Origin of the sequence: Salegentibacter chungangensis (assembly GCF_042678405.1) — a bacterium.
GTDB lineage: Bacteria > Bacteroidota > Bacteroidia > Flavobacteriales > Flavobacteriaceae > Salegentibacter_A > Salegentibacter_A chungangensis.
Genome location: NZ_JBHTLI010000001.1, coordinates 2,127,920 through 2,185,590, shown reverse-complemented (window position 1 = coordinate 2,185,590; position 57,671 = coordinate 2,127,920). Strand labels below are relative to the sequence as shown.

The 57,671-nt window shown below is 41.3% G+C and carries 54 protein-coding genes (2 of these 54 running past the window's edge); 24 read left to right on the top strand and 30 right to left on the bottom strand.

Translation table 11 applies throughout. The features are described 5' to 3' along the window. On the bottom strand, positions 1-444 hold the 5' portion of the coding sequence (locus ACFQ3Q_RS09965; protein WP_380745303.1) for a hypothetical protein. The gene continues 207 nt to the left of window position 1, outside the view; 444 of the gene's 651 nt are visible here — the first part of the coding sequence; it begins with the start codon at positions 442-444; its stop codon lies beyond the left edge, outside the window. A gap of 121 nt (positions 445-565) precedes the next feature. On the opposite strand from ACFQ3Q_RS09965, the gene ACFQ3Q_RS09960 reads away from it, so the two are divergent. Next, positions 566-2,002 (top strand): ATP-dependent DNA helicase, encoded by a 1,437-nt coding sequence (locus ACFQ3Q_RS09960; protein WP_380745301.1) that lies wholly within the window; start codon positions 566-568, stop codon positions 2,000-2,002. Between the two features lie 75 nt (positions 2,003-2,077). Continuing rightward, entirely contained in the window at positions 2,078-2,794 is a 717-nt protein-coding gene (kdsB, locus tag ACFQ3Q_RS09955; RefSeq protein WP_380745615.1) for a 3-deoxy-manno-octulosonate cytidylyltransferase, read from the top strand. Here the strand turns inward: kdsB and ACFQ3Q_RS09950 are convergent. The 3 genes from ACFQ3Q_RS09950 to ACFQ3Q_RS09940 are packed head-to-tail and all read right to left on the bottom strand — an operon-like array spanning position 2,791 to position 5,317. Further along, a complete protein-coding gene (locus tag ACFQ3Q_RS09950; protein WP_380745299.1) occupies positions 2,791-4,098 on the bottom strand; it encodes a cryptochrome/photolyase family protein in 1,308 nt (435 codons plus the stop codon). The two genes, kdsB and ACFQ3Q_RS09950, sit on opposite strands and share 4 nt — an antisense overlap. After that, entirely contained in the window at positions 4,098-4,796 is a 699-nt protein-coding gene (locus tag ACFQ3Q_RS09945) for an SDR family NAD(P)-dependent oxidoreductase (protein WP_380745297.1), read from the bottom strand. The genes ACFQ3Q_RS09950 and ACFQ3Q_RS09945 overlap by 1 nt, the downstream gene beginning before the upstream one ends. Before the next feature lie 17 nt (positions 4,797-4,813). Continuing rightward, positions 4,814-5,317 carry an SRPBCC family protein gene (locus tag ACFQ3Q_RS09940; protein ID WP_380745613.1) on the bottom strand — a complete coding sequence of 168 codons (504 nt, stop codon included), beginning with the start codon at positions 5,315-5,317 and terminating at the stop codon, positions 4,814-4,816. 156 nt (positions 5,318-5,473) lie between these two features. On the opposite strand from ACFQ3Q_RS09940, the gene ACFQ3Q_RS09935 reads away from it, so the two are divergent. Continuing rightward, a complete protein-coding gene (locus ACFQ3Q_RS09935; RefSeq protein ID WP_380745295.1) occupies positions 5,474-6,319 on the top strand; it encodes a DUF2911 domain-containing protein in 846 nt (281 codons plus the stop codon). A 58-nt stretch (positions 6,320-6,377) separates the two neighbouring features. Here the strand turns inward: ACFQ3Q_RS09935 and ACFQ3Q_RS09930 are convergent, their stop codons facing one another. From ACFQ3Q_RS09930 to ACFQ3Q_RS09885, 10 genes are all read right to left on the bottom strand, one after another. Next, entirely contained in the window at positions 6,378-7,352 is a 975-nt protein-coding gene (locus tag ACFQ3Q_RS09930) for a Gfo/Idh/MocA family protein (protein ID WP_380745293.1), read from the bottom strand. Next, complete coding sequence (locus tag ACFQ3Q_RS09925) at positions 7,349-9,052, bottom strand: sodium:solute symporter (RefSeq protein ID WP_380745292.1); 1,704 nt, start codon at positions 9,050-9,052, stop codon at positions 7,349-7,351. The genes ACFQ3Q_RS09930 and ACFQ3Q_RS09925 overlap by 4 nt, the downstream gene beginning before the upstream one ends. Before the next feature lie 111 nt (positions 9,053-9,163). After that, positions 9,164-11,653, bottom strand: coding sequence for a PIG-L family deacetylase (locus ACFQ3Q_RS09920; RefSeq protein WP_380745290.1), 2,490 nt, complete (start codon positions 11,651-11,653; stop codon positions 9,164-9,166). A gap of 71 nt (positions 11,654-11,724) precedes the next feature. Then, positions 11,725-12,264, bottom strand: a complete 540-nt coding sequence (locus ACFQ3Q_RS09915; protein ID WP_380745289.1) for a mechanosensitive ion channel domain-containing protein — start codon at positions 12,262-12,264, stop codon at positions 11,725-11,727. Beyond that, entirely contained in the window at positions 12,264-13,154 is an 891-nt protein-coding gene (locus tag ACFQ3Q_RS09910) for a septum formation inhibitor Maf (RefSeq protein ID WP_380745287.1), read from the bottom strand. The genes ACFQ3Q_RS09915 and ACFQ3Q_RS09910 overlap by 1 nt, the downstream gene beginning before the upstream one ends. A gap of 30 nt (positions 13,155-13,184) precedes the next feature. Then, positions 13,185-13,775: a Maf-like protein gene (locus ACFQ3Q_RS09905; protein WP_380745285.1), complete on the bottom strand. Its 591-nt coding sequence runs from the start codon at positions 13,773-13,775 to the stop codon at positions 13,185-13,187. Between the two features lie 4 nt (positions 13,776-13,779). Further along, positions 13,780-14,691 (bottom strand): geranylgeranylglycerol-phosphate geranylgeranyltransferase, encoded by a 912-nt coding sequence (locus ACFQ3Q_RS09900; protein ID WP_380745283.1) that lies wholly within the window; start codon positions 14,689-14,691, stop codon positions 13,780-13,782. A gap of 9 nt (positions 14,692-14,700) precedes the next feature. After that, positions 14,701-15,027, bottom strand: coding sequence for a DMT family transporter (locus ACFQ3Q_RS09895; protein WP_380745281.1), 327 nt, complete (start codon positions 15,025-15,027; stop codon positions 14,701-14,703). A 4-nt stretch (positions 15,028-15,031) separates the two neighbouring features. Beyond that, a complete protein-coding gene (locus ACFQ3Q_RS09890) occupies positions 15,032-15,541 on the bottom strand; it encodes a KdsC family phosphatase (protein ID WP_380745279.1) in 510 nt (169 codons plus the stop codon). Next, positions 15,525-16,286: a Rossmann-like and DUF2520 domain-containing protein gene (locus tag ACFQ3Q_RS09885; protein WP_380745277.1), complete on the bottom strand. Its 762-nt coding sequence runs from the start codon at positions 16,284-16,286 to the stop codon at positions 15,525-15,527. Before ACFQ3Q_RS09885 ends, ACFQ3Q_RS09890 begins: the two co-directional genes overlap by 17 nt. A gap of 128 nt (positions 16,287-16,414) precedes the next feature. Here ACFQ3Q_RS09885 and ccsA point away from each other — a divergent pair, with 128 nt between their 5' ends. Beyond that, on the top strand, positions 16,415-19,588 hold the full coding sequence (ccsA, locus tag ACFQ3Q_RS09880) for a cytochrome c biogenesis protein CcsA (protein WP_380745275.1): 3,174 nt from the start codon (positions 16,415-16,417) through the stop codon (positions 19,586-19,588). A gap of 73 nt (positions 19,589-19,661) precedes the next feature. Here the strand turns inward: ccsA and fumC are convergent, their stop codons facing one another. Beyond that, entirely contained in the window at positions 19,662-21,059 is a 1,398-nt protein-coding gene (gene fumC, locus ACFQ3Q_RS09875; protein ID WP_380745273.1) for a class II fumarate hydratase, read from the bottom strand. Between the two features lie 204 nt (positions 21,060-21,263). Between fumC and ACFQ3Q_RS09870 the strand changes: the two genes are divergently transcribed. Beyond that, the gene (locus ACFQ3Q_RS09870) at positions 21,264-21,440 is read left to right on the top strand and encodes a hypothetical protein (protein WP_380745272.1); all 177 of its coding nucleotides are present in this window, start codon (positions 21,264-21,266) and stop codon (positions 21,438-21,440) included. A 54-nt stretch (positions 21,441-21,494) separates the two neighbouring features. On the opposite strand, the gene ACFQ3Q_RS09865 is transcribed toward ACFQ3Q_RS09870, so the two are convergent. The 4 genes from ACFQ3Q_RS09865 to prfB form a co-directional block, all read right to left on the bottom strand. Further along, positions 21,495-23,996 carry a TonB-dependent receptor domain-containing protein gene (locus tag ACFQ3Q_RS09865; protein ID WP_380745270.1) on the bottom strand — a complete coding sequence of 834 codons (2,502 nt, stop codon included), beginning with the start codon at positions 23,994-23,996 and terminating at the stop codon, positions 21,495-21,497. A gap of 118 nt (positions 23,997-24,114) precedes the next feature. Next, positions 24,115-24,483 carry a hypothetical protein gene (locus ACFQ3Q_RS09860; RefSeq protein WP_380745268.1) on the bottom strand — a complete coding sequence of 123 codons (369 nt, stop codon included), beginning with the start codon at positions 24,481-24,483 and terminating at the stop codon, positions 24,115-24,117. A 23-nt stretch (positions 24,484-24,506) separates the two neighbouring features. Further along, positions 24,507-24,848: an arsenate reductase (glutaredoxin) gene (gene arsC, locus ACFQ3Q_RS09855; protein ID WP_380745267.1), complete on the bottom strand. Its 342-nt coding sequence runs from the start codon at positions 24,846-24,848 to the stop codon at positions 24,507-24,509. 70 nt (positions 24,849-24,918) lie between these two features. After that, a protein-coding gene (gene prfB, locus ACFQ3Q_RS09850) for a peptide chain release factor 2 (protein WP_380745265.1) occupies positions 24,919-26,017 on the bottom strand; the annotation gives its coding sequence in 2 pieces (ribosomal slippage) (positions 24,919-25,953 and positions 25,955-26,017; 1,098 coding nt in all). A 188-nt stretch (positions 26,018-26,205) separates the two neighbouring features. Between prfB and ACFQ3Q_RS09845 the strand changes: the two genes are divergently transcribed. Beyond that, the gene (locus tag ACFQ3Q_RS09845; RefSeq protein WP_380745264.1) at positions 26,206-27,234 is read left to right on the top strand and encodes a threonine aldolase family protein; all 1,029 of its coding nucleotides are present in this window, start codon (positions 26,206-26,208) and stop codon (positions 27,232-27,234) included. A gap of 71 nt (positions 27,235-27,305) precedes the next feature. Here ACFQ3Q_RS09845 and ACFQ3Q_RS09840 read toward each other — a convergent pair whose 3' ends face one another. Next, positions 27,306-27,629, bottom strand: coding sequence for a YbaB/EbfC family nucleoid-associated protein (locus ACFQ3Q_RS09840; protein ID WP_380745262.1), 324 nt, complete (start codon positions 27,627-27,629; stop codon positions 27,306-27,308). Positions 27,630-27,690: 61 nt separating this feature from the next. On the opposite strand from ACFQ3Q_RS09840, the gene ACFQ3Q_RS09835 reads away from it, so the two are divergent. The 3 genes from ACFQ3Q_RS09835 (at position 27,691) to ACFQ3Q_RS09825 (ending at position 32,371) form a co-directional block, all read left to right on the top strand. After that, the gene (locus tag ACFQ3Q_RS09835) at positions 27,691-29,820 is read left to right on the top strand and encodes a S9 family peptidase (protein ID WP_380745260.1); all 2,130 of its coding nucleotides are present in this window, start codon (positions 27,691-27,693) and stop codon (positions 29,818-29,820) included. A gap of 97 nt (positions 29,821-29,917) precedes the next feature. Next, positions 29,918-30,958 (top strand): PLP-dependent cysteine synthase family protein, encoded by a 1,041-nt coding sequence (locus tag ACFQ3Q_RS09830; protein ID WP_380745258.1) that lies wholly within the window; start codon positions 29,918-29,920, stop codon positions 30,956-30,958. Between the two features lie 147 nt (positions 30,959-31,105). Next, positions 31,106-32,371, top strand: coding sequence for an aminotransferase class I/II-fold pyridoxal phosphate-dependent enzyme (locus ACFQ3Q_RS09825; protein ID WP_380745257.1), 1,266 nt, complete (start codon positions 31,106-31,108; stop codon positions 32,369-32,371). Positions 32,372-32,427: 56 nt separating this feature from the next. On the opposite strand, the gene ACFQ3Q_RS09820 is transcribed toward ACFQ3Q_RS09825, so the two are convergent. Continuing rightward, complete coding sequence (locus tag ACFQ3Q_RS09820; RefSeq protein WP_380745255.1) at positions 32,428-33,381, bottom strand: transporter; 954 nt, start codon at positions 33,379-33,381, stop codon at positions 32,428-32,430. 106 nt (positions 33,382-33,487) lie between these two features. Between ACFQ3Q_RS09820 and ACFQ3Q_RS09815 the strand changes: the two genes are divergently transcribed. Genes ACFQ3Q_RS09815 through ACFQ3Q_RS09800 form a run of 4 tightly spaced genes read left to right on the top strand, consistent with a single transcriptional unit; the run spans position 33,488 to position 38,973 of the window. Continuing rightward, positions 33,488-33,766 carry a DUF4834 family protein gene (locus ACFQ3Q_RS09815; RefSeq protein ID WP_380745253.1) on the top strand — a complete coding sequence of 93 codons (279 nt, stop codon included), beginning with the start codon at positions 33,488-33,490 and terminating at the stop codon, positions 33,764-33,766. Between the two features lie 26 nt (positions 33,767-33,792). Further along, positions 33,793-36,204 (top strand): YfhO family protein, encoded by a 2,412-nt coding sequence (locus ACFQ3Q_RS09810; protein ID WP_380745252.1) that lies wholly within the window; start codon positions 33,793-33,795, stop codon positions 36,202-36,204. Positions 36,205-36,231: 27 nt separating this feature from the next. Then, positions 36,232-37,518 carry a glycosyltransferase family 4 protein gene (locus ACFQ3Q_RS09805; RefSeq protein WP_380745250.1) on the top strand — a complete coding sequence of 429 codons (1,287 nt, stop codon included), beginning with the start codon at positions 36,232-36,234 and terminating at the stop codon, positions 37,516-37,518. 3 nt (positions 37,519-37,521) lie between these two features. Then, positions 37,522-38,973, top strand: coding sequence for a lipopolysaccharide biosynthesis protein (locus ACFQ3Q_RS09800; RefSeq protein WP_380745248.1), 1,452 nt, complete (start codon positions 37,522-37,524; stop codon positions 38,971-38,973). Positions 38,974-39,068: 95 nt separating this feature from the next. On the opposite strand, the gene ACFQ3Q_RS09795 is transcribed toward ACFQ3Q_RS09800, so the two are convergent. Next, the gene (locus tag ACFQ3Q_RS09795) at positions 39,069-40,301 is read right to left on the bottom strand and encodes a hypothetical protein (protein ID WP_380745246.1); all 1,233 of its coding nucleotides are present in this window, start codon (positions 40,299-40,301) and stop codon (positions 39,069-39,071) included. Between the two features lie 146 nt (positions 40,302-40,447). After that, a complete protein-coding gene (gene uvrA / locus ACFQ3Q_RS09790; protein WP_380745611.1) occupies positions 40,448-43,237 on the bottom strand; it encodes an excinuclease ABC subunit UvrA in 2,790 nt (929 codons plus the stop codon). A 237-nt stretch (positions 43,238-43,474) separates the two neighbouring features. Between uvrA and ACFQ3Q_RS09785 the strand changes: the two genes are divergently transcribed. Then, positions 43,475-44,062 carry an RNA polymerase sigma factor gene (locus tag ACFQ3Q_RS09785; protein ID WP_380745245.1) on the top strand — a complete coding sequence of 196 codons (588 nt, stop codon included), beginning with the start codon at positions 43,475-43,477 and terminating at the stop codon, positions 44,060-44,062. A gap of 258 nt (positions 44,063-44,320) precedes the next feature. On the opposite strand, the gene ACFQ3Q_RS09780 is transcribed toward ACFQ3Q_RS09785, so the two are convergent. Continuing rightward, entirely contained in the window at positions 44,321-44,977 is a 657-nt protein-coding gene (locus tag ACFQ3Q_RS09780; RefSeq protein WP_380745243.1) for an endonuclease III domain-containing protein, read from the bottom strand. 31 nt (positions 44,978-45,008) lie between these two features. Between ACFQ3Q_RS09780 and bcp the strand changes: the two genes are divergently transcribed. Further along, entirely contained in the window at positions 45,009-45,458 is a 450-nt protein-coding gene (bcp, locus tag ACFQ3Q_RS09775; RefSeq protein WP_380745241.1) for a thioredoxin-dependent thiol peroxidase, read from the top strand. Between the two features lie 77 nt (positions 45,459-45,535). On the opposite strand, the gene ACFQ3Q_RS09770 is transcribed toward bcp, so the two are convergent. From ACFQ3Q_RS09770 to porX, 6 genes are all read right to left on the bottom strand, one after another. Then, on the bottom strand, positions 45,536-45,910 hold the full coding sequence (locus tag ACFQ3Q_RS09770) for a hypothetical protein (protein WP_380745239.1): 375 nt from the start codon (positions 45,908-45,910) through the stop codon (positions 45,536-45,538). A 5-nt stretch (positions 45,911-45,915) separates the two neighbouring features. Next, a complete protein-coding gene (locus tag ACFQ3Q_RS09765) occupies positions 45,916-47,115 on the bottom strand; it encodes an alanine dehydrogenase (protein ID WP_380745238.1) in 1,200 nt (399 codons plus the stop codon). Positions 47,116-47,175: 60 nt separating this feature from the next. Then, entirely contained in the window at positions 47,176-47,745 is a 570-nt protein-coding gene (locus tag ACFQ3Q_RS09760; RefSeq protein ID WP_380745236.1) for a hypothetical protein, read from the bottom strand. Then, the gene (locus ACFQ3Q_RS09755) at positions 47,708-47,854 is read right to left on the bottom strand and encodes a hypothetical protein (RefSeq protein WP_380745234.1); all 147 of its coding nucleotides are present in this window, start codon (positions 47,852-47,854) and stop codon (positions 47,708-47,710) included. Before ACFQ3Q_RS09755 ends, ACFQ3Q_RS09760 begins: the two co-directional genes overlap by 38 nt. A gap of 280 nt (positions 47,855-48,134) precedes the next feature. Then, positions 48,135-48,539 (bottom strand): tRNA (adenosine(37)-N6)-threonylcarbamoyltransferase complex ATPase subunit type 1 TsaE, encoded by a 405-nt coding sequence (gene tsaE, locus ACFQ3Q_RS09750; RefSeq protein ID WP_380745232.1) that lies wholly within the window; start codon positions 48,537-48,539, stop codon positions 48,135-48,137. A gap of 139 nt (positions 48,540-48,678) precedes the next feature. Continuing rightward, on the bottom strand, positions 48,679-50,229 hold the full coding sequence (gene porX, locus ACFQ3Q_RS09745) for a T9SS response regulator signal transducer PorX (protein WP_380745230.1): 1,551 nt from the start codon (positions 50,227-50,229) through the stop codon (positions 48,679-48,681). A gap of 39 nt (positions 50,230-50,268) precedes the next feature. Here porX and ACFQ3Q_RS09740 point away from each other — a divergent pair, with 39 nt between their 5' ends. From ACFQ3Q_RS09740 to ACFQ3Q_RS09700, 9 genes are all read left to right on the top strand, one after another. Beyond that, a complete protein-coding gene (locus ACFQ3Q_RS09740; protein ID WP_380745228.1) occupies positions 50,269-51,498 on the top strand; it encodes an HD domain-containing protein in 1,230 nt (409 codons plus the stop codon). Between the two features lie 24 nt (positions 51,499-51,522). Continuing rightward, positions 51,523-52,551 (top strand): UDP-3-O-(3-hydroxymyristoyl)glucosamine N-acyltransferase, encoded by a 1,029-nt coding sequence (lpxD, locus tag ACFQ3Q_RS09735; protein ID WP_380745226.1) that lies wholly within the window; start codon positions 51,523-51,525, stop codon positions 52,549-52,551. Beyond that, on the top strand, positions 52,544-53,944 hold the full coding sequence (locus ACFQ3Q_RS09730) for a bifunctional UDP-3-O-[3-hydroxymyristoyl] N-acetylglucosamine deacetylase/3-hydroxyacyl-ACP dehydratase (RefSeq protein ID WP_380745225.1): 1,401 nt from the start codon (positions 52,544-52,546) through the stop codon (positions 53,942-53,944). Before lpxD ends, ACFQ3Q_RS09730 begins: the two co-directional genes overlap by 8 nt. Before the next feature lie 5 nt (positions 53,945-53,949). After that, positions 53,950-54,735 (top strand): acyl-ACP--UDP-N-acetylglucosamine O-acyltransferase, encoded by a 786-nt coding sequence (gene lpxA, locus ACFQ3Q_RS09725; RefSeq protein ID WP_380745224.1) that lies wholly within the window; start codon positions 53,950-53,952, stop codon positions 54,733-54,735. Between the two features lie 11 nt (positions 54,736-54,746). Next, the gene (gene efp, locus ACFQ3Q_RS09720; protein ID WP_380745222.1) at positions 54,747-55,313 is read left to right on the top strand and encodes an elongation factor P; all 567 of its coding nucleotides are present in this window, start codon (positions 54,747-54,749) and stop codon (positions 55,311-55,313) included. 66 nt (positions 55,314-55,379) lie between these two features. Next, positions 55,380-56,309, top strand: coding sequence for a UDP-3-O-(3-hydroxymyristoyl)glucosamine N-acyltransferase (locus ACFQ3Q_RS09715; RefSeq protein WP_380745220.1), 930 nt, complete (start codon positions 55,380-55,382; stop codon positions 56,307-56,309). Positions 56,310-56,314: 5 nt separating this feature from the next. Beyond that, complete coding sequence (locus ACFQ3Q_RS09710) at positions 56,315-56,683, top strand: nuclear transport factor 2 family protein (RefSeq protein ID WP_380745219.1); 369 nt, start codon at positions 56,315-56,317, stop codon at positions 56,681-56,683. Positions 56,684-56,819: 136 nt separating this feature from the next. Beyond that, positions 56,820-57,188, top strand: coding sequence for a BlaI/MecI/CopY family transcriptional regulator (locus ACFQ3Q_RS09705; RefSeq protein ID WP_380745218.1), 369 nt, complete (start codon positions 56,820-56,822; stop codon positions 57,186-57,188). Beyond that, positions 57,188-57,671, top strand: the start of a protein-coding gene (locus tag ACFQ3Q_RS09700; protein ID WP_380745216.1) for a M56 family metallopeptidase. Its footprint extends 1,052 nt past the window's final position; only the first 484 of its 1,536 coding nucleotides appear in the window; it begins with the start codon at positions 57,188-57,190; its stop codon lies beyond the right edge, outside the window. The genes ACFQ3Q_RS09705 and ACFQ3Q_RS09700 overlap by 1 nt, the downstream gene beginning before the upstream one ends.

Here is a 57,671-nt window from a genome sequence, read left to right as displayed (position 1 = left end):
TCCGGCTTTAAGTTCAAATTTGGCATCCACTCCTTCAACAGGTACGTTCATCATAGTTGTGTAACGCTCGCGGTTTCCTTGAAATAAAGAGTCTTTTACAGGTACAAATCCTAAAGTGTCAATTACAACGCTTTCTACGTATCTGTCAACTCCATAGTTCTTACGATATTCTTCGTCAAGGAAGGTAGTGTCACGACGCTGAGTAATAGCAAATTCAGCGGTATCGATAAAAGCAACAAGACTGTCCCAGTTATCCTGAAATTTTCCGATCACCTCTTTATGGGCAAGCTCTGCCTGACGGATGTCTTTAAGGTTTTCAATTACTTTAGCGTAACGTTTCTCTTTAACTTTGTTAAATTGGATTGGCTGGTATACGGCATCAAAAGTAAGGTATGCCAGAAAAATAATTACCACCCAAAGAAGTAACTGAATTGCAAGTCTCATGCTTTCTTAATTTTATTTTAAAATTTACTAGTGTTCCACGACAAATCTACAATTTTTTTTTATTCGTAAAAGTTTCTTCCCTAAAAATCCCTTCTTATCTTTGATAATTGATGACAATGCTATGGAAAAACTGAATGTCTCTGCATTCTACAAGTTACTTTTAAAGGATCTCGGGTTTCCCGCTAAAGCCAAACAGGATATAGCCTTACAGCAACTTTCAAAGTTTGCGGTAGAAGGAAATAAGGATTCACTTTATGTTTTAAAAGGCTTTGCCGGTACAGGGAAAACCACCATTATTAGTTCGTTTGTTAAAAATCTCTGGAAAATAAAGAAATCGGGTATTTTAATGGCCCCTACCGGTAGAGCGGCCAAGGTGATTTCTAACTATTCGAAACAGGAGGCTTTTACCATCCATAAGAAGATATATTTCCCTAAAAAATCGGGGGGCTCCGGGGTGAAATTCGTTTTACAACCCAATAAACATAAGAACAGCATTTTTATAGTGGATGAGGCTTCAATGATCTCAGACGCCAGTACAGATACAAAGCTTTTTGAGAATGGCTCTTTGCTGGACGATCTTATCCAGTATGTCTATTCGGGGCACAACTGCCAGCTGATCCTGATAGGTGATACTGCCCAGCTTCCGCCGGTGAAGATGGATATGAGCCCGGCCCTGGAAGAGCAGAAGCTTGAGTTTGCCTATAATAAGGAGGTATCACACATTCAGCTGGATGAAGTTGTAAGACAGAGCGAGGAAAGTGATATTTTACTGAATGCGACGCGTATCAGGGAATGTCTGCAGGATGAGTTTTACGAAAGTTTTCAGTTTGAACTTACACCAAAAGCCGATGTGGTAAGGCTTACCGATGGCTATGATATAATGGAAGCCATCCAGGATTCCTATGAAAACCTCGGGAATGAAGACACCAGTATCATTGTTCGTTCCAATAAAAGAGCAAACCTGTACAACCAACAGATCAGGCAGCGTATTCTTTTCCAGGAAGAGGAAATTTCTGCCGGAGATTACCTGATGGTGGTTAAGAACAATTATTTCTGGATCAAGCCAAGTTCTGAAGCCGGATTTATTGCTAATGGGGATATTATAAAAGTACTGGAGATCTTTGCAATAAAAGAACTCTACGGTTTCCGCTTCGCCGAAGTGCAGGTGCAAATGGTAGATTACCCCAGGATGCGTCCCTTTGAAACTGTAGTAATGCTTGATACACTTACTTCAAATACGCCATCCCTTTCATATGAGGAATCCAATAACCTTTACCAGGAGGTGATGAAAGACTATGCCGAGGAAACTTCAAAATATAAGAAGTTTATGAAGGTGAAGAATAATAAATACTTTAACGCCCTTCAGATCAAGTTTTCCTATGCTATGACCTGTCATAAATCCCAGGGTGGCCAATGGCATACCATATTTATAGAACAGCCTTACCTGCCTGAAGGGGTGGGGAAGGAGTATCTTAGATGGCTGTATACTGCTGTGACCCGTGCAACCGATAAATTATACCTGATCGGGTTTAAGGATGATTTTTTCCTTCAGGAATAAAGCCGATCTATTTTGGCTAAATTTGTGCAACCAAAACATTATATTTTGAATACGACTCCTTTAAAAATTATTGCGATGATCCCGGCCAGGTATGAAGCCAGCAGGTTTCCGGGGAAATTACTGAAAGACCTCGAAGGGAAAACAGTAATAAGAAGGACCTATGAAGCCGCTAAAAACACCGGGCTCTTTCAGCAGGTCTATGTGGTTACCGACAGTGATAAGATCTTCGAGGAGGTCACCGGCTTTGGCGGGAAGGCCATTAAAAGCAAGGAAGAGCACGAATGCGGGAGTGACAGGATTGCCGAGGCTGTGCAGGATATGGATGTGGATATAGTGGTGAACGTTCAGGGGGATGAACCTTTTATCGATAAGGCCAGCCTTGAAAAATTGCTGGATGTATTCCAGCAGGATGATGCTGCGGCCATAGACCTTGCTTCCCTGAAATGTGCATTGACTGAAAGCGATGAGATCACCAATCCTAATAATGTGAAGGTGATCACCAATAAGAATGATTTCGCGCTTTATTTTTCAAGATTTCCTATTCCGTACCCAAGAAACACCGAAGCTCATATTACGTATTACAAGCATATAGGAATTTATGCCTTCCGGAAACAGGCTCTTATTGATTTTTATAACCTGCCTATGTTGCCATTGGAAGAGACCGAAAAGATAGAATGTATCAGGTACCTTGAATATGGTAAGAACATCAAAATGGTTGAAACTTCTATGCAAACCATAGGAATAGATACCCCTGAAGATCTTGAAAAAGCGAAAAAGCTGCTTAGGTCCTAATTACTGACCGCGGCCTTATAAGTTTCCAGGGCCCGTTCCCTTGCTTCCTTATGATTTACCATCTTATCGGGATAGTCTTCAGTGCCGAATTCTTTTACCCACTCTTTGATATACTTATGGTCCTTGTCAAATTTTTCGATCTGTGTGGTAGGATTAAAGATCCTGAAATAGGGCGCAGCGTCAACGCCGCTCCCCGCTACCCATTGCCAGTTTCCAACATTCGAGGCCATTTCATAATCCAGTAATTTTTCGGCGAAATAAGCTTCTCCCCAGCGCCAGTCGATCAATAAGTGCTTGCAGAGAAAACTACCCACCAGCATTCTTACGCGGTTGTGCATATAGCCAGTTTGGTTAAGCTGTCTCATTCCTGCGTCTACTAAGGGATAACCGGTTTTACCTGCTTTCCATTTTTCAAACTCTTCCTTATTATTCCTCCAGCCGATGTTGTCATATTTCTTTTTAAAAGACTCGGTCACTGTTTTGGGATAATGGTAAAGTACTTGCATAAAGAACTCTCTCCAGATAAGTTCTTCCAGGAAGGTTTTGTTTTGTTCCGCGTTTGCTTTTTTTACCATTTTTCGAACGCTTACCGTGCCGAACCTTAAATGAGGCCCCAATCTCGAGGTACCGTCCTTTTCCGGAATATTGCGGGTATTCTCGTAATTGCTGATGAGACCTGGAGTCACATCATAATCGGGAACCTTGATCTCTGAAGTTCTAAAACCTATATCCGAAAGGCTTAAATTAGGGAGCCGTTTGTTTTTTATGAGATTATCCAGGTATTGACTGGTGTAATGGATCTTTAAATCCGTATTTCTGAACTTTTCTTTCCAGGATTTCATATAGGGCGTGTATACCACATACGGGCCACCATCATTCTTGGTGATCTCATCTTTTTCGAAGATCACCTGGTCTTTAAAGCTTTTAAATTCAATATTTTCGTGAGAGAGCAGTTTTTTGATAGCGCTATCTCGTTCCCGGGCATAAGGCTCATAATCGTGATTGGTAAATACTTTGGAAACAGTAAACTCTTTAAGGACCTGTTTAAAAACCGAACCTGGCCTCCCGTGGTAGATTGCAAGAGAGCTTTTGTATTTCTCTTGCAGTTCTTTTCTCATTTCCTGGAGTTTTTCAAAGATGAAACTTACGCGGGCATCATCCTCCGACAGACTATCAAGGATCTCGGTATCAAAAATGAAAATTGGAAGGACCGGAAGCTCACCCTTCAAGGCCTCCAGGAAGCCTACATTATCATCGAGCCTTAAGTCTCTTCGGAACCAGAATATATTTACTTCCTGTGGCATTAAGATAAGTTAAGGGTTGAAAGTCCGCCATCTACGCCAAATACCTGGCCGGTGATCCAGCTGCTGTCTTCACTTAGCAGAAAGACAGCCGCCCTGGCTATATCCCTGGCTTCTCCGACTCTTTTTAGCGGATGACGCTCATTCATTTTTTCCTTTTTAGAATCATTGGACAGCAGTTTTTCAGCAAGCGGTGTATCGGTTAGGGAAGGGGCAATAACGTTCACTCTGAAACTCGGGGCATATTCTGCTGCAAGCGATTTGGCAAATCCCTCTATGGCTCCTTTTGCTGCTGCAATGCTGGTATGATATGGCATACCCACCTTAACTGCTACAGTACTGAAAAATAACAGACTTGGTTTTTCGGCATTCTTAAGTTTAGGCAATAATGCCTGTACCACTTTTACAAGACTTAAGAAATTGAGGTTCATTTCTTCCTCGAAATCTTTCGGTTTTAGCATCTTAAAAGGCTTAAGATTGATGCTTCCGGGGCAATAGACCAATCCGTGTATGGATTCCGGAAGGTCTAGCGCAGCAGCATCATCTTTAGTGACATCAAATTCAAGATGTGTGATGCCATCCTTTTCAAGGTCTCCTGAATTTCGGGAAGCTATAATTACATTGTGATTTTCATTAAGCTCACCGGCAATTTCACGACCTATTCCTGTTGAGCCTCCAATAAGTACAATATTCTTTTTCATTGTTTTATTTTATTGATTCAGGACGCTTTTGTGAGTTTTATATCTTTTTCCTGTTTTTCTTCAAACTCGCCAAAAAGCTCTTTCAGTTTTTCTTTTCTGTAACTAAAAATCTCCTTCAGTTTTGGAGCGACCAGAAAGGGGTGAGCTAATCTTCCTAATATCCCGAATGGTAATTTATAATCTACGATATCTTCCATTTCTATACCGCCTTCAATCTCCTTAATAAAATGCTTGTGATGCCAGAGAGTATAAGGCCCAAATCGCTGTTCATCCACAAAATACTCCGGTTCCCGTACGTGGGTGATCTCGGTGACCCATTTGGTTTTGATCCCGGCAATTGGGGTTACCACATATTGTATGATCTGTCCGGGATACATTGTTTCAGCGTTATTTGAAATAATATCAAATCCCATATAGTCTGGGGTAATGGTTTTCAGGTTCTCGGGACTGGATAAAAAATTCCAGGCCTCTTCAACACTAATGGGAAGTTTTTGACGGGTATGCAGGGTGTAGATCTTCATATCTATGCTTTTGGTAAAATTAATCATCCGAATGTTTAAAATAAAATATAATAAGTTAAACAAAATGTAAATTGTATTTTCCTGAAGACAAACTAAATTAAAACAAGCTTATAGTTCTTAATTCTTATATTTGGTTAACACTAAAACCAAAATATTATGAAGAAATTTTTATTAGGCCTTTGCTTTGTTGTTGCCGGATTTACCGTAAATGCACAGGTTCAGGCTCCACAGCCAAGTCCTTATGCGAAAGTTGAACAAAAGGTTGGACTAACCGATGTAAGCCTTGAATATTCCCGACCCGGGATGAAGGACAGGCAGATCTTTGGAGGTCTTGTTCCGTACAATGAAATGTGGCGGACAGGAGCTAATGCCAATACAAAGATCAGTTTTTCAGATGATGTGATAATCAACGGAGAGACCTTATCCAAAGGTACTTATGCATTATTTACCATTCCGAAGAAGGACAGCTGGGATGTGATTTTCTATAAGGATTCAAACAATTGGGGCACCCCTCAGGAGTGGGAGGAATCTAAAGTTGCCTTAAAAACACAGGCTGAAGTTACCGAACTGCCCTGGGAGATGGAAACCTTCACCATTATGATAGATGACCTTACCAACAATTCAGCTGCACTTAATTTTCTTTGGGAAAAGACAATGGCCAGCCTGACATTCGAGGTGCCTACCGATGCCAAAACAATGGCCAGTATAGAGAAGGTGATGAACGGTCCTACCGCGGGAGACTATTTTGCCTCTGCTGTTTACTTTCACGATACCGAAAAGGACCTTGAGCAGGCTTATGAGTGGATTAAAAAGGCAGTGGATATGGCAGATCCCAATGCCTACTGGATGCTGCGCAGAAAATCGCTTATAGAGGCCGAGCTCGGAAAAAAAGAAGAGGCTATTAAGACAGCAAAGAAATCGCTTGCAGCGGCCGAGAAAGCCGGGGACAAGACTTATGTGAAGATGAATAAAGAATCGCTTGAAGAGTGGGGAGCTGAATAAGCTTAACTTAACTCATAAAAAAAGGCCTTCAACAATATGGAAGGCCTTTTTTATTTTACTAATAATCAAGGTCTATCTTATTCCTTATCATATCTAAATGCCGGATCAGGCTCAGGCTTTTTTCAAAGGTCATTTCCGTGCTTTCCTTTCTGCCTTCCCTGAGCATTCTTTCTACGTGTTCTGCTTCAAAATTGTAACCGTTTCCAGAGGTTTCAAACTCCTTTATTTCTTCTCCTTCTGCTGTGGAAATAGTTACTGAAGTTGGTTCGTGAAACCTGGAATTAAGGGTTATCGTGGCTTTTTCTAATACTATTTTGGCCGCAGTATCGGTTTTCTTTACAATACTGCTTTGGAGTTTTGCTTCTGTTCCTCCCGGATATTCAAAGATGATATCACAGTGTTGATCTATCCCGGTCTTTGAGAATTCCGCTTTCGCCTGAAATTTTTCGGGCTCTCCAAGCAGGCTCAGAGCCATAAATACCGGATAGATCCCGATATCCAGAAGGCTTCCGCCTCCAAGAGCTTTATTATAAAGCCTTTTGTTGTAGTCTACGGGCGCTTCAAACCCGAAATTGGCTTTCAGGTTCCTGATTTTTCCATACTTTCCTGACTCTATTACTTGTTTCACAAATTTGAAATGAGGAAGAAATTGTGTCCACATAGCTTCCATCAGGAATAAATCTTTGTTTTTTGCCATAGTGATCATTTCTTCAACCTGGGAAGTATTAAGGGCAAAAGGTTTTTCGCATAACACGGCTTTGTCATGTTTCAGGCTAAGTAAACTGTGCTCCAGATGAAATACGTGGGGCGTGGCTATATAGATCACATCAATATTTTCATCTTTCAGCATTTCCTCATAGCTTCCGTAAGGTCTTGCTTCAGGGAATTCCCTTGCAAATTCTTTTGCTTTTGAAATTGACCGGCTGGCAACGGCATATAATTCGGAACCATCTATGTGCTCAAGGCCACGGGCAAACTTTCCGGCTATCTTACCAAGCCCCAGGATTCCCCATTTTATTTTTTCATTCTTCATACTTCAGCGGCATTTTGATCGGTTTTAATGAATCTTTCTAGCAATAGAGCGATACTTATCACCAAAGCACAACCAATTAGGTTTAGCCATAAATAAGGTACTCCGTCCAGCATCCAGATTCCAATGATAATCACCTGGGTGATTATGGCTGCTATGAACACGGCGTTGCTTTTTACATATTTTATAAAAAAGGCGAGCAGGAATACCCCCAGTACATTACCATAAAATATGGAACCTATAATATTTACCAGTTGAATAAGGTTGTCAAAAAGGTCTGCAACACTGGCGAACCCAATGGCAATTAGACCCCAGAGAAGGGTAAACCACTTTGAAGCTTTAAGGAAGTGCTCATCGCTCTTTTCGGTTTTTAGGTTTCTCTTATAAATATCTATCGCGGTTGTGGAGGCCAGTGCGTTAAGTTCGGAGGCGGTTGAAGACATCGCGGCAGAAAGGATCACCGCCAGTAAAAGTCCTATAAGCCCGCGTGGCAGGTTATTCAGGATGAAGTGGATAAATACATAATCCTTGTCATTGCTTTCGGCTTCCTCATCGGCAGCTTCAATGAAAATCCTTGCCTTGTCCCGGGTTGAGAGTTCGGCCTGGTTTACCATATTTAGCTTTTCTTCGAACTCCTGTCTTTGGTATGAAGATACATTTTCCCCCAATTCCGCATAATTGAGAGTAAGTTCCTGTTTTCGCTCCTGAAGCTTTTCGTGCTCCAGCATCAGGTCCTGATATTGTTCAGAATAATCTGAGTTCAGCACCGTTTCTGTAGCTGCAGGATTAAAGTTAAGCGGGGCGGAGTTAAATTGATAGAAGACGAATACCATCACTCCAACCAACAGGATAAAGAACTGTAACGGCACTTTGAGTAAACCATTGAAGATCATCCCTAATTGACTTTCCCGCACAGATTTCCCGGTTAAATAGCGTTGCACCTGGCTTTGATCTGTTCCGAAGTAGGAGAGTGCAAGGAAAGATCCCCCTATCAATCCGCTCCATACCGTATATCGGTTTTCGAGATCTATGGAAAAATCCAGAACGTCCATTTTACCGCTGGAGCCTGCAATCTCCAGGGCCTTGGTAAAGTTGATGTTTTCAGGAAGAAAGCTTAGAATAATAAAAAAAGTTGCGATCATCCCGGTAAGGATCACCGCCATTTGTTGTTTATGGGTAACGCTTACGGCTCTGGTTCCTCCTGAAACCGTATAGATTATAACGAGTACTCCAATAAGCACCGTGAGCCCCGTTAGATTCCAGCCTAAAACGGCAGAAAGGATTATGGCGGGAGCAAAGATGGTAAGGCCGGCTGCAAGTCCTCTTTGTATTAGGAACAGCAGTGCAGTTAGAACGCGTGTCTTTCTGTCGAATCTTGACTCCAGGTATTCATAGGCAGTATAGACCTTAAGCCGGTGATAAATAGGAATAAAGACCATGCAAATGATCACCATTGCAATGGGGAGACCAAAGTAGAACTGTACAAAGCCCATTCCGTCATGAAATGCCTGTCCCGGGGTGGAAAGAAAGGTGATCGCACTGGCCTGAGTGGCCATTACTGATAAACCAATAGTCCACCAATGAGAATTATTTCCACCTTTTATATACTCTTGTACGTTCTTGCTGCCTCTGGATCTGTATACCCCGTAAAGTACAATAAAGCCAATGGTTCCAATAAGTACCAACCAATCTATTAACTGCATATCAGGCGAAAATTGTCATTACAAAATAAAACAAAACTATATACAGTGCATTGGCTATAAGTACCAGGCTGTAACTCTTTTTCCAGATATATTTTTCCGGTTTTTCTTCCATTATTTTCCTATTGAGATCATATTAGCAAATAAGCGGTAGGCTCCCGGAACTCCCGCCGGAAATTCCCTGAAGAAGCTAAGCCCTGTATAAATGTAATAACCCTTTCCGTATTTGGCTACAAGCAGACTTCCCTGTTTAGGGCTTTCACCCTGATCGTGCATAGACAGAATGGGGGTGAATTCTTCGCTCCACTCATCGGGAAAGTAAAGACCGCGCTCCTGGACCCATCCATCAAAATCCTTTTTTGTGATCTTATTTGGGTAATTTAGAAGGGGATGTTGCGGAGCAAGAAACGTCACTTCCGCATTTTCTTCGGTTACCCTGTCCCTGGAAAGCTTAAGTTCAAAAGGGGAGAGCCTATCTGTAACCAGGCCCCGGCTGGTGTTATACTGTGTGATGAGCGTACCTCCATTTTCTACATAGCTGAACAATTCTGACTGTTTGAACTTTAACTCTTCAACTGTGTTATAGGCCCTGATCCCTATTACTACTGCATCGAATTTTGAAAGGATCTCGGCAGTGATATCCTGAGGGCTTAATTTTGTGACATTATATCCTATTTGTTCCAGGCTTTCAGGAACTATATCGCCGGCACCTTCTATATAACCTATTTGTTCTCCGTGCTTCTCTATATCGAGCTTAGCCATTTTCAGGCCGGAAGGCATTACCAGGGTTTGAGTTGGGAAGTGGGGGTATTCTATTCTTACCAGCTTATCTGAATAGGATTTCTCTCCTATCATTACTTCCGGTTTTAAGGTAACCTCGCTTTGCCTAGAAGGAGGAGTGATGAGAAACTGAAGGCTGGCCGCACCTCCTTTTTTTGGAATATTAAACTTTGTACTTAGAGGCTCAATTTTCCAGTTTCCTTCAGCTTTTAGAGAGAGCGTCCCTTCAATGCTGTCTTTAGCAGAAATCACCTTAACCGAAACTGTTTTAGGATCTTCATTGTCAAAGATCAGCATGTCTTCAGTGAACTCAACTGAGACGGCCGGTACGATCTCGAAAGGCTGATAGGTTTCCCCTTTTACCGGGTCGGTATATTTATGAACTATGCGTTTTTCGAAAGGGATCTCCGTTTCGTTTATTTTCAGCCTGAAAGTGGCTCTTGTATATTCCGGGGTTTCTGCCTGGCTAATAAGGCTATTATCTTCTACCTGATACATTCCAATACTATGCTCTTTCTTGAGCCAGTAAGGGGAGGTGAATAAACTGTTTTTCGGAATTTTAAGTGTAATTGCATTAGCCCAGCCAATATTGTTTTTCAGGCTAACATTTGGTTCTATATGAGAATCGTTAGGACTAAGCTGAATCTCCAGTAAGCGGATATCGGCATCACTACGGTTAATGGCTTCCAGTTGTACCGGAATAAGTGCTCCCGGAGTGGCATAGCTTGTTTCGGCTACTGCTTCAAGATAAAGGCCTGCACAAGCCTGGATTATAGACTTTATTTCTTTGGTTTTGATGGATCTCCAGTGGTCATTGTCAAGATCCTTGATTAGCTGATAGGCTACTGTTAATTTCGGAATACTTGCCTGCGGATCGGTAAAGTCGAAGTCCTTTTCAACCTCCGCAAGGATCTTTCCAATTTTTTCACCTCCTTTTACGCGGCTCCAGCTGGTATCTATACCCGCGAATATACCTTCATCAGTTTGCGGCATATTTCCATTAATAAGCTCCAGGTATTCCATCTGGCTTCCCCGGCTGCCGCTGCTGCCAAAACCTTGCGATCTGTGCTGGCTTCGGCTTATCGAGGCGATCTCCGGATTTGATAGTCCTTTAAGCGGAAAATACACCCCGGTATCGAATTCCATAAAATTAGACTTGTCGGCCTGGTCGAATGCTTCCTGCCCTCCATAGAACCAGGGAGAGGTGTTGAAAAACAGTCTTTCCGGTTGCCAGGTTTGCGTGGTGGTGAGCTGCTCCTTAAAGGCGTTCTTATTGCCTGCCAGGTCAAATGCCTCAACGCTAAGTATTGCCGAAGAGGTGTGATGGCCGTGAGTTGTTCCGGGGGTTCGGTGATCAAAACGGTTAATAATAACATCGGGTCTGAACTTCCTGATGACCCGCACCACATCACTTAACACTTTATCTTTGTTCCAGATCCTGAGGGTTTCTGAAGGGGTTTTAGAATAGCCAAAATCATTGGCTCTGGTAAAGAATTGTTCTCCGCCATCTATCTTTCTTGCCGCCAGTAACTCCTGGGTTCTTATAATCCCAAGTTGTTCCCGTATTTCAGGACCTATTAAATTTTGTCCTCCATCACCACGGGTGATCGAGAGATAGCCTGTTCTGGCATTGACCTCATTAGAGAAATAGGAGATGAGCCTTGTGTTCTCATCATCGGGATGAGCAGCGATATAAAGCACAGTTCCCAGGAAATTCAATTTTTTAATCTTCTGGTATATATCAGAAGAGCTTAATTTTTCCGGAGCCTGGGCGTTCAGACTTATAGAGAATAGTAAAGCAAGAAAAAATGAAAGCTTACGCATTAGGCGGTTTTTAAAAGGAATAGAACCAAATATAAAAATTTAACCGCTTTTGCGTCTCTTTTCTTCGGCTTTTATAAAGAGTCTTTGCCTTCATCGGCATAGACGTCCTTTTCTATAAGAGAGACTGCTTTTTGAAGAACAAGGTTGTTTGGGTATGTGATCAGTTCTCCATCTATGGTTCTTAAGTGTAAGTGAAAAGCCTTGATATCCTCTATAATTGCTTCAATAGGACTTTCTTTGTCGTGGATCTTTATCTTATCCCCAATTTTATATGGAAAGGAAAAGAAAAGAATTATTCCTGATGTAATATTGCTTAGTATAGACCAGATTGCGAACAGGGCAACTCCCAGCACCGCGAATACCGAAGAAAAGACCAGGGAGAGCTCAGTAAGGCCTACGCCCCAGGCAAGGGATAACAGGAAAACTGCAATTAAAACAATAAGGATATTGATGTATTTGAACATTAGCCTGGTCCTGGTAATGTTGATCTCACTGCGTTTTCCCACCCTGTGAGCCGTTTTTCTCAGGAGGAATTGCATTATGAATAAAAAAACGATGGTAGCTACCGTGTAGCCAAGTTCTGTGCGGTAAGTAGATAGCAATTCGTACATTAGTCTAAGCCTAGTTTTTTACGCAAATATATGTCTTTATTCCTGTTCTTTTTCCAGTATGCAGTCTTTAAAGATTTCATTTTTTCTGTCCGCGTGGTGATTGTTTCGGTATTATCCCCAAACCCGCTTTTTACTGTTTCTTCCCATTTCTCTATGGTATAAGGGAAGTCTTTGCTGAAATATACTTTCAGTTTTCTGTCCAAATCGGGATAGTTTATAGTGTATATTCTTAGGGAATCTTTGGTGTCCAGATTTAAATTAACGCGATAGGGCTTAAGCGGTTTATGCTGAAGTCTTAAATACTCAAAAGATGGGATCATTTCTGTTTCCCCCTGCGGAAGGCTGGAAGGGTCTATCCTGATAATATTCCAGATCTCGTTCTCCAGGTTGGTTTGCGGGGCCGTAAAATTTTTATCGGCTTCTCCCTCAAAATAGGAATGGCTTATAATCTCAAATTGTTCCCTGTTATTAAGCTGCATATAGACCTGCCCACACCATTCCTGCACTGAAGCAGAAACTTTTAACGCGTGCCTGTTGTTATGAACGGGGTAAAAGCTGCTCTCCATAATGCTGTAAGGATAAATCCCCGTGATGAATTTCTTAGTGGAGTTGAGTTTTAATACAGGGATGTTTTTCTCATCCTGATGGTTTGCTTTTACCTGTATGCGGGGAAGAAAGTCTTCTGTCACATAAACCAGTACCGCCGTGCCTTCTCTTACTTCTCCATATCTGGCCTGTTCCAGTTTATAGCTGGTGATTTCGGCTTTTCCCGAAAACCAGTATTTCTTAAATTCTTCCGATAACTCCTTCTTTTCTCTTTTAGGTTCAGCATAATCCTTACACGCCGTAAAAGCTAAAGCAACCAGAATGTATATAACTGACCGGAGCATTTTTTGTTGTTTTGAATAAAAATACAAAAATTAAAATCGACCAATTTCCAGGAGGCAGTCATAAACCAAATGTGTAGGGAGTCCCACAACGTTAAAATAGCTCCCCTCAATATGTGTGATCCCAATAAGGCCTATCCATTCCTGGATGGCATATCCGCCTGCCTTATCTGAAGTTTTGTAGTGCTTGATGTAATATTCTATCTCCTCTTTAGTGAGATCCTTAAAAGTGACATTGGTCCTGCAATTTACCGTTATCTGTTTTTTGGGAGTTGTAAAACAAACCGAGGTGATTACCTGATGGGTTTTGCCGGAGAGGGAGGAGATCATTTCGAAGGCCTCATTATCGCTTGCCGGTTTCCCCATAGCATTTCCCTCATTACAGACAATGGTGTCACTGGTGATCAGGATCTGATTCTCTGCAAGCTCTCCCTGGAAGGCTTCTGCTTTAAGCTCAGCAAGAAAATCGGTTATGGCCTCATCCTTCAGGTAATGGGGGTACTCTTCTTTTACCGGGCGCACATCTACCCTGAAGGGTATTTCGAGTTCTTCAAAGAAATTCTGTCTTCTTGGTGAGCCTGAAGCAAGGATGATCTCTTTGTCTTTTAGAAAGTCTTTCAGCATAATTTTAAATTATATATTGATGTAATCCGATCGAGATTAAGCCAAAAAATAGCACAAGTTTAAGAACAATGCTCAATCTGGTGAATTCTTTTTTCCTGCTGGCCGTGGGAATGTAGGCCAGAAAATAGAAAAGTGGTCCCAGGATGAGAATGAGTGTATATAACACCGCAGCAATATTTTCAAACAGGTAACTATATACATAATATATGATTATTCCTGCAGTAAATAAGCCTAGTCCAAAGATCACCTTATTTGTTCGCTGCACTCCATATACGATGGGGAGGGTTGTAATTCCGGCATTGTAATCCCCGTTAATATCTTCCTGGTCCTTTACCATCTCCCTTAAAAGGTTTAGAAGAAAAGCGAATAGGGTATAGTCCAGTAAGATGGAGAAGATAAGGGATTGATTTTGCTTATTAAATTCATTTGTGGCTGGGAACAGGTCTATAAGCCCCGGCAGGAGAACAACTCCTGCAACCAGGATGCTTATCAGGATATTTCCGGCGAGGATTACCTGTTGCAAATAGGAAGCATAGAGGTAGAGCAGGGCAGAGGAAAATACGAATATTGCCGTAAATCCCGGTTTATCAACCAGGTTGGCGAGGTAGAACCCTATGCCTACACCAATAATGCTTAATAGGAAAAAAAAGCGGGTGGCGGTCTTTTCAGAGATCTTTTTTCCAACGATCATTTTTTCAGGCTTATTAATCTTGTCGGAAGCCACATCATAGATGTCATTAATGATATATCCTGAAGCGGCCAGACAGATATTAGCGAAGATCATCAAGGAATAACCAAAATCGCTGAGCACGGTATCCGCATCCATCAGGTTAAACAGACTATACTTTATGAGCAATTGGGTAAGGGCAATAAAGATGAGGTTCTTGTACCTGATGAGTTTTAGGAATGAATACATTACGGAAAATTAGTTAGTGACAAATTTTAATCCCACCAGAGAAATGATAAGAGTACTCAGAAAAAAGATGCGCCAGAAGTGTACAGGTTCTTTGAAGACCAGGATTCCCAGAATTACCGTGCCCACGGCACCAATACCTGTCCATACCGCATAGGCTGTTCCAATAGGCAGGCTTTGGCTTGCTTTGTAAAGTAAGATCATACTAAGGCATAAAGAAAGGATGAAACCGGCAAACCAAAATGCTGCAGTATTTCCGGCACTTACTTTTACCTTACCAAGACAAAAGGCGAACCCCACTTCAAACAAGCCTGCTATAACCAGTAAAAGCCAGTTCATCCGATTATTTTTCTATCCATTTTCCCTGTACCTTCAACACCTGTTCTATAACATCGCGAACGCAGCCTTTTCCACCTTTTCTGTGAGAAACATATTTTGAAAGCTCTTTGATCTCAGGGGCCGCATCTTGTGGGCAACAGGGCAATCCCACAAGCTTCATAGGGTGGTAATCCGGGATGTCGTCTCCCATATACAGCACTTCATCTGGCTTAATAGAGTAAATATCGAAGAATTCATCCATCTGTTCCACTTTGTCGTGAACACCAAGGTAGATATCGGTAATGCCCAGGCCACGCAGGCGCTTTCTTACCCCTTCATTTTTTCCGCCGGAAATGATGCAAACGGTATAACCTGCCTCTACGGCAGCTTTCATAGCGTACCCGTCTTTCATATTCATAGTCCTTAATAATTCTCCGTGGGTGCTAACCTGAATGGTACCATCGGTTAGAACGCCGTCTACGTCAAAAACAAAGGTGTTAATCTGGTTAAGGTATTCTTTATAACTTTTTTCCATAGGTTTTTTGAATGGATGAGGTTAGGGTTTTATATATTTTTTGCTGGTCTTCATTCAGAAGATCAAGGTGTGTTTGTATTGTATGCTGGTCGTTGCGGATTGCCGGTCCTGTTTGGGCTTCTTTAGGTGATAAGCTTTCTATTTTTGAAGCGGTCTCCCGGATAAGGGGTTTCAGAATATCAAACTCAATTCCGTTCTCTTCACAAATTTCGGAGGAAAGTTCGTAAAGATGATTGGTGAAGTTATTGGCAAAAACAGCAGCCACGTGCATTCGCCTGCGGCTCTCTGAATCTATTTCGTAAATATTGTCTGAAATATTAACAGCAAGCTTTCTCACCCTACCCAAAACTTTAGGGGAGCTGGCTTCCAGGCATATGGGGATTTCCCTGAAGTTCAGGTTCCTGTTTTTTGAGAAAGTCTGTAGCGGATAAAATACTCCGTGTTCCTGAAAGCGGGAAAGCAACTTCATATCTTTTCCGCCTGAAGTGTGTAATACAACTCCAGATTCAATATGGAGCCCTTCTGCAACTTCATTTATAGCGTCATCTTTAAGAGCAAGCACATAGAAATCGGCTGTTTTCAGCTTGGAAAGGTCGGTAGTGGTCGCAACTTCCCTTTGAAAATCTTTAAGTTTACCAGCCTTGTGGTTATAAACCTGGATAAGATTTACATTTTTACATTCCCGGAAAGCCCTAAATAAGTGGGTTGCGACATTGCCGGCTCCTAAAAGGATCACATTTATCATCGTGGCTAAATTACCAAAAAATTAAAGGCTGGTAAAATTAACATTTACAGCCGATATTGAGTGTTTTTATCGATGCTAAAAAGTTAAAAATCCTTAAATTTGCAGCCATTTATAAAACTACATCCTCAATGCAAAATAAAATAGCCTCCGTTATTTTCTCTACCCGAATAATGGCCGTTTTGTTTATAGTCTTTGCCACATCAATGGCACTGGGAACCCTTATCGAAAGTTGGTACAGTATAGAAACAGCAAGAGTCCTTATTTATAATACCTGGTGGTTTGAGGGGATTATGCTGTTCTTTGTGGTCAACTTTATCGGAAATATTAAAAGATATCAGCTTTACAAGCGGGAAAAGTGGTCTTCTTTGTTACTTCACCTTTCCTTCATCCTTATACTTACAGGAGCTTTTGTGACCAGGTATATAAGTTATGAGGGAGTGATGCCGATAAGAGAAGGCGAGACCACTAACACCTATCTTTCCGAAAAAACTTACCTGACCACGTTTATTGATGGTGAGATTAACGGGCAGCCGCGGAGAAGGGTTCTTGAGGAACCGGTGCTTTTTGCGCCTGAAACAGAGAACGATTATGTACTTAATACCGATTATAATGGGCAACCCGTGAGAATTGAGGTTACCAATTTTATTTACGGAGCTGAAGAAACTTTGGTCCCCGACGAAGACGGGAAGCAATATCTGAAAATTGTTGAAGCAGGTGGGGGAGAACGCCACGATCATTATCTGGAAGCAGGACAGGTTAGTAATATTCACAATACCTTGTTCACGTTTAATAAACCAACCGATGGTGCGGTAAATATTCAGCTGAACGAAGATGGGAAATACACCATTAACTCTCCCTTTGAAGCCAGCTATATGCGTATGGCCGATCAGAAGAAAGGGGACCTGGTTAAGGATTCTACGCAAACTTTAATGCTAAGGTCCCTTTACAATATGGGAAATATTCAGTTTGTGATCCCCGAACCTGCAATGAAGGGTAGATATGATGTGGTAAAGACGGAAGAAAAGCTGGATACCCAACCCGATGCGTTAAGCCTTAAAGTAAGCTCACAGGGTGAATCTAAAACGGTAACACTTCTTGGAGGGAAAGGGCTTGTTAGCGAGCCGGAAAAAGTGAACCTTGCGGGACTTGAGTTCTATTTTAATTATGGCTCTAAGGAGATGGAGCTGCCATTTGCCCTTAAACTGAATGATTTTATAGCCGAAAGATACCCCGGAACGGAGAAAAGTTATTCCTCTTTTAAAAGTAAGGTCGAGATCGTCGAAGAAGGAAAGGAGAATGTTCCTTATGATATTTATATGAACCACGTTTTGGATCACAAAGGTTATAGGTTCTTTCAGTCAAGTTTTCAACCCGATGAAAAAGGTACCGTGCTTTCTGTTAATCACGATTTCTGGGGAACCTGGATCACTTACATAGGCTATTTTCTCCTTTATTTCGGGCTAATGTGGGTGTTGTTTGCTAAAGGTTCAAGGTTTGGTCATTTAAAAGAAATGCTCGATAAAGTGAAGGTAAAAAAGAATAAACTCGGTCTCGTTGCGGCTTTAATGATGCTCTCTTTTTCAGGGTTTGCTCAAACTTCTGAAGATCACACTCATATAGAGAGCAGGAAAAAGCAGGTGGATTCAATAATCATTAAGAATGCCGTTAGCAAGGAACACGCTGCAAATTTTGGCCGACTGGTAATTCAGGACGCAGGAGGCAGAATGAAACCTGCTAACACCTATTCATCTGAACTACTAAGAAAACTGAGCAAGAAAGATCATTATGAAGGGCTTTCTTCAGATCAGGTGCTTATCTCTATGACAGAGAACCCTGTGATGTGGTATAATGTTCCACTTATCTATGTGAAAAGGCATAATGACAGTATCAGGCACCTGGTTGGCGCCAGTGAAGATCAGGAATATCTTGCCCTTACTGACTTTTTTGACAATACCGGTTCTTATAAACTTAGTCCATACCTGGAAGAGGCCTATCGGGCTTCAGTTCCCAATCAGTTTCAGAAAGATTTTAAGGAGACCGATAAAAAGGTTAACCTGCTTTATCAGGCACTTGAGGGAAAAGTCCTTAAAATATTCCCTATCCCGGGGAATGAGAATAATAAATGGGTTTCCTATCCCGAAGCACCGGAGGCTAATTTTAAGGGGATGGATTCGGTTTATACAAGGCAAATTCTTCCGATATATATCAATAGCCTGAAAGATGCCAGGGAAACCGGAGATTACTCCAAGCCTAATGAGTACTTAGGCAGTATTAAAAGCTTTCAGAAGAAATTTGGTTCTGAAGTGATTCCATCCAAAAATAAAATAGAGGCAGAGATCACTTATAATAAGTATGATATTTTCAGGAATCTTTTCTGGATGTATATGCTGGCAGGATTGCTGATGCTGGTCTTTGTGATCTTCCAGATATTTAAAGACAATAAGGTTGTTCGGGGACTTATTAAGACCAGTGCCGGCGTGATCATTATTCTATTTGTACTGCACACGCTTGGTCTTATTGCCAGATGGTATATTTCAGGCCACGCGCCCTGGAGTGATGCCTACGAATCTATGATCTATATAGCCTGGGCCACGATGTTCTTCGGGCTTGCCTTTGGGCGAAAAAGTACGCTTACGGTTGCTTCAACGGCATTTGTAACATCTATGATCCTTATGATCGCTCACTGGAACTGGATGGATCCGGCTATTGCGAACCTGCAACCTGTACTGAATTCTTATTGGTTAATGATACATGTTTCTGTTATTGTTGGGAGTTATGGTCCCTTTACTCTGGGAATGATCCTTGGTATCGTTGCTTTAATCCTGATGATCCTAACCAATGAGGATAATAAGAAAAAGATGGAGCTTAACATTAAAGAGATCAGCATCATTAATGAAATGGCACTTACCGTTGGTTTGGTAATGCTTACCATAGGAAACTTCCTTGGAGGACAGTGGGCCAATGAAAGCTGGGGAAGATACTGGGGCTGGGACCCTAAGGAAACCTGGGCGCTGATCAGTATTATGGTATATGCTTTTGTGATACATATGAGGCTTGTACCAGGCTTAAGGAGCCGCTGGTTCTTCAATTTTATGTCTGTGGTTGCTTTTGCGAGTATCCTGATGACGTATTTCGGGGTGAACTTCTACCTTGTAGGCCTGCATTCCTATGCCAGCGGAGATAAGGTGATAACACCAGACTTTGTATACTATTCTATCGCTGGTGTTGCAGTTCTGGGAGCGGTTTCCTATTGGAGATTCAGGAAGTATTTCTCCAAAGGCGCGAAAAAGAAAAACACTTAAGTTTTGAATAAAAAAGAAATAAAAAAACCTGCAGATTGCAGGTTTTTTTATGGAATTAAAATAAAGTTTCGACTTACTTAAGTCCGCCAACCATATCTTTAGGTTGTACCCATTCATCGAATTCTTCGGTGGTAAGGTATCCTAAATTAACGGCCTCTTCTTTTAAAGTTGTTCCGTTTTTATGTGCGGTATTGGCGATCTCTGCCGCTTTGTAATAACCTATTTTGGTGTTTAGTGCTGTAACCAGCATCAGGGAATTGTTCAGGTGTTCCTGAATTCTCTGGTGGTTGGGCTCGATTCCTGAAACACAGTGTTTATCGAAAGAAACACAGGCATCCCCAAGAAGGCGTGCACTTTGCAGGAGATTGGAAGCCATAACAGGTTTAAAGACGTTCAGTTCGAACTGTCCCTGCATACCACCAACACTCATCGCTACATCATTTCCCATAACCTGGGCACATACCATTGTAAGTGCTTCACACTGGGTAGGGTTTACTTTACCCGGCATAATAGAAGATCCTGGTTCGTTGGCAGGAATAGTGATTTCTCCTATTCCGCATCGCGGACCCGAAGAAAGCATTCTGATGTCGTTTCCTATTTTATTAAGGGAAACCGCAAGTTGTTTCAATGCTCCGTGAGTTTCCACTAAGGCATCGTGTGCAGCAAGGGCTTCAAATTTGTTTCCTGCGGAAGTGAAAGGCAGTTCAGTGAATTTTGCAATAAATTCAGCTACCCTTTTTGAATAGCCTTTAGGGGTATTAAGCCCGGTTCCCACGGCTGTGCCTCCCAGAGCCAGCTCGGCAAGATGAGGAAGTGTGCTTTCCAGGGCTTTGATGCCATAATCCAGCTGGGCTACATACCCGCTAAACTCCTGTCCTAAAGTTAGGGGAGTGGCATCCATAAAATGCGTCCTTCCAATTTTTACCACATCCTTGAATTCTTCAGCTTTCCTTTTTAAGGAATTTCTCAGTTGTTTTACCCCCGGTAAGGTAACCTGGGTCACCTTCTTATAAGCGGCAATATGCATTCCGGTAGGAAAGGTGTCGTTAGAAGACTGAGACTTATTCACATCGTCGTTTGGCTGAAGGGTCTTTTCTCCTTCGCCTATATTTTTTCCGGCCAGTTGGTGTGCACGGTTGGCAATAACCTCATTCACGTTCATATTGCTCTGGGTACCACTTCCGGTTTGCCAGATCACCAGTGGAAACTGGTCATCGTGCTTCCCTTCCAATATCTCGTCGCAAACTTTAGCGATATAGTCTCTTTTTTCAACAGGAAGCGCACCAAGTTCGCAATTAGTGTAAGCCGCGGCTTTTTTAAGGTAGGCAAAACCGTAAATGATTTCGAGCGGCATTGAGGCAGCCGGACCTATCTTGAAATTGTTTCTGGAACGTTCGGTCTGGGCTCCCCATAGTTTATCTGAAGGAACTTTTACTTCCCCCATAGTATCTTTTTCTATTCTATATTCCATAATTATAATATTAGGTTGGATACAAATTTACATTTTAGCGAACTTTTTACGCTTAAAATTCCTGAAAATTATCCTTTTGGTTCCCTGCCGTATGAGGTGTAGGGAGGCTTTTTTGCCGATTGTTTTAATAAATTATTAAGTTTTATTTGTGATAAGCCGCGCAGAGTTTATATCTTTGGAACAGATTCAAAATTATTGGAAGTTATGTTCGAATTCGATCAGTATCTGGGTTTCTTGGCTTTCCTCGTTATTTTAACAATGGGTTTCTGGCTCATGATATTCTTAATGGCGATTCTTCCTTACTGGATAGGAGGTTCTGTTACGGAGCTGCTTAAAGAGAAAAAGGAAGCAAGGAAAAAAGCTAAAGAACAAAAAGCATAAAAAAAGGGACTAGATAAGTCCCTTTTTTTATTGTTGATTGTTTGCTTCCGGAAATTAGAATCCTTCCCCGTCCATCATACCATCCTCATTATCTCCTCTTCCGTTTCTTCTTTCCTTTTGCTGGTTGAACCTGTAAATAAACGATAGATTTACCGATTGCCCTTGTCTCCACTGGAACTCTGTATATCGCTCATAGGTCATAGTTTCGGTGAAGGACTCTCTTTTCCTGGAATTGAGCAGATCTCTCACATTTAATGAAACTGTGGCATTATCATTAAGGATATCTTTGCTGAATGCAAGATCAAGAGAAAGGTATCCTTCCCTGGTTCCTTGTACTTCTTCTGCAGCACCCCTGTAAAACGCGTTGGTTTGCCAGTCTATTTTCGCCGGAAGGCTGACTTTAGAACTGAACCTTGCAAACCAGCTGGTATTCTCTGCGCTATAATCCACACCATCGAACTCTCCTGAGGTCTTAAACTGGAAAAAGTTGAAACTCCCGTTTAGTCTTAACCATTTCGCCGGATTATATAATACGCCCAGTTCAGCTCCCGTACGATCGTTGCTGCTAAGGTTAACCGGAATAGTCCTGATGATATTGGTTCCCGGAACATTTTCCTGGATTCTTTCAAACGAATCATCTTCGTGCTGATAATAAACTGAAGAAGTGAAGGTGATCTTTTTCCATTTTTTGAGGTATCCAAGGTCAAAGGCATTCGAATAAGCCGGTTTTAAGTTCGGGTTTCCCTGGAATACGTTATTATTACTGCTTCTTGAAGGAAAAGGATTAATGAACCAGCCTCTTGGCCTGTTGATCCTCCTGTTATAGCCGAAGGTGATATTCTCCTTTTTACCTAATTCGTAAGTAATGTTAAGAGTAGGGAACAGGCCAAGGTAATTGTTATCGAAATTGGTGTCTATTGGAAAACCGAAAACTTCTTCGATCTCTTCGTCGGTTAACCTGGAGTCTATTTTTCCCTTAAGCTGGGTGTTCTCCAATCTTAAACCAAGAAGAAAGGATAAGTTGCCCAATTTGGATCCGTATTGTGAATATAATGCGTTTACGTTCTCGGTATAATCGAAAATATTCGATAAATTCTCATTAAGCACCAGCTCACCGGACTCTGTATCTTCCTGTCTTAACCTGTAATCTGTGATCTCATTTTCAAAATTCCCGCGATACCCGGCTTCAAACTGTGAATCTTCCCCAAAAGGTAACACATAATCGGCCTGGATAAGATATTCGTTCTGTTTTTCGGTAGTAGTTATACGTTCATCAAAAAAGTCGGGTGCATAATCAATATTGTTGTATTCCTCTACTTCATTGATTCTTCCAATTTCCGTTTCCCGGTCATTTTCATACTGGAAATCGGCAGTAAGCTTATGTCCTTTATCGTTGAAATTGTTTATATAATTGAAGGCGACCTGGAAGCTGTTGTCTTCTTCAGACTCCTTTTCAATTCTCCTGGTTCCGAAGGCTTCAGAACTATTCAGAAAATAATCGGTAATATTCGTGGTAACATCCTCATCTTCCCCGTAGCGGTAGAAGATACTACCCGTAAGAGAAGATTTGTCTGTAAGGAAGTATTCTACTCCAAAGTTGGTGTTGAAATTTCGGTTGAGCCTTGCCATATCACGATCTTCTATGATACGGTCAAAATCATTTTCACTGGCATCCTTATAGCGGGTATCAAAATATACGTAACCCGGGGCATCAAAATATCGAAATCCAGTGGTATTGAAAATATTGAATTTTCTGGTGCGATAGTTAAGGTTGGACTGAATTCCTGCATTTGCCGGGATGCCCCCGTTCAAATTAAGAGAGCCGTTGAAACCTAAGGTCTTTTCCTTTCTCAGAATGATATTCAGGATCCCTGCGGTTCCTTCAGCATCATATCTGGCTGATGGGGAGGTGATCACCTCTACACGTTCAATGGCTTCTGCCGGAAGCTGATTCAGGATATCGGTAGACCCAAAACCTGCCATAGCTGAAGGTTTTCCATTAATCAGGATTCTAACATTCTCGTTTCCCCTAAGTGCGATACCTCCGTCTATATCTACGGTGACCGATGGGACATTGTTAAGGGCGTCACTAACGGTGCCGCCACCTGTAGTAAGATCTTTTCCAATATTATAGATCTTTTTGTCCAGGCGTATGTCCACCTGGGTGGTTTCTGCTCTTACCACGACCTCATCAAGGTTACTGGAGCTTATGCCCAGCGGTACGTTACCCAGGTTGAGATCAGAATTGATCTCACGGTCGTTATAGCGCTTAGGTTCGTAAGAGATGAATTCGATTATGATGTCGTAGGTTCCCTCAGGCACATCTATAGAGAAATTTCCTTTCCTGTCGGTAACCCCGCCGGTAAGGTCCTGCCGGTCGCTGGTATTTACTACAGAAATGGTCGCATATTCCAGAGGAACTTCAAGATCATTGTCGATCACTTTTCCGGTTATGGTATGCACTTCCGGTGACCCCTGTTGGGCCTGCATTGAAAAATTAAAACAGAGCAATAGCAGCGGAACCGCCGCTATAGATAATAACTTTTTGGTGGTCATAGAATCTTTTTGTGTTTTGACTCCAAAAAGTGCGAATGGTTTAAAAAGGGATCGGGGAATTTTAAGAAAACAGGGGAGTTGTATAAGATCGAAATCAGGCTTAGCCGGAATTCAACAACTAAGCCTTCTGGGTGATCTCCTTATTCAATTGGGTATAGTCTTCAAATTGCTCTTCAGACAAGAACTTCTTTAAGGCCTTGTGTTCAGAACGCTGAACCGCCTGTAACTTTCTGACCATACTATCCTCATTAATCGGAGAATTTATGATCTCATTCTTCCTGATGGTATATTCAATTATTACATTTTCCAGCAGTTCGGTCTGAACCGCTGTAAGTGCCAGTTTATCCTTCCAGGTTAGTGCAAGCTCCTGCGCGATCTCTTCCAGTTCCTGCCTGCTGCGTTGATGTATATAGATCTGGGAATACACAAATCCGGCAACCATTAGTCCGGCCAAACTTATAAGAGCTATCCTGTGCTGAATTTTCATAAGTTGAGTGTATTATTAATTATTTAAAGTACTTTGTCAATATTGTCTGCCGGTCTGCCAATAACGGCTTCCCGGTCATTTTCTACTATAGGTCGTTCAATTAGTTTTGGATTCCTGGTCATTACCGTGATAAGTTCCTTATCGCTAAGATCTTTATCTTTGTACTCCTCTTTCCATATCTTTTCATTCTTCCTTACCAACTGGATGGGAGAGATGTTCATCTTATCAATAAGCTCTGCCAGCTCCTCTTCACTAAGAGGCTCCTTAAGGTACTCCCTTATTTTATATTCTTTACCTGAATTCTTTACAATCTCAAGTCCTTCGCGGGATTTCTTACATCTCGCGTTGTGATATATAGTGATCATCTTTTTCTAAATTTTTTCAGTTTTAAAATAAGCAATAATTATTTAAAAATAAAATGACTTTCGTTAGTCTTTAATCTTCTTCCCGTTGTCCCATCATCATAAGATAGGCCTTCAGGAACCGGTCAATCCCGCCATCCATAACATCGTCTACATTCCCGGTCTCTTCACCCGTTCTTACATCCTTTACAAGTTTGTAGGGGTGCATTACATAATTCCTTATTTGCGATCCCCATTCGATCTTCATCTTGGAATCCTCGATCTCCCGTTTCTGAGCCTGTTGCTTCTGAAGCTCGATCTCATAAAGCTGACTTTTAAGCAACTGCATTGCTTTATTCTTATTTTCCAGCTGGGAACGGGTTTCTGAATTCTCGACAACGATACCGGTAGGGGCGTGGCGCAAACGCACGGCGGTCTCCACCTTGTTCACATTTTGCCCTCCGGCTCCCGAAGCCCGCATAGTCTCCCAGGAGATCTCTGAAGGATTGATCTCTATTTCTATGCTTTCATCTGCCAGCGGATATACGTATACCGAAGCAAAAGAAGTATGTCTTTTCGCATTGCTGTCAAAAGGCGAAATACGAACCAGGCGATGCACGCCGTTCTCACCTTTAAGCCAGCCAAAGGAATATTCTCCTTCAATTTCAAGGGTTACGGTTTTGATTCCCGCAACTTCTCCGGCCTGATAATTGAGCTCCCTGATCTTATAACCGTTTTTCTCGGCCCACATTAGGTACATCCGCATCAGCATTTCAGCCCAGTCACAGCTTTCTGTACCTCCGGCACCGGCAGTGATCTGGAGTACCGCGCTCAGATTGTCACCTTCTTCAGAAAGCATATTCTTGAATTCCAGCTTCTCGATAAGGTCTAAAGCCTTGTCATTCCTGTCTTCCACATCTTCAACTGAAGCTTCGTCTTCTTTGTAAAACTCGTAGATCACCTCCAGGTCATCGACGAAAGTTTCAGCTTTTTCGTAATCCTCAACCCATTTTTTCTCGGCATTCACTTCTTTCATTATAAGCTCAGCCTTTTTAGGGTCATCCCAGAAATCGGGGGCAAAGGTTTTCTCTTCGAGATTGGTGATTTCTATTTTCTTGGCATCAATGTCAAAGATACCTCCTTAACGCACCCAGGCGCTCTCTAAGATCCTTGATCTGCTCGGTTGTGATCATTTTCTGTGATTTTTGAATGTAAAAATAGAATTTACCTGGCCTCTCCGAAAGTATTTAACGATTATTTTATAGTTTTAGACTTCTGAAGAATTACAGTGAAAACGGCCGACCGGTCTAGGGGTTTGAAAACCAGTGAATCTAAGGTGGAGTCCCGATTTTTACACTGAACCAATAAAATTTAAAATTGAATGAAAGAAATAGATCTTAGAAGCGATACGGTTACAAGACCAACCAAAGGAATGTTGCAGGCAATTATGGGAGCTGAAGTTGGCGACGATGTCTATAAGGAAGATCCCACGGTAAATGAACTGGAGCAAAAGCTTGCCAGGATGTTCGGGAAAGATGAAGCGCTTTTCTTTCCTACAGGGAGTATGGCCAACCAGGCAGCGATAAAACTTCATACCCAACCGGCCGAGCAGTTAATTTGTGATAAATGGGCCCACGTTTATAATTATGAAGGGGGGGGAGTTTCCTTTAATAGCGGGGTATCCTGTAAACTTGTAGACGGGGATCGCGGAATGATCACCTGCGAACAGGTGGAGGAGAGCATTAATCCTCCCGATTTCTACCATAGTCCCTTAACCAGCCTCGTATGTTTGGAAAATACCACCAACAAAGGAGGAGGAGCCTGCTACGATATGAATGAGGTCAAAAAGATAAGAAAGCTGTGTAATAAGCACGGACTAGGACTTCACCTGGATGGGGCAAGATTATTTAACGCTCTTGTTGCTAAAAATGAGGACCCTAAGGATTATGGAAAACTCTTTGATACCATTTCTGTGTGTTTGTCTAAAGGCCTTGGGACTCCTATGGGATCTGTATTGATTGGAAATAAAGATCTAATGCAGAATGCCATAAGAGTGCGCAAGGTACTGGGCGGCGGAATGCGTCAGATCGGGTTTATGGCCGCCGCCGGAGTTTATGCTTTAGATAATCATGTAGAACGTCTTAGTATAGACCATAAAAGAGCTTCAGAAATAGGAGAGACCCTGGCTGATCAGGCTTATGTAGAGGAAGTAGAGCCTGTAGAGACCAACATCATTATCTTTTATTTGAAGAAGGCTTCAGATGAAGCAGGTTTTATGAAACAGCTGGAAAAGAATAATATCAGGATAAGCAATATGGGCCAGGGGAAACTGAGGATCGTGACCCATCTGGATTATTCAGAAGAAATGCACCAGAGATTCCTCGATGTTCTGGATAATATTAAACTCTGAATCCTGTAATGTTTAAAAAAAGAAACCCGGCAGATCGATCTGCCGGGTTTCTTTGTATGGTTTTACGGATGTTATTTGAACATATCCAGCCCGGGAATATCAGGCATCCCGTCCTTGGCAACAGCACCAAGTTCAGCTTCGTTTACTTCCGTGGCTCTTGCAATGGCCTTATTGAGCGTGAGAACAAGGTAATCTTCCAGTTGTTCCTTATCTTCCATCAATTCATCGGCTACCGAAATATTCTTGATCTCGCGGGTAGCGGTAATGGTAACTTTTAAAAGACCATCGTTTGATTCTTCATCGATTAAAACCCCTTTAAGGCGTTCTTTGGTCGCTTCTACTTTTTCCTGGGTTTCCTTGATTTTATTCATCATACCCATCATATCTCCAAACATAGTATTCTTTTTTAATGACTAAAAGGCAAATTTACTAAATTACAGCATTAAACCAGCCGATATGAAGTATCTAATATTTATTATTCTATTTGGAAACTTTACCTTTGCCCTTGCTCAAAAACAGAACGATTTGAAAAAAGAGATTTTACCTCCAAAAGCGAAAAAAATTGAGAAGAAACTGGAGATCCACGGGGATGTTCGGGTTGATAATTATTACTGGATGAATGAAAGAGAGAATCCGGAGGTGACTAATTATCTGAATGAGGAGAATGAATATAATGAGCAGATGACGGCTCATACCAAGCAACTTCAGGAGGAACTGTTTAATGAAATGAAAGGCAGGATAAAGGAAGATGATAAGTCTGTGCCTTATAAACTGAACGGATACTGGTATCTTACCCGTTTCGAAAAAGGTAAGGATTATCCTATATACTCAAGAAAGAAAAGGGATCTCCAGGCCGGTGAAGAAGTGCTCTTCAATGTAAATGAAATGGCTGAAGGCTTCGACTATTACAGTCTTGGTGGCCTTAACGTAAGTCCGGATAACAAACTCGTAGCTTTTGGCGTGGATACCCTAAGCCGTCGTAAATACACCATCCAGGTTAAGAATCTTGAGACAGGAGAGATCTATGATGAGAAGATAGAGAATACCACCGGGGGCTCTACCTGGGCAGCTGATAACAAAACCCTGTTTTACTCCAAGAAAGATGAGACCACGCTGCGGCCTTATAGGATTTATAAGCACGTATTGGGTACCGACCCGGCCAAAGATGAACTGGTGTTTGAAGAAACCGACGAAACCTTCGGCACTTATGTCTATAAATCGAAGTCCAGGGAATATATTATCATAGGTTCAGGGAGTACTCTAACCACTGAATACCGGATATTAAAGGCCGATAATCCTGAAGGAGAATTCAAGGTATTCCAACCCAGGGAACGGGGACTGGAGTATAGTATTTCGCATTACGGGGACCATTTTTATGTGCTTACCAATAAGGATAAGGCGGTGAACTTTAAACTGATGAAAACCCCACTAGATAAGACTGAAAAAGAGCATTGGGTAGATGTGATCCCTCACAGGGAAGATTACCTGCTTGAAGATATCGATATCTTCAAGAAGTATCTGGTGGTGAGCGAAAGGAACAACGGGCTTAACAAGATCAGGATCATCAGGTGGGATAATAGCGGGGAACATTATATTCCGTTCGATAATGAGACCTATACTGCATATACTTCAATAAACCCCGCCTTCGATACGGATATACTTAGATATACCTATAACTCCCTGACCACGCCCACTTCGGTTGTAGATTATAATATGGAGACCAAAGAAAAGACCGTATTAAAGGAGCAGGAAGTGTTGGGAGGAAAATTCAATAAAGAGAATTATACTTCAGAAAGGATTTGGGCAACGGCCGAAGACGGCACGAAGATACCGGTGAGCCTTGTATACCGAAAAGGCATCAAACTGGATGGAACCAATCCGTTGCTGCAGTACGCTTATGGTTCTTACGGTTCTACTATAGACCCTTATTTTTCAACTGTAAGGTTGAGTCTGTTGGATCGTGGGTTCATTTATGCAATTGCTCATATCAGGGGAGGGGAGTACCTGGGTCGTAACTGGTATGAGGATGGAAAGCTATTCAGTAAATGCAATACATTTACCGATTATATTGATGTTTCAAAATATCTGATCGAGCAGAAATATACTTCGCCAGATCATCTTTACGCAATGGGTGGATCAGCAGGGGGATTGCTTATGGGTGCTGTGGTAAATATGGCTCCGGAGCTTTATAACGGCGTGATAGCAGCGGTTCCCTTTGTAGATGTTGTGACTACGATGCTTGATGATAGTATCCCGCTAACTACGGGAGAATATGACGAATGGGGAAATCCCAACAACAAGGAATATTATGATTACATGATGAGTTATTCTCCTTACGATAATGTGGTAGCCCAGGATTATCCGAATATGCTGGTAACTACGGGACTACACGATTCGCAGGTGCAATACTGGGAGCCGGCCAAATGGGTCGCTAAATTAAGAGAGCTGAAAACCGATAATAATATCCTTTTATTTCATACCAATATGGAGGCAGGACACGGTGGGGCTTCAGGAAGATTTGAAGCCTTGAGGGAAGTTGCCGAAGAGTATGCCTTTTTGCTCGATTTGGAAGGGATTAGGGAATAATTAAAATATTTGCCTTAACTTTGAGCGGTTTTTGCAGTAAACTTTATGGCCTAAGCCCGAAAGTATGTAAACCTAATTTTGTAAAGAACTTCATTTTATGAAAGAAGAGTTGCAAGTGTATGACAACGTATTACAACTTATAGGGAATACGCCCCTCATACAGCTTAACAAAATCACAGAAGGCCTGAAAGGTGAGTATTTCGCCAAAGTAGAAGCCTTCAATCCCGGTCACTCTGCTAAAGATCGGATCGCCCTTTATATCATTGAAGAGGCTGAGAGAAAAGGAATCCTTAAACCAGGTAACACTATTATCGAAACTACCTCCGGCAATACGGGCTTTAGTATCGCCATGGTGAGTGTGATCAAGGGTTATGACTGCATCCTGGCGGTAAGTTCCAAAGCTTCAAATGATAAGATAGATATGCTGAAAACTATGGGAGCCAAGGTTTATGTTTGCCCTGCCCACGTTTCAGCCGATGACCCGAGATCCTACTACCAGGTAGCTAAACGTCTTCACGAGGAGACCAAAGGTTCTGTTTATATCAACCAGTACTTCAATGAGCTGAATATCGATGCTCATTTTAACAGTACCGGTCCTGAAATATGGAAACAGACCAATGGGGAGATTACCCATTTAATAGCCTGCAGTGGGACAGGAGGTACAATTTCGGGGACCGCAAGGTATCTGAAAGAACAAAATCCGAATATTAAGATCATCGGTATCGATGCTTACGGATCGGTTTTGAAAAAATATCACGAAACCAAAGAATTCGATTCTGCGGAAATTTATCCCTACCGGATCGAAGGCCTTGGGAAGAATTTAATACCAACTGCCACCGATTTCGATATTATTGATAAATTCGTGAAGGTGAGCGATGAAGACAGTGCTCATACCGCACGTGAACTTGCTAAGACCGAAGGTCTTTTTGTTGGCTATACCAGTGGAGCAGCCACGCAGGGCTTAAAACAGCTCGCTGAAGAAGGTGAATTTGACCAGAACAGCAAAGTGGTGGTAATATTTCCGGATCACGGTTCCCGTTATATGGGTAAAATATACAGTGATGACTGGATGAATCAGCAGGGTTTTTTCGACACAAAGAACGAGGCCGAAGCAGAAACCATACAGATTATAAAGTAAAAGCTTAATGAATTCTGAAAATAAATAAAGAAGCATCCTTGGTTTTAAGGATGCTTCTTTATTTATTAGCAACTTGGTGTTTTTAAAATAACTTTGTACAATTGAGTCATTTTTAAGTATTTTTGCGGCTCTTATAAAAAACCATCGATGAGAGATTTATTTGATAAAATATATAAGGATAAGGGACCCTTGGGAAAATGGGCTGAACAGGCAGAAGGATATTTTGTATTTCCAAAGCTGGAAGGACCTATTTCTAACCGAATGAAATTCAGAGGTAAAGAAGTGATCACCTGGAGTGTGAACGATTACCTGGGGCTTGCCAATAACCCGGAAGTGCGCAAAGTGGATGCCGAAGCAGCAGCAGAATACGGTTCAGCTTATCCTATGGGAGCGAGAATGATGAGTGGTCATACGGACCTTCACGAGAAATTGCAGGACGAGCTGGCTTCTTTTGTACACAAACAATCTGCTTATTTATTGAATTTCGGTTACCAGGGAATGGTTTCCACTATTGATGCTTTGGTTTCCAAGGCCGATGTTATTGTTTATGATGTAGACGCACACGCCTGCATTATTGACGGGGTAAGATTACACCTTGGTCAGCGTTTTACCTACAAGCATAACGATATGGAAAGTATCGAGAAGAATCTTAAGCGTGCCACCAAGATCGCTGAACAGACCGGAGGAGGAATCCTTCTTATTTCTGAAGGAGTTTTCGGAATGCGCGGTGAGCAGGGAAAACTGAAAGAGATCGTTGAGCTTAAGAAAAAATACAACTTCAGGTTATTCGTAGACGATGCTCACGGATTTGGAACTCTTGGAAAAACAGGAGCCGGAGCAGGTGAGGAGCAGGGCGTTCAGGATGAGATTGACGTTTATTTCGCCACTTTTGCGAAGTCTATGGCCAGTACCGGTGCATTTATAGCATCAGATAAAGAGATCATAGATTACCTAAAATATAACCTGCGTTCACAGATGTTCGCCAAATCTCTGCAAATGCAGTTGGTGGTTGGTGCCCGTAAGCGTCTTGAAATGCTTAGAACTATGCCAGAGCTTAAGAACAAGCTTTGGGAGAATGTGAATGCGCTTCAGAATGGTCTTAAGGATCGTGGATTTGACATAGGAACCACGCAGAGTTGTGTTACCCCGGTTTATCTGAAAGGAAGCATTCCTGAGGCTATGGCTTTGGTTAAAGACCTTAGGGAAAACCACGGAGTGTTCTGCTCGATAGTTGTTTATCCTGTAATTCCTAAAGGACTTATTCTGTTGAGAATGATTCCTACAGCAACTCATACCCTTCAGGATGTGGAAGAAACCCTTGATGCCTTTTCAGCTATCAGGGAAAGACTGGAGAATGGAACCTATAAAAGGCTTTCGGCTTCTGTAGAGGCTTCAATGAACGAGAAAGCTTAGTTATAAGTCTAAATCAAACATAAAAAAAGCCCGGAATTTTATTCCGGGCTTTTTTGTTAATTCTTATTTTTCCTTCTAAAGAATCCCCTTTTTTCAGATCTCGAACGTCTTCTTTTTTCAGATTGAGTAGCCTCTCCGCTATATTCCTGCTCTTCGTGAAAATCGAGCCTGTAAGATAATCCGCCGGCTACCTGCCAGCGTTCAGGAGTATCTTTAAAGTTGACCAGACCAGAAACATCTACCTGCAGATTTTTAGTTAACAGGTAAGCCATTCCCGCCCTTGCAAGATCATCGGCATACAGGTCGCTGATTATCGTCTGGAACTCCCCGAAAACAGCAAATCTAGGCGTTACAGCGTGGGTTAGGGTCGCAATTCCCTGGTAGGTTGAGTATTCTTCGGTGAACTTGTCAGCAATAAAATTGAGCACCAGTACCCAGCGCCCCCAGTTGTTCTGGGTTATAATTGCAGCTTTCGGGCTAATGGAGCCTTCTCCTTCCGGTGTGTAAGGGTTATCCCAGAAGTTAAGATTGGCACCTCCGTAAACCGAGATAGCAGGGATGAGTTTCTTCCACTTAAATCGCTGATTGGCTTTCCAGCTGTATAAATTAGGTTTGTCTTCTGCATTTTTATAGGGATCATACAATAAGGCCTTTGCACCAATCACCGTGGTAGGAAAGTTACTTCTCTTGTATTCTTCATCAAACCCGCCAACTCTCAGAGTTGTGGTTTCTGCCTGGTAGGATCCCATAAAGTTAAGTTCGAGGATATCGGTAAGCACTCCGACTCTCAGGGAGTAATCTGCCCCGTAAATATCGGTATTGGTCTTGTATAATGCGTGTTTGTCGTTTCCGTAGAAACCTCCGGCTTCCAGCTGATAAACCCCGGTACCTACAGCGAAGGCGCCCTGGGATTCTCCGGGGCGGTTAGAGTTTAGGGTTTCGGTATATTGAGCGTTTATGGTGTAGCTTGTGCCAAGAATCAGCAATACAAGTACTTGTAATTTTCGCATAGTCTGGTGAGTTTTGTATCTCAAAGATAGGAGAATTATTATTTTTTTAGGAGCGAATAAACTTCGAAACTCCCTGTTGTTTTTTATTTTTGCAAAAAGGAAAAACATGTACGAAGCATCATTTTCCGGAGTAATTAAAACGATTCTTATCGTTCTGTTAGTATACTTCGGTTTTAAAATATTAATCCGCTGGTTCGGGCCACTTCTGCTGAAGTATTTTATGAGGAAGATGGGAAGGAAGTTTGAGCAGCAATTCAAGCAACAGGCAGGTCAGTACCAGTCCGGAAAAAAAGAAGGTGATATTAGCATTGATAAGAAACCCAAGAATAAGCGAAATTCCAATAAAAATGTAGGGGAGTATATCGATTACGAAGAAATTGATTAATTTCGGTCGTAATAAAATCCTTTTTAATGGCTAAATACAGGCATTTACTTCCCCATTTATTTGTTTTAGCGGGCTTCATAATTATTTCCTTATTCTATTTCAGCCCTGTACTTCAGGGTAAAAAGATCTTCCAAAGCGATATTGTACAGTATATCGGGATGGCTAAGCAACAGAATGATTTCCGGGAGCAAACCGGGAAAGAGACCTTCTGGACCGATGCAGCCTTCGGGGGAATGCCTACCTACCAGCTTGGTGCTCATTACCCTCATAATTATGTGAACAAACTGGATAAGGTCCTTAGGTTCCTGCCACGTCCTGCAGATTATCTGTTCCTTTATTTTATTGGATTTTATATCTTATTAATGTGCCTAAAGCTGGATTACAGGCTTGCTTTCCTGGGAGCTTTGGCCTTCGGGTTTTCAACCTATCTCATAATAATTCTCGGGGTTGGGCATAATTCCAAGGCCCACGCCATAGCTTATATGCCAATGGTTCTTGGAGGTATTATCCTGACATTTCGCCAGAAATATTGGGGCGGGTTTTTACTGCTTGCCTTTTCGATGGCCCTAGAGATAGGAGCGAACCATTTTCAAATGACCTATTATCTGCTGTTGCTGGTTATAGTACTTGGAATTGCATATCTGGTGGACGCTTACCGAAGGAAAACCATACCGGAATACTTCAAGGCCTTGGGTATTATGGTGGTGGCAGTTATACTTGCTATAGGCGCCAATGCGACTAACTTACTGGCAACACAGGAATATGCAGCACATAGTACCAGAGGAGATACCGGGCTTACCATCACCCCTGAAGGTTCAGATAAACCTGATAGCGGACTTACTTATAAATACATCACCGAATACAGTTACGGGATCGCTGAAACCTTTAATTTACTTATTCCCCGTTTTATGGGTGGCTCAAGTTCTGAAGATGTTGGAGAGGATTCTGAGGTTTATAAAGAGCTGCTTAATCTTGGAGCATCTCCAGTACAGGCAAAAAACTTTGCTGAAGGCGCGCCTACCTATTGGGGAGATCAACCATACGTTGGAGCACCTGCATACATTGGAGCTGCGGTGATCTTTTTATTTGTTTTCGCCCTGTTCCTTGTCCGCGGGAGATTGAAATGGTGGATCATTGGCGGAAGCATTCTGGCTTTATTGCTTTCCTGGGGAAGGAATTTCGGGTTTTTGACGGAGTTTTTTATCGATTATGTGCCTCTATACAATAAGTTCCGGGCCGTTTCTTCCATACAGATCATTATTGAATTATGTGTTCCGCTTATGGCCGTATTTGGTTTGTCTAAATTATTCAATCCTAAGGTCGATCTTAAAGCAAAACAATACGCTCTCCGGTATTCGGCAATAATTACGGGCGGTTTATTGATGATATTCCTGCTTTTTAAATCGGTTTTATTCGATTTCAGCGGGGCTTCAGACTCTAATTTGATACAACAACTGGGTATCGATTTTGTGAGAGCCCTTAAGGAAGACAGAAAGGCGATTTTTACTGCAGATACCATAAGGTCGCTGGTTTTTGTAATCCTTTCTGTTGCGCTTATCTGGGTGTATTTGCAAAAATTCATTTCGAAGAAATTGGTGATACTCGGCTTTGCCGTTTTGTTTGTAGTAGATCTGGTTGGAGTGGACAAAAGATATGTGAATAACGACGATTTTGTAAAGGCAAGAGAAATGGAGAAACCATTTCAGATGAACGAGGCTGATGCCCAGATCCTGCAGGATACCACAAGATATCGTGTTTTTGACGTTTCCGGAAGTCCGTTCAATACCGGAAGAACCTCTTATTTCCATAATTCCATTGGTGGATATCACGCTGCCAAACCTGGAAGAATTCAGGACCTGTATGACTTTTACATTTCCAGGAATAATATGAAAATACTAAGTATGCTTAACACCAAGTATTTTGTTGTTCCGGGAGAAGAAGGAGTGCAGGCCCAGGTTAATCCCAATGCATACGGTAATGCGTGGTTTGTTAAAGATGTTAAGTGGGTGCCTTCAGCTAACCAGGAAATTCTGGAGCTCAAGGAGACAGATCTTAAAAACATTGCAGTTATAGATGAAAGGTTCCGGGAAAACTTTTCCGGAGATTTCAATTATGATCATTCGGCAAGTATTGAGCTTATTAGTCATCAGCCGAATGAGTTGGTTTATAGAACATCGGCAGATGCACCACAATTCGCCGTATTTTCAGAAACTTATTACCAGCCCGGATGGCAGGCTTATATTGACGGAGAGCCCGTAGATCACCTTAGAGCCAATTATGTATTACGGGCTATGAATATACCGGCAGGAGAGCACCATATAAGTTTCAGGTTTGAACCCGAAGTGGTGAATACCGGAAGTGCAATTGCTCTTGCCAGCAGTATAATTCTTGTTTTGGCGATGCTGGGCGGTATATTTTATGGTTTTAAGAAGGATTAATATCCTGATAAGCCGGAATAACAATCAATGAAAAAAGTCCTGATCATAACATATTACTGGCCTCCTGCGGGTGGCCCGGGAGTTCAGCGCTGGCTGAAATTCGTTAAATACCTCAGGGATTTTGGAGTTGAACCGGTTTTATATATCCCAGAGAACCCCAGTTACCCGATTACCGATAAAAGCTTTCTGAATGAAGTCCCGCAAGATATCAGGCTTATAAAAAAACCTATTTTTGAGCCTTATGCTTTAGCCAGTATATTTTCCCGAAAACAGACCAGAACCATTAGCTCGGGTATCATCGCCAAAGAAGAGAAGCAGAACTTTGTGCAGCGGCTTATGCTTTATGTTAGGGGGAATTTCTTTATTCCCGATGCCCGGAAATTCTGGGTCAGGCCTTCGGTTAAATTCTTAACAGAATTTCTGAACACGGAAAATATTGATACTGTGATTACAACGGGTCCGCCGCATAGCCTTCACCTTATAGGACTTAAACTGAAACGGAAACTTGATGTAAAATGGATAGCTGACTTCAGGGATCCCTGGACCAATATTGGTTATCATAAAAAACTGAAACTTTCACAGGCTTCCCAAAAGAAGCATATCAAGCTTGAAAAAGAGGTGCTGAATGAAGCCGACAGGATAATCACGACTAGCTTTACCACTAAAGAAGAATTTCAATCCAAGACAGACAAACCGGTAACAGTTATCACTAACGGCTATGATATTACTTCAGGGGAGGATCTATCTGAATCAGGTAAAAAATTCAGTCTTGCGCATATTGGTTCTCTATTGTCTGAAAGGAATCCAAAAAATTTGTGGGAAGCCCTATCGGAACTTGTTCAGGAAAATAAAGACTTCTCCAGGGATCTGCAACTGGATCTTGCAGGAACGGTAAGTGAAGAGGTGATTGAAAGTATAAACAAATACAGGCTGGATAATCATCTTAAATTGCACGGGTATTTAAGTCACCGTGAAGCATTGAAAATGCAAAGAAGCAGTATAATTCTGCTGCTTATTGAGATAGACAGTGAAGAAACCAAGGGAATTATTCCCGGGAAAATATTCGAATACCTGGCAGCCAAAAGACCTGTAATAGCTATTGGGCCACCTAACTGGGATGCAGGAATCATCCTTAAGGAAACTGAAGCTGGGAAGGTGTTTGGTTATGAAGAGAAGAAATCCTTAAAAGAAGAAATTTTAGGTTCTTATAAGTTGTTTAAAGAAGGACAATTGCAGTGCGACTCTAAGAATATAGAAAAATACAGCAGAAAACAACTCACAGGTAAATTAGCTAAACTTATAAGCGAGGTCTAAAAGATGGGGATAGTCATAAAGCAGTCGTTTAAAAATCTTGTCACAACCTATTTTGGATTTGGGATTGGTGCGATCAATACGCTGTTCCTGTTCACTTATTTTTTAGAACAGCAATACTATGGGCTCGTTAGCTTTCTGCTCTCTGCAGCTAACCTGATCTGGCCCTTTATGGCCTTCGGGGTGAACTCTACCCTGGTGAAGTTCTATACTTCCTATAAAACAAGGGGAGAACGGGATAAGCTGTTGAATATGATACTTTTTCTGCCACTTATCGTTTCGGGGATTCTGGGACTTATTGGCTTTTTAAGTTATGACCTTCTTCTGAAGTATTTTTCTGATGAAAACCAATTGGTGCAGCCCTATATCTGGCTCATCTTCGTTATTGCAACCGCAACCGCCTATTTTGAAGTGTTCTTCTCCTGGACCAAGGTGTTTTATAAAAGCGTACTGGGGAACTTTATGAAAGAAGTTTTTCACAGGTTCTGTGTCAGTGTGCTGCTCGTGGCTGTTTATCTTGACCTGATTAGTATTCCGCAGTTTATTTATGGGGTTGCCTCCGTCTTTGTTTTCAGGACTCTTGTGATGGGGGCCTATGCATTTATGCTTTACACCCCAAGAATACGTTTTAGATTTCCTGAGAATTATAAGGTGGTACTTAAATATACTTCCCTTATCCTTATTGCGGCATCTGTGGCTATGGTATTGTTAGACCTGGATAAGGTGATGATAGAATATTATCTTCCTATAGAAAACGTTGCCGTTTACGGAATTGCTGTTTATATCGCTACGGTGATTTCGGTGCCTTCTAAGGCGATGCAGCAAATCACCAATCCTATGACGGCGGGTTATTTAAATAATGGGGACAGGGAAAGCCTTAAAGACCTTTACACGAAGAGCTCTTTAAATTTGTTAGTTGTTAGCGGGGTCATTTTCACCCTTATCATAACCAACCTGGAACAGCTCTATGAAATGATCCCTGATGAGTATGAAATTAGTGTCCTTGTGGTCTTGCTAATCTCTTTGATAAAACTCTACGATAATCTTTTGGGTAATAATAATAGTATTCTTTTCAACTCAGATTATTACCGGATTGTTCTGGCAATTGGGGTATTACTGGCTATTACGGCTTTTCTTCTCAACCTGGTATTTATTCCCTGGCTTGGGATCATAGGGGCCTCAATAGCTACTTTTATAGCCTTTTGCTCATATAATACTTTTAAGGTCTTTCTGGTTTACCGTAAGTTCAGGCTGCATCCATTTACCAGCAAGACCTGGCAAATTCTTCTAAGCATAGCTGTTTTTTGTATTGGATTTTACTTTTGGGATTTCCCGTTTCACCCCATTTTGAATATTGCTTTGAAGTCGGCTATGATTTGTGCCGGATTTATTTTCCTTGCTTATAAATTTAGGTTTTCTGAAGAGGTAAGTGTTATTGTAGGACGTTTTCTAAAGTAGACCAGGACATTCCTAAAAACGGGAAACCCCCGGCCATCTCTCGATGTCCAAGGGGTTTCCAACTAACCAACCAAAAAATTAAATTATGATATCTTTTATCCTCTATGTCTCATATTTCGTGCCGAACTTCGTTTTCCTGAAGAAGAATTTGATCTAATTTTGCGGGCTTTCGAAGCACTTTGTCTTCTTGAAGAGGTGCGGCTTTGAGCCTGAACCTTTCTCGGAGTTCTGTTGCTCGAGCTTCGGGCTGTTTGCCTTCTGCTGTTTCCGGAGCTTCTGCTTATCTGTATTTTTCTAACCGATGCCTTTTCTCTCGAAATTCGGCTTCTGGTTCTTACATTTTTATTTTGTGACCTGGATTGACGGGTACTTTTAATTTGTCGCGGCTGTCTTGTCCTGTTTACAGCTGTACCTCTCTTTTTATGAGACGATTGCTTTACAGACCTGCCGCGGGAGTTCGTATTGCTTTCCTTTCTGCTGGAGATGCTTCTGCTTCTTCGCTGAATGGTTCTTGCATCATCTTGAGCGGAATACTTAGGGGAGCGACCTCTTCTAACATCATCTCTTTGGTTTACACGGCTATTTCTGTTTCCTGCAACATTTGAGGAGCTCCTGTGATGGCTGACTTTCCTGATATCTCTTTTATGTGACACCCTTCGCCCACGGTTGTAAGATCTTACCTTTTGATTAGGACGGTAGAAATCACGATGTTTCCTGTGCTTATAATAAGTATTGTAATTGGTCACATAGGTATTATAATTTATCCTCTGAGGTTGATAATAGGCTCTGTAAGGACGGTTGAATACAATGCTTACATTTACATTCGGCCTTGAATAATAGCGGTGCCAGGGTCTGTGAATATATCTACGGTTATAGCGGTTAATGAAGCCGTTATAGTGGCTTATATGATGATGCCTGTTATAGTGAACATACAGGTTCCCGATCCTCGATATTCTACCGAAATGATTGTATTCTATGAATACATCTCCGGCCTGGACTATTCTTCCGTAGTAATCATAATATACGGGAACGGTTTCAATTTGGATCACCGCCCCATAATCGTCATACTGAACAAAGGTCTCATAATTGTAACCTGAGTTATAACTGATATTCACATTTGGAGTAGATATGTTTACCACACTTCTTCTTCTGAAGTCGGGGTTATAGTAAAAGTCAAATTCTCCGTTAGGATATATTGCGAATTCCACTCCGTCTTCTACAAAAATAAAGGAGTCTCCATAGGAATTTCTGGGGTTTACAGGAAGTTCTGTTGCACTTGCTGCTACTCCGGCGAATAGAAAGGCAAGTAAAATGGATAAATTTTTCATTGTATATATTTTAGGTTCTGGGGGGACTTTTGGAAAGTCATCTAAAATAATACAAAGGCTGTGCCAAAAAACTATATCATCCTGTTTCCTGAGGGTAGAAGGGCTTTCCGGGGCATATTAAGTTTTTGAATAGCAAGGGTTTAGATTCAGTGTAGTTTTTCTTTGAGGTATTTGGCTGTATAAGAATGTTCATCATTGGCAACCTCTTCAGGGGTACCTGCAGCCACAAGATTCCCTCCTTTTTCACCTCCTTCACGCCCAAGGTCGATCACGTGATCTGCGCATTTCACCAGATCCATATTATGTTCAATAACCACAACCGAATGTCCTTTCTCAATTAACGCGTTGAAAGATTTCAGCAGTTTATTGATATCGTGAAAATGAAGTCCGGTAGTAGGTTCATCAAAAATGAAAAGCGCTTTTTCTTTAGTATTTCCCTTTACAAGAAAGGAAGCGAGTTTTATGCGCTGAGCCTCCCCGCCGGAAAGAGTGGAAGAGCTTTGCCCCAATTTAACGTACCCAAGACCTACATCTCTTAAGGGTTTAAGTTTACTTACTATTTTCTTTTCCTCGTGTTTGCTGAAGAAATCTGTGGCATCATCGATGGTCATATTCAACACATCATCGATGTTCATATCTTCAAAAGTAACTTCCAGCACTTCTTTCTTGAACCTTTTACCGTTACAGGCCTCGCATTCCAGGTGCACATCAGCCATAAACTGCATTTCTATGGTCACTTCACCCTCACCTTTACATACTTCGCATCGGCCACCATCAACATTGAAGGAAAAGTGTTTTGCTTTGTAGCCTCTTATTTTAGCCAGTTTCTGGTTAGCAAATAAATTACGTATATCATCATAGGCCTTGATGTAAGTAACTGGGTTTGAGCGTGAGGAACGGCCAATAGGGTTTTGGTCCACGAACTCTACTGTTCCAAGCCCGTTAAGTGAGCCTTGAATTTTGGTAAATTGCCCGGCCTTTTCTCCGTAACCTCCAATCTCCTTTTGAATTGCAGGGTAGAGGATCTTCTTGACCAGGGTGCTTTTACCACTTCCGGAAACACCGGTAATTGCTGTAAAGACACCTAAAGGGAAGCTCACATCTATATTCTTCAGGTTGTTTTCCCGCGCTCCGATAACGGTAACTTCTTTTTTAGATTTTCTTCGCTTTTCAGGAACTTTTATTTCCATATTCCCATTCAGGTACTTTGCGGTCAGGGATTCTGATTTGAGGATTTGCTTCAAGGTTCCGGTTGCAACTACCTCACCACCATTGGTTCCGGCTTCAGGTCCAATATCAATTATTTCATCGGCGGCGTTCATAATATCCTCATCGTGTTCCACCACAATTACTGTATTTCCAAGATCCCGAAGATGCTTAAGAACACCTATCAGCCTTTCGGTATCTTTTGGATGGAGCCCAATAGAGGGTTCATCCAGGATGTACATAGATCCCACTAGGCTGCTCCCTAAAGAGGTGGCAAGGTTAATCCGCTGCGATTCCCCTCCGGAAAGACTATTGCTTTTTCTGTTCAGGTTTAGATAATCCAGGCCTACATTAGATAAGAATTCCAGCCTGTTATTGATCTCGGTGAGCAGGCGTTTGGCTATTTTCGCATCATATTCATTAAGTTCTAAAGAATGAAAGAACTCCCGAACCTTGTCCAGTGGCTTTTCTACAAGATCAGTAATACTTAATCCGTTAATTTTTACGTATTCGGCTTCAGGTCTTAGCCTTTTTCCTTTGCAGGCAGAACAGCGTGTCTTTCCTCTGTAGCGGGACAGCATAACCCTGTTCTGGATCTTATAAGCCTTGCTTTCGAGAAATTCGAAAAACTGGTTGATTCCTTCAAAATATTGATTCCCGTTCCAAACCAGGTTTTTTTGCTCCTCGCTAAGTTCAAAATAGGGTTTGTGAATAGGAAAATCGAATTTATGCGAATTGTTGACCAGCTGATCTCTGTACCAGCTCATACTTTCTCCTCTCCAGGGAAATATGGCATTTTCATAAATGGAAAGGCCTGTATTCGGGATCACAAGATCTTCATCTATCCCTATCACATCGCCATAACCCTCGCATTTGGGACAGGCACCGTAGGGATTATTAAAACTGAATAAGTGTACGTTAGGCTCCAGAAAGTTTATACCGTCTAATTCAAACTTATTGCTGAAGTGACGCTGCTCATTATCTGAGAGCTTTTCGATATATAGTTCGCCTTTCCCCTCAAAGAAAGCCGCTTCAACGGCATCAGCAAGACGGTTATAAAAGTCCTCTTCGTCTTTGGTGATGATCCGGTCCACCACGAGGGAAGTGTCTTTAGCCTTTACTTTTTTTAGATCGGCTTCATCAATTCTTAATACTTCATCCTTAACTTTTATCCGGCTATAACCCTGTTGGGCAAGTACTTTTATTTTTTCAGATAAGGAACGGCCTTTTTCAAGATGGATAGGAGCGAGGAGCAATAGTTTTTCGCGCTCAGGAAAGTTCTTTATAAACTTTATCACATCGGTAACCGTGTCTTTTTTAACCTCATTACCTGATACTGGAGAATAGGTTTTTCCGATCCTTGCAAAAAGAAGTTTCAGGTAATCATAGATCTCTGTTGATGTACCTACTGTAGACCTGGGATTGGTAGAATTCACCTTCTGTTCTATGGCAATGGCAGGAGCTATTCCTTTTATAGAGTCTACCTTAGGCTTATTTAACCGGCCAAGGAATTGGCGGGCATAAGAAGAGAGACTTTCAACATAGCGTCGCTGCCCTTCGGCATAAAGAGTATCGAAGGCAAGACTGGATTTACCGGAACCGGAGAGCCCCGTAATAACCACAAGCTTGTTCCTGGGGATTATGACATCTATATTTTTAAGATTGTGCAGTTTTGCACCTTGTATGATTATATTTTCCTTTGGATTTGCCTTTGCAAGCTCAGTGTTCATGCTCATTATTCTTCAGTAAGGATGCAAAGGTACTTAATATGAAGCAGTGTATAAAGCGGAAAAAATCTTATAGTATTGTTAAAATCTTAAGGTTTTATTTGTAATAGTCAAATTTATCTTGCTATATTTGAAGCCAATAACGACCACTAAATTCACTTGCCTATAGCATACAGTTACTTTTAAACTAAAAAACCTAACCCTCAGGTTGCCCTATCATCCTGAACAAAAGTAACTGATATGAAGAACGTTAAAGTTAATGACGATGCTATTCTCGTACGGGAATATATCCACGGCGATGAGCAGGCGCTTTCCCAATTAATCAATCGCCACCAACACCGCATTTACAGTTTTATTTATTCCAAAGTCTTTGATAAGGACGTAGCCGAAGATGTTTTCCAGGACACCTTTATTAAAGTGATAAGAAACCTTAAGCGAGGCAAATATAATGAAGAGGGTAAATTTCTTCCTTGGGTGATGCGTATTGCGCATAACCTGGTGATAGACCACTTCAGGAAAAACAAACGGATGCCGAAATTCGAGAATAACGGTGACTTCAATATTTTTTCGGTGCTTAGCGATTCAGACCTTAACGCCGAAAAGCAGATCATTAAAGATCAGATAGAGAACGATGTAAAAGAATTGATCAAGGAATTGCCTGAGGATCAACTGGAAGTATTGGTGATGCGTATCTATAAGGATATGAGTTTTAAAGAAATTTCAGAGCGTACAGGAGTGAGTATTAATACCGCTTTAGGGCGTATGAGATATGCACTTATCAACCTTAGAAAGATCATAGAAAAGCATAATTTGGTTTTAACCAACTAGTTTACAATATCCTCCAAATTTTTGCGTTATACTTCCAAACCAAACGCAAAAAATTAAATAATGGGGAAACTTTACGTTAAAAAACCTTCGAAAGAAGAAAATTTGAATGAATTGAAGCCAAGTAAAGAAACAGTGCAGTTTCTTTTAGATTATTCTAAAGCTTTGAGTGTTATTGACTGTAAAAGTTTGAAGATCGAAATGCTTCTAAACTAGAATTGACCGAAAAAGACCTGTTTTTATTAGCCTGCAGGTCTTTTTTTATTTCTTGTTTTTATAGTATTCTTTGATAACACTCTTTCTGCCAATCGTATTTGTGATAATGTCTTTTTCGAGATTCCAGCCCCTGGCAGGAGAATATTGTCTGCCATACCAGATGATCTGAAGATGAAGTTTGTTCCAAAGATCTTCTGGGAAAAGTCTCTTAGCGTCTTTTTCGGTCTGAGTAACGTTCTTCCCGTTACTTAAATTCCAGCGGTACATTAAACGGTGGATATGAGTATCTACAGGAAAAGCAGGAACATTAAAGGCCTGGGCCATTACCACGCTTGCAGTTTTATGGCCTACAGCGGGTAGTTCTTCAAGAGCATCTATATCGGCAGGGACTTCACCATTGTATTTCTCAAGCAAGATTTCAGACAAACCGTGTATACCCTTGGATTTCATTGGTGAAAGCCCAACAGGTTTAATAATCTCCCTTATCTCTTCAATACTTAGTTTGACCATTTTTTCCGGAGTGTCGGCAATTTCAAATAGAATGGGAGTGATCTGGTTTACCTTTACGTCTGTACTCTGTGCAGAGAGCAGTACCGCAATCAATAAAGTGTAAGGATCTTTATGGTCCAGCGGAATTGGAATTTCGGGATATATCTCATTTAACGTATCAATAACGAACTGAACCTTTTCCTGTTTCTTCATATTGTGTAAATTTATGGCAAAAGTAAGAATTATGACGACATTAGAAGCGGGCGATAAGGCCCCGGATTTTTCTGTAGAAGATCAGGACGGAAATACGGTTAAGTTAGAAGATTTTAAAGGAAAGAAGCTCGTACTTTTTTTCTACCCAAAGGCCAGTACGCCCGGATGTACGGCTGAAGCCTGTAACCTGAGGGATAACTGGAAAATGTTTCAGGAAAAAGGATACGCTATTCTTGGTGTAAGCGCCGACTCAAAGAAGCGCCAGCAGAATTTCAAGAATAAATATGAACTGCCCTTCCCGCTTTTAGCCGATGAAGAGAAAGAGGTGATTAATGCCTATGGCGTTTGGGGACCTAAAAAGTTTATGGGTAAAGAGTATGAAGGTATTCATCGAACCACCTTTGTTATAGATGAAGAAGGGAAGATTGAAGATGTGATCAAAAAGGTGAAAACTAAAGAACACACGGCCCAGATTCTATAAATACCATAGTAGTATTTAAATAAAAAAGGAGGCTTTTTAAAAAGCCTCCTTTTTTATTATGTATGAGCCGTGTTCATTTATTCTTTAAAACCTGCTTTCAGGAGTGTTGCTATGGAATCGCAATTTTCAATTTGTAATTCCAGTAACTTTTCTTCTGCCTTTCCGGATACCACAAAGATCCCGCAAGGCTCTTTTTGAGTTTTGCTCTTATCGAAATCTACGTCTCCTTCTTCAAGAATATAGGAAACTGCGGAAGTATCGATTGCGTTCTTGCTGAAAAAACTAAGGGATTCATCGGTCCATTTTCTTTCCTTGATCCTTATATTCTTAAGGACCCTGTCGTTTGGTAAATAGTCACAAGAGGTTTTCTTCCCTGAAAGAAAAAAGATGAGAATAATAATACCGAAAAATAACCCGAGGGAGTAATATCCGATACGGTGAATTAACTTCATATACTTTAAAAAATAAGCAGATTGATGTCTCGGTAAGAAAGATCAAACCAGTCTGCGATAGATTTATTGGTCAAAATTCCGTGGTAAAAGTACAAACCATTTCGTAAACCTTTGTCAAATCTCAGGGTATTTTCAAGTCCGCCTTCTTCGCCAATATGAAGCAAATAAGGTGTGAAAATATTACTTATTGAAAGAGAGGAAGTTCGTGCATACCTGGATGGAATATTAGGTACGCAATAATGAATAATATCGTGTTTGGTGAAAATAGGCTTATCATGTGTGGTGATCTCACTGGTCTCCACGCAGCCGCCCATATCTATACTTACATCTATAACCACAGCCCCTCGTTTCATAGTAGCGACCATATCTTCGGTAATCAATACCGGAGAGCGGTTCTTACCCCTTACTGCGCCAATTAAAACATCACAACGCTTAATGGCCTTGCTTAAATTCTTAGGTTGAATGGTAGAGGTGTAGAAGGTTTTCCCTACACTGGCCTGTATATTTCTGAGCCTTGTTAAGGAACTGTCGAATACCTTTACATTAGCTCCCAGGCCTATTGCCGATCTGGTGGCGAACTCTCCAACGGTACCGGCTCCAAGGATTACCACTTCAATAGGAGGGACCCCGCTTATGTTACCAAACATAAGACCGTTTCCTTCAGCGTGATTACTCATAATTTCTGAAGCGATCAAAACCGAAGCGGTTCCTGCAATTTCACTTAATGCCCTTACAATGGGGTAACTTCCGTCATCATCGGTAATATATTCAAAAGCCAGGGCTGTAACTCTTTTTACGGCGAGTTTTTGAAAATATTCCTTGCACTGGGTCTTTAGCTGAAGGGCCGAAATAAGAATAGTCTGTGGGTTGATCATTTCCAGCTCTTCCAGGGAAGGGGGCTCTACTTTTAGAATAATAGGGCAGGAGAAGACCTTTTGAGTGTCTTTCGTGATCTCTGCACCGGCATTGGAATAATCTTTATCGCTGAATCTAGCATAATTACCGGCCCCTGATTCTATTAAAACCCTGTGGCCGTGGGCTGTAATGGCAGCTACAGCATCCGGGCTAAGGCAAATTCGCTTTTCCTGGTAAGAGGTTTCCTTAGGAATGCCTATAAAAAGCTGCCCCTTGTTTTTATAGATCTCAAGAGTTTCTTCCTGCGGAATTAATTGTTCTTTGGTGAAAGGCGAAACCTGTTTTCCCATAGTTGCGATATACTTTTAAAGAATTAAAGTACAACTATTTTTAGGAATATTAAACAAAGCCTAAAGTTTGCGGTAATAGTCCTCATCTGCCATACTAAGTTCAGGTTCCTGATCCTGGAAGCCTTTTACTTCACTCATATCTTTGTCAGATATTGGTGAGAAGACCGACACCTCGGTCTCTTCGAGTTCACTGAGATCAATGCCATAAATACGGTCGAAAATTTTTATTCTGATCAGGTATACAATTGAAAGGATAATTATAAAAAAAGGCGCTAGGTAAATTAACTGGTCGGTATCTAATACATTGGATTCAATATATACATCTTCATAAAAAGCTATAACAAGCTGAAAAGCATACATGGTAATAGGTACAAGAATAACGTGGTACCACCAATGTTTACAAGTGAAGAACCAGATAAATAGAAGAAAAAGAGGAGTGATCTTACCCAGGTAGGTCCAGGCGGCTGTCATCACATCTTTGTAGTAGTTACTCTCATAGGTAAAAAACGAATTTTCCCAAACACGGTTGTTTGGGAAAATTTCATATAAATAAAATATATAAGGTGAAAATGCTATAGATAGTGCTATTAAACTACCCAGCAGCAGGAATCCTGATCTTTGATTTTTCAACAGCTTGTTTCTTGATTGGATCATTATTGGTATCGTTATCTGAAGTTGAAGTTACAAAAAAGCTTGCTCCAAAAATTGCTGCTGCGAATAATACTGCTTTAAGTTTCATAGTGATATAGTTTTAGGTTGTTGTTTCGTTTTGTTTACTGAAGCAAACCTATAGAAATATAAAACACTATAAATAAATACATTATCCGTACTTTTGCACCTTTTTTCGCGGCAAAAATCGGGCTATTTTCAAGTCGGAAAACTTTACATAAGTAAGTTAAAAGAAAGCTTTTTCCCGTTCACTTATCCTATATCTTTTTTACGGCTTGTTTGATTCAATTCTTTTGTACTTTTATTCTTACAATTTAATTTTGATGATAATTTTATAAAATCAGATTTTTTTAACAAATATTTAACACTCTTGTTTTTTCATCAATGACCTCTATATCCAAAATTTGGGTGTTTTCACCCAGCAAATTATGGACCTTTTCGGGCCATTCAATAAAAATCCAGGTATCCTGAGCCAGATAATCTTCAATTCCCATATCCAATGCCTCCGATTCATCTTCAATTCTATAAAAATCGAAATGATAGATCGGGCCTTCAGGAGTTTCATATTCATTAACCAATGAAAATGTAGGACTGGAAACAATATCTTTTGCTCCTAACTCCTTTACCAAAGATTTAATTAGTGTGGTTTTTCCTGCCCCCATTTCCCCATTAAAGAGAAGCGTCTTGCTTTTAGAGTGATCGAGTATGTGCCTTACGGCCATATCAATTTGCGATAAAGTGTAGGTGACAGACATATTTATTTCAGACTTTAGGCGGTATAAAGATAAATAAAATTTACTAAAAGCATTTAGTAGTCTGAAAAACAACTGCTTAACGAAGCGAAATAAAGAGGTTAAAATCCCGATTCTCAGGATTTTAACCTCTGATAATATGCTATTTAGGATTCAGCACACTAAAAGGAATAATCATTTCCTCCAGGGAAACTCCCCCGTGCTGATAGGTGTTCCGGTAATAGCTTACATAATGGTTGTAGTTGTTAGGATAAGCAAAAAACAAATCTCCCTTTGCAAATATGAATGAGCTGCTCATATTAATACTTGGTAAATGTATTGACTTTGGGTCTTTAGCCGCAAGTACATCCTTTTCCTCATAAGTAAGACTTTTTCCGGTCTTGTATCTTAAATTAAGACTTGTATTCTTATCACCTATTACCTTAGAAGGATGCTTTACATTAATAGTTCCGTGGTCGGTGGTGATAATGAGTTTAAACCCTAGTTGTTGTGCCTGCTGTATGATCTCCAGCAAAGGAGAGTTCTTAAACCAGCTGTGTGTAAGAGAACGGTAAGACTTATCGTTGGAGGCAAGTTCTTTAATCACTTCCATTTCTGTCTTCGAGTGGGAGAGCATATCCACAAAATTATAAACCACTACCGTGAGATCATTGTCTTTTTGTGTTTTGAAGTTTTCAACAAGCTTTTTTCCGGCTTTAAGGCTGCTTATTTTATGGTAGTCATATTTAATATTCAAGCCAAGCCTGTTCAATTGCTCTCTTAAAAAATCTGCTTCATAATTGTTCTTACCACCTTCGTCGGTATCATTTTTCCAGTATTTCGGGAATAACTTCTCCATATCGCTTGGCATAAGGCCTGAAAATATAGCATTACGGGCATACTGCGTGGCGGTTGGCAGAATACTATAATAAGGTGACTCCTTTTCCTTTTTATAATAAGGAGCGATTACCGGTTCAAAAGCCTTCCACTGGTCATAACGTAAATTATCTATCACTACAAGAAGTGTTGGCTGATCTTTGTTTATTTCCGGCACCACTTTTTCTTTAAAGAGGGTGTGGGACATTACCGGCGCATCGGCATTCTTCTCGAACCAGGACGGATAGTTCTTATCTATGAATTTACAGAACTGTGTATTGGCTTCCAGTTTCTGAGATTCCAGAATCTCAAACATCCCGCTGTCCTCAATGGTCTCCAGCTGAAGCTCCCAGTAAATCAATCGCTGATAAAGCTCGGCCCACTCTTCATAGGAGTTTACCTGCGACATTTCCATTGCTATCTTTCGGAATTCCTGCTGATAGTTGGAAGTAGTCTTTTCTGAAATCAGTCTTGAATGATCCAGGTTCTTTTTAAGGCTTAGGAGGATCTGGTTCGGGTTTACCGGTTTTATAAGGTAGTCGGCTATTTTAGAACCAATAGCTTCCTCCATAATATATTCTTCCTCACTCTTGGTGATCATTACCACCGGGACGTTCTCCCTTTTTTCCTTTATTTCTGAAAGGGTCTCCAGGCCGGTGAGTCCGGGCATATTTTCATCAAGGAATACGATGTCAAAATTATCTTCCTCAATTTGCTCCAGAGCCTCGGTTCCGCTTTTGGCGGTAGTCACTTCATAATTCTTAGATTCAAGGAAAAGGATGTGGGGCTTAAGCAAATCTATTTCATCATCTACCCATAGTATTTTGATGTTATTCATATATGTATCTTTGTTATAAATTTATAAGAAATAATAAGCTTGACTTCAAATAAGAAACTTAAAATCCTAAACGATCCAATTTACGGATTTATTACCATACCGAGCCAACGGATCTTCAATATCATTGAGCATCCTTACTTTCAAAGATTGCGCCGAATTTCCCAGATGGGGCTTTCATATCTTGTATATCCCGGAGCTCATCATACCCGTTTTCATCACGCCATAGGATGCGTTCATTTAATGCAGAAAGCCGTGCAGGTGCTTAGGCATAAAGGGGTTGAGATCTCTCCTGCCGAAGAAGAGGCGCTTCAGTTCGCGATTTTAATGCACGATATTGGTCACGGACCTTTCTCTCACGCGATGGAACACAGTATTGTAGAAGGGGTGGATCACGAGAGTATTTCCCTGCTTTTTATGGAGGAAATGAACCGAAACTTTAACCAAAGTTTAACTCTGGCCATTGAGATCTTCAAGGGTACCTATGAACGAAAATTCCTGAATCAGCTTATATCCAGCCAGATGGATATGGACAGGCTGGACTATCTTAAACGGGATTCCTTCTATACCGGGGCTGTTGAAGGTAACATAAACAGTGAACGGCTTATCACCATGTTGAATGTTGTGAATGATGAGCTGGTAGTAGAAGAAAAAGGGATCTATTCCGTAGAAAAATTTCTTGTTGCCCGCAGATTAATGTACTGGCAGGTATATCTGCACAAGACCAGTCTTGTGGCCGAACAGCTTTTGATAAGGGTGCTCAAACGCGCAAAAGAGCTGATAGATGAAGGTAAGGAAGTTAAAGCCAGTGAGGCTCTAAGTTACTTTCTTCACAATAAGATCACCAAAGAGTCATTTGACAGGGATACACTCGAAATATTTTCCAAACTTGATGACTACGATATCGTTTCAGCGATGAAAGAGTGGGAGAATTGTGAGGATTTTGTGCTGAGCAATTTGTGTTCTATGATCATAAACAGAGACCTCTTAAAGGTCAAGATCAAAAAGAAAAGGCCTTCAGATCAAAAAATGGAGAAACGAAAGTCGGCGCTTCAGGAGAAATACGGGATTTCAGATAAGGAAGCTTCTTACTTCGTTTTCCGGGGTGAGATCGCCAACCTTGCCTATAAGAGTGAGAACAACAATATTAATATCCTGCATAAAAACGGGAAGATTAGCGATGTAGCCAAGGTTTCAGATCAGTTAAACCTGAAAGCCCTTTCCAAAACCGTGGTGAAGCATTATATATGCTATCCGAAGTCTAAACATTAACACATTTTTTTTACTTTTGCCAGAATGAAGTTTACAGCAGCACAAATCGCAGAGATTTTAGAAGGGGAAATAGAGGGGAACCCCGAAGCCGAAGTTTCTGAACTGGCTAAGATAGAAGAAGGCTCTGAAGGCTCCCTGACGTTTTTGAGCAATCCAAAATATACCTCCTATTTATATACCACAGGTGCGTCTATTACCATTGTAAATAAAGATTTTGAGGTAGAACAGCCGGTAAACACTACTCTTATAAAAGTAAAGGACGCCTATAAGGCATTTTCAACTTTACTTGAATATTACAATCAGATTAAACTCAATAAAAGTGGAATAGAGCAACCAAGCTATATTTCAGATTCCGTGAAACACGAGGAGGGGCTTTACCTTGGTGCCTTTGCATATATTGGAGAGAATGTGAAATTAGGTAAAAACGTGAAGGTTTATCCTAATGCCTATATCGGTGATAATGTAACCATAGGTAATGATGTTACTATTTTTGCGGGGGTGAAGATCTATTCTGAAACCATTATCGGGAACAACTGTGTGATCCATAGTGGAGCTATTGTAGGTGCGGACGGATTCGGATTTAGTCCCGATGAAAAAGGAGAGTACAGCAAAGTGCCTCAAATAGGTAATGTTATTATAGAAGATAACGTTGATGTTGGAGCAGCAACCACAATAGACCGCGCCACACTTGGGTCGACCATAATCCGAAAAGGAGTGAAGCTGGATAACCAGATTCAGATTGCCCATAATGTAGAGATCGGAGAAAATACGGCTATTGCAGCACAAACGGGAATTGCAGGGTCTACCAAGATCGGAAAGAATTGTCTTATTGGCGGTCAGGTAGGGATTGTTGGTCACCTTAGTATTGGCGACAGGGTTAAAATCCAGGCACAGTCCGGGATAGGCAGAAATGTGAAAGATGATGAGATTTTGCAGGGATCACCCGCCTTCGGATACAATGACTTTAATAAGTCTTTTATTCATTTTAAAAATTTGCCGAAAATCGTAAATAATATATACCAACTGGAAAAAAAATTAGGAGAAAATGGCTGAAAATATGGCAAAACAACAAACCATAAAGAATGAAGTTTCCCTGGAAGGAGTTGGACTTCACACCGGAAAAGAGGTAAAGCTTACCTTTAAACCGGCCGCCGAAAATACCGGCTATGTCTTCAGAAGAACAGATCTTGAAGGGTCTCCGGAGATTGAAGCTGATGTAACCTATGTGGTAGAGACCCAACGCGGAACCAACCTTGAAAAGAAGGGGGTGAAGATCCAGACCTCAGAGCACGTTCTTGCTGCCTGTGTAGGCCTTGAGATCGATAATATCATTATTGAGCTTAATGCTTCAGAACCTCCAATTATGGACGGGTCTTCCAAGTTCTTTGTGGAAGCCCTTGAAAAGGCAGAAGTAGTTGAGCAGGACGCTGAAAGGGAGGAGTTTGTTGTGAACGAAGTGATAAGTTATCACGATGAGAATTCTGGAAGCGAGATTATCGTTATGCCCGCAGATGAATACCAGGTGACTACTATGGTTGATTTCGGGACAAAAGTTCTTGGGACTCAGAACGCTTCCATCCAGCACCTTTCAGAATTCAAGAAAGAGATCTCTGATGCCAGAACCTTCAGTTTTCTGCACGAACTGGAATCTCTTTTAGATCACGGCCTTATAAAGGGAGGGGATCTTAATAACGCGATTGTATATGTAGATAAGGAGATAGGAGAAGAAACCCTTCAGAAATTACGCGGAGTATTCCATAAGGATGATATTTCAGTAAAACCCAATGGGATTTTAGATAACTTAACCCTTCATTATCCTAATGAAGCGGCTCGTCACAAATTGCTTGATGTGCTTGGCGATCTTGCCTTGGTCGGTACCAGAATTCGGGGTAAAGTGATCGCGAATAAGCCGGGGCATTATGTGAACACCCAGTTTGCTAAAAAACTGGCCAAGATCATAAAAGCTGAAAAAAGAAGTAATGTTCCAAAAGTGGATCTCGATCAGAAGCCATTGATGGACGTGAACGATATTATGAATATTCTGCCTCACCGCCCACCGTTCTTACTGGTAGACAAGATCTACGAATGTACCGATACCTGTGTGGTGGGAGTAAAGAATGTTACTATGAACGAACCTTTCTTTGTAGGCCATTTTCCAGGTAAACCGGTTATGCCGGGAGTGCTTCAGGTTGAGGCTATGGCTCAGACGGGTGGAATACTTGCATTAAAATCTGTTCCGGATCCTGAGAATTATCTTACTTATTTTATGAAGATAGATAACGTAAGGTTCAAACAACAGGTAGTGCCCGGAGATACTTTAATTTTTAAATTAGAATTACTTGCGCCAATCAGACGCGGAATTTGCCAGATGCAGGCTTATGCCTATGCGAATGGGAAATTGGCAACTGAAGCGATCCTGATGGCCCAAATCGTTAAATCAAAATAAATAATATGAACCAACCTTTAGCATATGTGCATCCCGGTGCCAAGATTGCCAAAAATGTGGTAATAGAACCTTTTACAACAATTCATAATAATGTTGTAATTGGGGAGGGAACCTGGATTGGTTCTAATGTGACAATAATGGAAGGCGCTCGTATCGGGAAGAACTGTAGCATTTTTCCCGGTGCCGTGATCTCTGCGATCCCGCAGGATAAGAAATTTAATGAAGAGGATACGCTAACCGAAATTGGGGATAACACCACCATCAGGGAATGTGTTACTATTAACCGTGGAACTTCAGACAGGATGAAAACCGTTATTGGCAAGAACTGCTGGATTATGGCTTATTGCCATATTGCCCACGATTGTATTGTTGGCGATAACTGTATTTTCTCTAACAACAGTACCCTTGCCGGTCATATTAATGTAGGGGACTACGTTGTGCTTGCGGGAATGGCTGCCATTCAGCAGTTCTGCAGTATTGGTAATCACGCCTTTGTTACCGGGGGATCCCTGGTAAGAAAAGATGTGCCGCCATTCGTTAAAGCCGGAAGAGAGCCTCTGTCTTATGTAGGTATAAATTCCATCGGGCTCAGAAGAAGAGGTTTTTCAACTGAAAAGATCAGGGAAATACAGGATATTTACCGGATATTATATCAAAGAAACTATAACAACTCTCAGGCAGTTGCCATAATAGAAGCCGAAATGCAGGCAACAGCCGAAAGGGATGAGATTCTTGAATTCATTAAAAACTCACAACGAGGTATCATGAAAGGATACTTCAGTTCAAATTAAATTATATTCAAATGGCAAATACCAGTGATATCAGAAATGGTTTATGCATTCGCTATAACCACGATATTTATAAGATTGTTGAATTCCTTCACGTAAAACCGGGGAAAGGTCCCGCTTTTGTGCGTACCAAGCTTAAAAGTGTAACCACCGGAAAAGTGATCGAGAATACTTTTTCTGCAGGGCATAAAATTGATGATGTGCGTGTGGAAACTCACAAGTATCAGTTCTTATATCAGGACGGGGAATTCTATCACTTTATGAATGTGGAAGACTATACCCAGATAAGGCTTGTGGAAAGTGCCTTGGATCAGCCTAAACTTTTAAAGGAAGGCGAAGTGGTGACCATCATTATCAATACCGAAGATAATATGCCGCTTTCTGTAGAGATGCCGGCAAGCGTGGTGCTTGAGGTGACTCATACCGAACCTGGTGTAAAAGGTAACACGGCTACCAATGCTACTAAACCCGCAACGGTAGAGACCGGAGCTGAAGTGAACGTTCCTTTGTTCATTAACGAGGGCGATAAGATTAGGGTAGAGACCGATAAGGGTACGTATAAAGAGCGTATCAAAGAATAATTACAGAATATAAAAAAAGGATTGGAGCATATCAGTTTCAATCCTTTTTTCTTTAAATTTTCCTGAATGAAATTTCCTCAGAAACACAGCCTTAAGCAGATAGCCGGATTGTTGTCCTGCAAGTTTGTAGGGGACCCTGATTTTCCGGTATACGGAATGAATGAAATTCACGTGGTTACCCCTGGTGATATCGTGTTCGTAGACCACCCGAAGTATTACGATAAGGCCTTGAATTCTGCCGCGACCGTGATCCTTATCAATAAGGAAGTGGAATGCCCTGAAGGAAAAGCCCTGCTGGTTTCAGAAGATCCCTTCAGCGATTTTAATAAACTCACCGAGTATTTCAGACCGTTCCAGAAGTCTGAAAAGATGATATCAGATTCGGCTAAGATCGGGGCGGGGACAATAATCCAGCCGAATGCATTTATTGGGAATAATGTGGAAATAGGGGAGAACTGCCTTATCCATCCTAATGTCACTATTTATGACAATGCCGTGATTGGCAATAACGTGACCGTACATTCAGGAACCGTGCTTGGCGGCGATGCTTTCTATTATAAAAACAGGCCCGAAGGCTTTGATAAGCTAAAATCTGGCGGCAGGGTGGTTATTGAAGATAATGTGGATATTGGTGCCAATTGCACCATAGATAAGGGTGTTACCGGGGATACTACCATTAAAGAGGGAACCAAACTGGATAATCTTATTCAGATAGGACATGATACCGTGATCGGTAAAAAATGCCTGATCGCATCTCAGGTAGGGATTGCCGGCTGCGTGATCATAGAAGATGAAGTTACCGTTTGGGGACAGGTTGGGATGAGAAGCGGGATCACCGTTGGCAAAGGTGCTGTTCTTATGGGACAGGCCGGGATCACCAAATCTGCAAAAGCAAATACCATTTATAGCGGAAATCCGGCGATGGAATCCAGAGCTAAATTAAAAGAGTTGGCTCTTTTACGACAATTGCCTAAATTGATCGAAAAATTAAAATAAAGTATATGAGTTCAAAAGGGAAGGAAATCGTTGAAAATTTTTACGAGTCTTTTTATTCCGATTCTAAAGTCTTAGAAAAATATCTTCATCCTGAAGCATCTTTGTGCTGGCATTCCAGTATTGGATACCGGGAGATGGATTTTTCCCAAATATCGGGACTCACAAAGGAGATGGCTGAAAACTATGATGACCTTAGAATTGAAGTGGCCTCTTTAATTCAGGAAGACGGTCAGGTGGCCATACACTTCACGTATCACGTCAAAACCATAGAGAATCCGGAGGAAGAAATGCCCTTGGCGCACTTTATGGCAACCTGGGAACTCAAAGACAATAAGCTCTATAAAGGCTACCAGATCAGCCAACTGGCTGAATAATAAATTCCAGTTTTTATACTTCTATCTGGCCGGTTTCATCAAAATCTGTCAGATTTTTTGTTTTTTAACAATTCTACAAGTGTAGAATTAAATGTTATGTTCTACATTTGTAGAGTTAGTTCTAATCAAATAGAAAATGCAGCTCTCAAAGTCAGAAGAACAATTAATGCAGCTCTTATGGAGGCAGGAGAAAGCTTTTATGAAAGATCTTATAAATGCCTATCCCGATCCCAAACCTGCACAAACGACCGTGGCGACTTTACTCAAAAGAATGCAGGATAAGGGCTTTGTAGATTATGTGCAGGTAGGTCGTTCCCGGGAATACCTTCCGCTGGTAAAGAAGAAGGACTATTTTTCGAAACAGGTGAAAGGGCTTATCCGCAATTTCTTCAACGATTCTGCCACGCAGTTTGCTTCCTTTTTCACTAAAGAATCAGATTTAAGTAAAAGTGAGCTGGAAGATTTGAAAAAGCTGATAGATGAACAGATTAAAAGGAAAAAGTGATGATAGAGTATCTAATAAAATCCACCTTATGTCTTTTAGTGCTTTTTGTTTTTTATAAGCTGGCACTGGAAGGTGAGCATATGCACAAGTTCAAAAGGTTCTATCTTTTAGGAAGCCTGGTGCTATCACTTGTATTACCGATTATTGGATTCACATATCATACCGGGGCAGTTACTGCCGAAGCTGACACTGGATCTCAGGTTGTTAAAAGCGGAAGCCTTGTTGCTGAAAACCTGGTGGAAACCACCCAGTTTTCAGATTTAATGCCTTATCTCATCGGAATAATTTATTTAGCAGGACTGATCTTTTTCGGTATTCGGTTTTTCAGGAATTTGAGGGAGATCTTTCTGAGGGTGAAACTGAACAAACAAATCAGGATGCCTCATTATACGAACGTGCTTTTAAAGGAAAGACTTAGCCCGCATTCTTTTTTGAAATATATCTTTTTAAATAAAACGTCCTATGAAAGAAGAGAAATAGAGC

Bases quoted from the DNA above. Each gene is read 5' to 3' on its own strand.
- ACFQ3Q_RS09960 (WP_380745301.1), top strand. From the start codon at position 566: ATGGAAAAACTGAATGTCTCTGCATTCTACAAGTTACTTTTAAAGGAT.
- kdsB (WP_380745615.1), top strand. From the start codon at position 2,078: ATGATCCCGGCCAGGTATGAAGCCAGCAGGTTTCCGGGGAAATTACTG.
- ACFQ3Q_RS09950 (WP_380745299.1), bottom strand. From the start codon at position 4,098: ATGCCACAGGAAGTAAATATATTCTGGTTCCGAAGAGACTTAAGGCTC.
- ACFQ3Q_RS09945 (WP_380745297.1), bottom strand. From the start codon at position 4,796: ATGAAAAAGAATATTGTACTTATTGGAGGCTCAACAGGAATAGGTCGT.
- ACFQ3Q_RS09940 (WP_380745613.1), bottom strand. From the start codon at position 5,317: ATGAAGATCTACACCCTGCATACCCGTCAAAAACTTCCCATTAGTGTT.
- ACFQ3Q_RS09935 (WP_380745295.1), top strand. From the start codon at position 5,474: ATGAAGAAATTTTTATTAGGCCTTTGCTTTGTTGTTGCCGGATTTACC.
- ACFQ3Q_RS09930 (WP_380745293.1), bottom strand. From the start codon at position 7,352: ATGAAGAATGAAAAAATAAAATGGGGAATCCTGGGGCTTGGTAAGATA.
- ACFQ3Q_RS09925 (WP_380745292.1), bottom strand. From the start codon at position 9,052: ATGCAGTTAATAGATTGGTTGGTACTTATTGGAACCATTGGCTTTATT.
- ACFQ3Q_RS09920 (WP_380745290.1), bottom strand. From the start codon at position 11,653: ATGCGTAAGCTTTCATTTTTTCTTGCTTTACTATTCTCTATAAGTCTG.
- ACFQ3Q_RS09915 (WP_380745289.1), bottom strand. From the start codon at position 12,264: ATGTACGAATTGCTATCTACTTACCGCACAGAACTTGGCTACACGGTA.
- ACFQ3Q_RS09910 (WP_380745287.1), bottom strand. From the start codon at position 13,154: ATGCTCCGGTCAGTTATATACATTCTGGTTGCTTTAGCTTTTACGGCG.
- ACFQ3Q_RS09905 (WP_380745285.1), bottom strand. From the start codon at position 13,775: ATGCTGAAAGACTTTCTAAAAGACAAAGAGATCATCCTTGCTTCAGGC.
- ACFQ3Q_RS09900 (WP_380745283.1), bottom strand. From the start codon at position 14,691: ATGTATTCATTCCTAAAACTCATCAGGTACAAGAACCTCATCTTTATT.
- ACFQ3Q_RS09895 (WP_380745281.1), bottom strand. From the start codon at position 15,027: ATGAACTGGCTTTTACTGGTTATAGCAGGCTTGTTTGAAGTGGGGTTC.
- ACFQ3Q_RS09890 (WP_380745279.1), bottom strand. From the start codon at position 15,541: ATGGAAAAAAGTTATAAAGAATACCTTAACCAGATTAACACCTTTGTT.
- ACFQ3Q_RS09885 (WP_380745277.1), bottom strand. From the start codon at position 16,286: ATGATAAATGTGATCCTTTTAGGAGCCGGCAATGTCGCAACCCACTTA.
- ccsA (WP_380745275.1), top strand. From the start codon at position 16,415: ATGCAAAATAAAATAGCCTCCGTTATTTTCTCTACCCGAATAATGGCC.
- fumC (WP_380745273.1), bottom strand. From the start codon at position 21,059: ATGGAATATAGAATAGAAAAAGATACTATGGGGGAAGTAAAAGTTCCT.
- ACFQ3Q_RS09870 (WP_380745272.1), top strand. From the start codon at position 21,264: ATGTTCGAATTCGATCAGTATCTGGGTTTCTTGGCTTTCCTCGTTATT.
- ACFQ3Q_RS09865 (WP_380745270.1), bottom strand. From the start codon at position 23,996: ATGACCACCAAAAAGTTATTATCTATAGCGGCGGTTCCGCTGCTATTG.
- ACFQ3Q_RS09860 (WP_380745268.1), bottom strand. From the start codon at position 24,483: ATGAAAATTCAGCACAGGATAGCTCTTATAAGTTTGGCCGGACTAATG.
- arsC (WP_380745267.1), bottom strand. From the start codon at position 24,848: ATGATCACTATATATCACAACGCGAGATGTAAGAAATCCCGCGAAGGA.
- ACFQ3Q_RS09845 (WP_380745264.1), top strand. From the start codon at position 26,206: ATGAAAGAAATAGATCTTAGAAGCGATACGGTTACAAGACCAACCAAA.
- ACFQ3Q_RS09840 (WP_380745262.1), bottom strand. From the start codon at position 27,629: ATGTTTGGAGATATGATGGGTATGATGAATAAAATCAAGGAAACCCAG.
- ACFQ3Q_RS09835 (WP_380745260.1), top strand. From the start codon at position 27,691: ATGAAGTATCTAATATTTATTATTCTATTTGGAAACTTTACCTTTGCC.
- ACFQ3Q_RS09830 (WP_380745258.1), top strand. From the start codon at position 29,918: ATGAAAGAAGAGTTGCAAGTGTATGACAACGTATTACAACTTATAGGG.
- ACFQ3Q_RS09825 (WP_380745257.1), top strand. From the start codon at position 31,106: ATGAGAGATTTATTTGATAAAATATATAAGGATAAGGGACCCTTGGGA.
- ACFQ3Q_RS09820 (WP_380745255.1), bottom strand. From the start codon at position 33,381: ATGCGAAAATTACAAGTACTTGTATTGCTGATTCTTGGCACAAGCTAC.
- ACFQ3Q_RS09815 (WP_380745253.1), top strand. From the start codon at position 33,488: ATGTACGAAGCATCATTTTCCGGAGTAATTAAAACGATTCTTATCGTT.
- ACFQ3Q_RS09810 (WP_380745252.1), top strand. From the start codon at position 33,793: ATGGCTAAATACAGGCATTTACTTCCCCATTTATTTGTTTTAGCGGGC.
- ACFQ3Q_RS09805 (WP_380745250.1), top strand. From the start codon at position 36,232: ATGAAAAAAGTCCTGATCATAACATATTACTGGCCTCCTGCGGGTGGC.
- ACFQ3Q_RS09800 (WP_380745248.1), top strand. From the start codon at position 37,522: ATGGGGATAGTCATAAAGCAGTCGTTTAAAAATCTTGTCACAACCTAT.
- ACFQ3Q_RS09795 (WP_380745246.1), bottom strand. From the start codon at position 40,301: ATGAAAAATTTATCCATTTTACTTGCCTTTCTATTCGCCGGAGTAGCA.
- uvrA (WP_380745611.1), bottom strand. From the start codon at position 43,237: ATGAACACTGAGCTTGCAAAGGCAAATCCAAAGGAAAATATAATCATA.
- ACFQ3Q_RS09785 (WP_380745245.1), top strand. From the start codon at position 43,475: ATGAAGAACGTTAAAGTTAATGACGATGCTATTCTCGTACGGGAATAT.
- ACFQ3Q_RS09780 (WP_380745243.1), bottom strand. From the start codon at position 44,977: ATGAAGAAACAGGAAAAGGTTCAGTTCGTTATTGATACGTTAAATGAG.
- bcp (WP_380745241.1), top strand. From the start codon at position 45,009: ATGACGACATTAGAAGCGGGCGATAAGGCCCCGGATTTTTCTGTAGAA.
- ACFQ3Q_RS09770 (WP_380745239.1), bottom strand. From the start codon at position 45,910: ATGAAGTTAATTCACCGTATCGGATATTACTCCCTCGGGTTATTTTTC.
- ACFQ3Q_RS09765 (WP_380745238.1), bottom strand. From the start codon at position 47,115: ATGGGAAAACAGGTTTCGCCTTTCACCAAAGAACAATTAATTCCGCAG.
- ACFQ3Q_RS09755 (WP_380745234.1), bottom strand. From the start codon at position 47,854: ATGAAACTTAAAGCAGTATTATTCGCAGCAGCAATTTTTGGAGCAAGC.
- tsaE (WP_380745232.1), bottom strand. From the start codon at position 48,539: ATGTCTGTCACCTACACTTTATCGCAAATTGATATGGCCGTAAGGCAC.
- porX (WP_380745230.1), bottom strand. From the start codon at position 50,229: ATGAATAACATCAAAATACTATGGGTAGATGATGAAATAGATTTGCTT.
- lpxD (WP_380745226.1), top strand. From the start codon at position 51,523: ATGAAGTTTACAGCAGCACAAATCGCAGAGATTTTAGAAGGGGAAATA.
- ACFQ3Q_RS09730 (WP_380745225.1), top strand. From the start codon at position 52,544: ATGGCTGAAAATATGGCAAAACAACAAACCATAAAGAATGAAGTTTCC.
- lpxA (WP_380745224.1), top strand. From the start codon at position 53,950: ATGAACCAACCTTTAGCATATGTGCATCCCGGTGCCAAGATTGCCAAA.
- efp (WP_380745222.1), top strand. From the start codon at position 54,747: ATGGCAAATACCAGTGATATCAGAAATGGTTTATGCATTCGCTATAAC.
- ACFQ3Q_RS09715 (WP_380745220.1), top strand. From the start codon at position 55,380: ATGAAATTTCCTCAGAAACACAGCCTTAAGCAGATAGCCGGATTGTTG.
- ACFQ3Q_RS09710 (WP_380745219.1), top strand. From the start codon at position 56,315: ATGAGTTCAAAAGGGAAGGAAATCGTTGAAAATTTTTACGAGTCTTTT.
- ACFQ3Q_RS09705 (WP_380745218.1), top strand. From the start codon at position 56,820: ATGCAGCTCTCAAAGTCAGAAGAACAATTAATGCAGCTCTTATGGAGG.